We start from the raw sequence: 55,359 nt of genomic DNA, 5'->3' as shown, positions 1-55,359 counted from the left end.
AACGATATAGAGTTTCATGAAAATCAGCATGCATGAGATAGGCGTGATAGTTCAGTCGTTCCGTTCCTCGGTGCTCCGCAAGGCCGCGCCGGCTCTGGCCGCGGGCGTCCTGCTGAGCTTCCTCGGGCAGGCGACATGGGCCGCCGATCCGGGTTTTCGCGCCAACAAGGAGTTCGACGAGCTCACAGCAGCGGAAAAGACAGCCGCCAGGGCGGCGGGCAAAACGGCATTCGAGCAAAAGACGCTCGGGCCGCTCAAGGTGTGCAGCGATCCCGGCAACATGCCGCTCTCCTCCAGCAAGGACGAGGGATTTCAAAACAAGATTATGAATGTGCTGGCCCGCTCCATGGGCACGCACGTGGTCAACTTCTGGCGGCCGTATCTCGAGCGCGGTATCACGCGGCAGACGTTCGATACCAACGATTGCGATATCCTGGTCGACATGCCGAGCGTCTATGCCGGCGTGCTGACGACGACGCCGGTTTATCGAACGACCTATGTGCTGGCCTGGCGGAGCGACCGCGGGCTCGATCTCACGGGGCTCGACGACCCGAAGCTCAAGGATCTCAAGATCGGCGCGTATCAGACCTCTGCCATTCGCGAGGTGCTGAAGCGGCGCGGCCACAGCACGAACGTCGTGCTGCATACCGTGAGCCACAACGGCGACCTCATCCCGGAGCAGCAGCCGACCTACCAGGTGCAGCAGGTTCTCGACGGAAAGCTCGACGTGGCCGCCGCGTGGGGACCATTCGCCGGCTGGTACAAGACGATGAGGGGCGAGCCGATCACGGTTCTGCCCGTCAATCTTATGGACGATGACGTGCCGCTCGAGTTCGACCTCGCGCTCGGGGTCAAGCCGACGAACGTGGTGCTGAAGTTCGCGCTCGAATGGGCGCTTGAGGCCAATCGTGTCGAGATCGAGAAGATCCTGCGCGACTTCGGCGTGCCGCTCGTCAAATGCAGCCGCTGCGTCGTGCCCGGTGATCTGCCGTCTCATGGCTTCTACACGAAGCCGTTCGATGTCAGCGAAGGACCGAAGGCCGAGCCGTCGCCCGATCAACGAGTGACGCGCGAGCGGCTTGAAGCGTGGCTCGCGGAAGGGGCCGACGTGCAGGCGGAGCTCGCCAATGCGGTGCTGGCCTCGGACGAGGATCGGATTCGCTTCCTCGTCGAAAAGGGCGCCGATATCAATGCCCGCGATGGGCAAGGCTACGGTGCGCTGCAGGCGGCGGCGCGCAACCGCAACGATCGGATCATCCCGCTGCTCATCTCGCTCAAGGCCGATGTCGATGGTCGCGACAACGACGGTTTCACGGCCCTCATCCATGCCGCGGAGCGCAATCATGTGCCGTCCATTCGCGCACTCATCGCGGCAGGGGCCGATATCGAGGCATCCGTGGACGGGGGGTTCGGGCCGCTGTCGCTCGCCATCGAGAGCGGCAAGTATCTCGCGGCGAAGGCGTTGATCGAACTCGGCGCGAACGTCAATGCGGTGGCAAGCAGCGATCGCGTGACGCCCCTCATGGTGGCAGCGAGCCAGATGGCGCTCGGTGAGGCCGCGAAGGAGATCGAGCGGCGGCAAGGGCTGCGTTCGACCGATATCGCGGCCGCGCTCATCGAGCGCGGCGCCAACGTCAATGCGGTCAACGCGCAGGGCATTAGTGCGCTGATGATCGCGTCGGCGCGGGGCAACATTCCGATGATCGGCCTTCTGCTCGAGGCGGGTGCCGATCCGAACCTCAAATCCAAAGCCGGAAAAACGGCGATCGATCTCGCGCGCGACAATCTCAATCCCGACGCGGTGAAGTCGATCACGCTGTTTCAACAGACGATCTCAGAGCGTTCTCAGCCGCGCAACAGCGACAAAGGCGGCGGAAAGGAGAAGCTTTGAGGGTGGGCTTTCGGCAGCGCATCGCGGCGCTGTCTCATCAGGCATCTCTGCAAGCACGGAGGAGCGGACGGCGGAAGGCCTCACCGCCGCTCGGACCTACACCATCGAGGCGCGGAAGAAACAGATGACGAGGGATCGGAACGTGAGAAGTCATTTCCTAACGCTGATGCTTGCAGCAGCGATTTCAAGCGGAGCGCTGGTGGGCGCTTCCCATTCAGCCGATGAGCCGGCGCCTGCCGAAAAGGCGGAGGACGCGGCAGCATCCGCAGCCTCCGGCGCTGGGAAGAAATCGCCGATCGACGTGGTGAACGGCGCAGAGAAGGGGACGCTCAAAAATCCCTTCGATTGGAAGGATCCGGAAATCGTCAAAGAAGGCCACAAGATCTACATGGGCTTGTCCTGCAACGGCTGCCACGGCGGCGGCGGTGGGGGCGGAATGTGTCCACCGCTCACGAATGAAACCTGGGTTTATGGCGGCGATGACGACACGCTGTTCCGCCTGATCGTTCTGGGCAGCAAGGACCTTCAGGCCGCGGGCTATGCGCGCAAGGGCCAGGAAGGCGTCGTGGGTCCGATGCCTCCCTACAAGGATATCGTCGACGACTCGGACAGGATTTGGAAGGCCGTCGCCTGGATCCGCTCAGTCTGGGGCGGGCGCAAGGAAAAGATCACTTGGTGAGGTAAGGAGGCAGCGGCTCGTGACTATGGCCAGTAAAGTGAAACTCGGTTCGGCGGCCGCTGTAATTCTTGTTTTCGGTTGGCTGGCGGCGACAACAGCCGTCGCCATCCCCGAAGCGCCCAGCGAGGCGCCTCCCGGCGCGCTTGTCACGAAGATCGTCTATGTCGGCAAGCGGTATCCCGAGCCGTTGCCGCTGTCGCTGCTCGACAAACCGCTCAAGGACGAGGGCGTGCAGGGGGCGCGGCTCGCGATCAAAGAAAACAACATGACCGGCCGGCTCATCGAGCAGCACTTCGAGCTCGTTGAGGTGGTGGCGAAATCGACCGAGGACGTTGTGCCGTTGGTCAAGGCTCAACTGGCCAACAGCAACGGTTTGATCGTGGCGGACCTCGAGCCATCGGACCTTTTAGCGGTGGCGGATCTGCCGGAAGCGCGGGACGCTGTTATTTTCAACACTCGGTCGAGCCGTGATGAGCTTCGGCAGGAGGAATGCCGGAGCAATATCTTCCACATCATCCCGAACTGGGCGATGCGTGCCGACGCGCTTGCGCAATACCTCTCGTGGAAGAAGTGGCGCCGCTGGTTCGTGGTGCACGGCACGACGCCGGGGGATGTGGAGTATCTGGCTGCGATCCGCCGGGCGGCCAACAAGTTCGGTGCCAAGATCGTCGAGGAGCGCTCGTACGAGTTCGATGCCGGCTCGCGGCGCACGGATTCGGGGCACCAGCAGATTCAGACGCAGATGCCGATGCTGACGCAGGGGGCGCCCGAGTATGACGTCATTTTTGTCGCCGACGCGGGCGAAGCATTTGGCGACTATCTGCTGTTTCGCACCTACGAACCGCGGCCCGTGGTGGGCTCGCAAGGATTGCAAGCCGTGGCCTGGCACCGCTCGTTCGAGCAGTATGCCGGCACGCAACTCCAGAACCGTTTCGAGAAGCAGGCCGATCGCTTCATGACGGAGCGCGATTTCACGGCTTGGCTCGGCGTCCGCGTCGTGGGCGAGGCTGTAACGCGAACAGGCCAGAACAGGATAGGGGCCGTCAAGGAGCGCATTCTTTCGCCGGAGTTCGAGGTGGCAGGCTTCAAGGGCGTCGGACTGACGTTCCGCAAGTGGGACCATCAGATGCGCCAGCCGATCCTGCTCTCGGGCCCGCGCACGCTGGTTTCGATCTCGCCGCAGGACGGGTTCCTGCATCAGAAGTTTCTCACCGACACCATGGGCTTCGACGAGCCTGAAACGAAGTGCCGGTTCGAAAAATAAGAGACTGCTACTCGGAGAGGACGACCATGAAGCGCTTTTCCGCGGCCGCAGCCTGTGCGGCGGCTGCTCTCACGCTGGCCGGCGGGCCAGCTTTCGCGGCGACGATCTTCGTTTCCAACGAGAAAGACAATACCGTCACGGTGATCGATAGCGAGACGCTCAATGTCATCAAGACGCTCGAGACGGGTGCGCGGCCGCGCGGCATGGTTCTGACGCCGGACATGAAGGAGCTGCTCATCTGCGTGGGCGATGACAATCGGCTCGACGTGGTCGACACGGAGACGCTCGAGATCGTGCGCACGCTGGACTCGGGGCCGGATCCGGAGCTGCTCGATGTGGATCCGCCGGGCGAGCGCATCTATATCGCAAACGAGGACGAAGGCTACGTGACGGTGCTCGAGCGCGAGAGCGGCAAGGTGCTGGCCGAGATCCCGGTCGGCGTCGAGCCCGAAGGTATGGCGGTCTCGCCGGACAACACGTTCACGGTGGCGACGTCCGAGCAGACCAGCATGGCGCACTTCATCGACAACAAGACGTTCAAGGTGACGGCGAACATCCTGGTCGACACGCGCCCGCGCGTTGCAGAGTTCACGCGGGACGGCAAGCTCGTGTGGGTGACTGCGGAGATCGGCGGCACGGTGGCGGTCATCGATCCCGCGACGAAGAAGATTGCCAAGAAGTTCGGGTTCGAGATTCCGGGCGTGCGGCGTGAGCTGATCCAGCCGGTCGGCGTGCGGTTCACGAAGGACGGCAAGACGGCGTTCGTGGCGCTGGGACCGGCCAATCGCGTTGCCGTCGTCGATGTGGCGACCTACAAGGTCAAGGACTACATCCTGGTCGGGCAGCGGCCGTGGCACATGGCGCTGAGCCCCGAGGGCGACAAGCTCTATGTCGCCAACGGTCTAACCAACGATATGACAATCGTCGACGTGGCGACGCTGAAGCCAGAGAAGTCGGTGCCCGTCGGCCGGCTGCCGTGGGGCGTGATCGTGAAGCCGTGAGGTTCGGCGAAACCCCGGGGGGACCGGAAGCGATATGCGGATCGCTTCCGGTCGATTTCGCGATCGTCAGTGCAGCTTGACATGCGGCTCGGTGCGGCGCGTCAAGAGCCGCGAGACCGAATCCAACGCCACCTTCCAATAGCCGTGCAGCGCCGTCTCGTGCATCTTGTAGAGCGAGCGGTACATCAGCTTGGCTACGAAGCCCTCGATGATCATCTTGCGGCCGGTGACGAAGCCCATGAGGCTGCCGACCGTCGAATAATGGCCCAGCGAGACCAGCGAGCCGAAGTCGCGATACTTGAACGGCTTCAGCGGCTCGCCGCGCAGGCGTGCTTTCATCTGCTTGACGAGGTGGGACGCTTGCTGGTGCGCCGCCTGCGCCCGTGGCGGAACGGGGTAGGTCTCGCCCGGCGGCACGAGATAGGCGCAGTCGCCGAAGGCGAAGACGTTGGGGTCGCGCGTCGTCTCGAGTGTCGGCTTGACGACGAGCTGGGTCGAGCGGCTGACCTCGAGACCATCCAGGTTTGCGAGCACGTCGGGGCCCTTGACGCCGGCCGCCCAGACCACAAGCTCGGAGCCAATGAAGTCTCCGTTGGCGAGCTTCACGCCTTCGGCGGTGACCTCGGTGACGCGTGCGCTGGTGCGGATGTCGACGTTCAGCTTCTGCAGGATCTCCGTCGTTGCCTCGGAGATCCGCGGCGGTAGCGCCGGGACGATGCGATCGGCTGCTTCGATCAGCGTGATCTTGATGTCCTTCTCGGGATCGATCTTGTCGAGACCGAAGGCCACCACGCCGCGCGCCGTGCCGTGCAGCTCGGCGGACAGCTCCGTGCCCGTTGCGCCGGCGCCGATGATAGCGACGTGCAGCTGATCGGGACGGATCGGATCAGGCTGCGTATTGGCGCGCACGCAGGCATTCAACAGACGACGGTTGAAGCGCTCGGCTTGCTCGGGCGTGTCCAGCATCATGGCGTGCTGCTTGACGCCCGGCACGCCAAAGTCGTTGGACACGCTGCCGATGGCGATGATCAGCGTGTCGTAGGGGACCCAACGGTCAGGCGTGATCTCGCGGCCGTCCTCGTCGACGGTGTGGCCGAGGTGCACGAGCTTCTTTGAGCGGTCGAGGCCGATCATCTCGCCGTAGCGGAATTTGACACCGTGCCAGTGGGCGTGCGCCTGGTACTCGACCTCGTGGCGGTCGACGTCCATGCTGCCGGCTGCGATCTCGTGAAGAAGCGGTTTCCAGATGTGGGTGCGAGAGCGGTCGACCAGCGTGATCGCAGCCTTGCGGCGGCGGAACCAGCCGTCCTTGCCGAGCTTGTTGCCGAGCCGGGTTGCGAGTTCCAGTCCGCCCGCGCCACCTCCCACGATGACGATGTGATGCAGGTCGGGCCTCGGCAGCACCAGGGGAGCCGCGCCTTCGTTTGTTGTCATGGTGTCATCAGCAACCATCTCGTGTCTCCCGCACATGATTGGCGCAGTCTTCTAGCAGGAATGGGCGGGTCGGGGCGATAGAATATCGGATAGAGCAGCCATGCGGGAACCGCTGGCGCGCGCCGAAACACGCCGCCGCTCTTGTGTTCCAGCAGGGTAACCAAGACCTTTAGCTGCGGATCTCGCCGCCGGTCGCTTTCCTGACGTCGGCGATGACCTTCTCGGCGACCGCCTCGATCTCCTTGTCGGTCAGGGTCTCGGCGCTGGGCTGCAGCGTCACCTCGATGGCGACCGATTTCTTGCCCTCGGAAGCGAGCGCGCCGCCTTCGAAGACGTCGAACACGGTCACGGCGGAGATCAGCGCCTTGTCCGAGCCGAGCGCGGCGCGGACGACGTCACCCGCATTGGCGCTCTTATCGAGGACGAACGCGAAGTCACGCCGGACGGGCAGAAGATCGGAGGCGGCAAGCGGCGCCTTGGCGCGTGACTTGCGCTTCTCTGGTGGGAGCGCCTCGAGGAACACCTCGAAGGCGACCACGGGGCCGGCGACGTCCAGCGCCGCGAGCGTGCCAGGGTGCACCTCGCCGAAGTGGGCGAGCACGGCCTTGGGGCCGAGGCGCAGCGTGCCGGAGCGGCCCGGGTGATACCAAGCCGGCGCGTCGCGCGTGATCTGCGCCTTGGTGACGTCGAGGCCGAGCGCCGCGAGGGTCGCGACGGCGTCGGCCTTGGCGTCGAAGACGGTGACGGACTCGGCCTTGCCGTCCCAGTGACGGTCGCCGCCGGAAAGATTTGCGGTGCCGGCGCGGACGCCGGCGGCCGAGAGGAATTGGTCTTCGGGGCGGTCTCCGCGATAGGCCTGGCCCAGCTCGAACAGCGCGACGTCGGCGAAGCCGCGGTTGCGGTTGCGCTCGACGGCCGTCAGCAGGCCGGGCAACAGGCTCGGCCGCATCACGGCAAGGTCCACCGAGATCGGGTTGTCCAACTCGACGAGCGACGTGCCGGCCGCAAACAGCTCTGCTTGCGGCTTCGGAAGGAACGACCACGTGACCGCTTCGACGAGGCCGCGGGCCGCGAGCACGCGCCGGGCGCGGCGCGCGCGTTTCTGCGTATCGGTCAGCACGCGGCGCGCGACGCCGCTCGTGCGCGGCAGGGCGGTTGCCGGGATGCGATCGATGCCGGTGATGCGGACGACCTCCTCGACGAGGTCTGCGGGGCCATGGATGTCCGGGCGCCAGGACGGCGGCGTGACCTCGATCACGTTGCCGTCGCCGACGAGCACGCAACCGAGCGTCTCGAGGATGGTCGTGATGTCCTTGGCGGGAAGCGAGAGGCCGGAGAGCTTCTCGACGCGGTTGAGATCGAACACGATGGCGCGTCGCGTGTCGGGGACCTTGCCGGCGACGGTGGCCTTCGACGGCTTGCCGCCGCAGAGCTTCAGGATCATCTGTGTCGCAAGATCAAGGCCCGGAAGCACGCTCTCGGGATCGACGCCACGCTCGAAGCGGTAGCGCGCGTCGGTGACGAGGCCTGTCTTGCGGCCGGTGGCGGCCGTACGCACGGGATCGAAGTAGGCGCTCTCGATCAACACGTTCTTGGTGGCGTCGGTGGAGCCTGAGGCATCGCCCCCGATGATGCCGCCGAGGCCGAGCGGGCCGCTGTCGTCGGCGATCACGCACATCGTGTCGTCGACGACGTGTTCCCTGTCGTCGAGGCCGAGGAATGTCTCACCGGCCTTGCCGAGGCGCGCGCGTACGGCACCCTTGAGCTTGTCGACATCGTAGACGTGCAGCGGGCGGCCGCGATCCTGGCTGATGTAGTTCGTAACGTCGACGAGGGCGTTGATGGGCCTCAGGCCAACGGCGCGCAGGCGGTTCTGCAGCCAATCGGGCGATGGGCCGTTGCTGACGCCTTTGATGAGGCGGCCGGCAAACACCGGGCAGGCATCCTTGGCGCTCTTTGGGAACTCGAGCTTGATGGCCACGGGATTGTCGAAGGCGCCTTCGACGCCTGAGATGGCCTTCTCGGGCTTCAGCGTGCCGATACCGGCCGCGGCGAGATCGCGCGCAATGCCTCTGACGCCCGTGCAGTCGGGCCGGTTCGGCGTCAGCTTGACCTCGAATACGGGATCGTTGAGGCCGACGGCGTTGATGTAGGCGTCGCCGACACGCTCGGCCAGCTCCTCGGGCAACTCGATGATGCCCGCGCTATCGTCGGACAGCTCGAGCTCGGCTGCCGAGCACATCATGCCGTTCGAGACGACGCCGCGCACGGGCTTTTTCTCGAGCGTGATGCCGGAGCCTGGAATGAAAGTGCCGAGCGGGGCGAACACGCCGACGAGGCCGGTGCGCGCATTGGGGGCGCCACAGACGACCTCGAGCGGGGGCTTGCCCTTTTCGACCTCGACCATGACGATCTGCAGCTTGTCGGCGTTGGGATGCCGCTTTGCATCGACGATGCGCGCGACACGGAATGCGCCGAGCTTGGCGGCCGGATCCTCGACGCTTTCGACCTCGAGGCCGATGGCCGACAGCTTGGTTACGATCTCGTCGACCGGTGCGGTCGTCTTGAGATGGTCCTTGAGCCAGGACAGCGTGAATTTCATGGGATGCTCCTCAGCTCGAGAGGCCGCCGGCGAGGGTCGGCACGTCGAGCACGGAAAAGCCGTAGTGGCGCAGCCAGCGCAGGTCTGCGGAGAAGAAGGCGCGCAGATCCGGCACACCGTATTTCAGCATCGTAAGGCGGTCGAGGCCCATGCCGAAGGCGAAGCCCTGGTAGCGCTCGGGGTCGAGGCCGCAGTTGCGGAGCACGTTCGGGTGCACCATGCCGCAGCCAAGGATCTCGAGCCACTGTCCCGGCTTGCCAATGGCCTCGGCGCCGATGTCGACCTCCATCGAGGGCTCGGTGAAGGGGAAGTGCGAAGCGCGGAAGCGCATCTTCACGTCCGAGACTTCGAAGAACGCCTTGCAGAATTCCTCGAGCACCCATTTCAGGTGGCCCATATGAGTGGTCTCGTCGATGACGAGGCCCTCGATCTGGTGGAACATCGGCGTGTGCGTCTGGTCGCTGTCGCAGCGGTAGACGCGGCCCGGCGCGATGATGCGGATCGGCGGCTTGCGGCTTTCCATGGTGCGGATCTGCACGGGGCTCGTGTGCGTGCGCAGCACCAGCCGCGAGCCGTCGGGCTTCGGCGGGAAGTAGAAGGTGTCGTGCTCCTGGCGCGCGGGATGCTCCGGCGGGATGTTGAGCTTGCCGAAATTCATCTCGTCGGTTTCGATGTCCGGTCCTTCGGCGACGTCGAAACCGAGATCGGCGAAGATCTCGACGCACTCGTCGAACACCTGGCTCACCGGATGGATGCGGCCGAGCGCTTCCGGCCCCGGCCGCACGGGCAGCGTGACGTCGGCGCGCTCACTTGCGAGGCGCGCTTCCAGCGCAGTCGCCTCGAGATCGGCGCGACGCGCCTCCAGTGACTGTGCGACGGCATCTTTGACGGCGTTGGTGGCCGCGCCGAAAGCCTTGCGCTCGTCAGGCGGCAACTTGCCGAGCTTGGCCATCTGCTCGGCAATGCGCCCCTTCTTGCCGAGCGCCGCGACGCGGACGGCCTCGATGGCCGCGAGGTCGCCAGCGTTTGCGATCTCGGCCAGCAACTCGGCCTTCAGCGTTTCGAGTTCGGATGTGCCAGACATCACGCGCCTCATTTCATCGCTTCATACGATCTCAGGGTGTCATCCCGGACATCGCGCGGCCAAGGCGTTCGAGCTTGGAGGTGAAGTCAAGTGCGATGTGCTGGCCCGCACGATGGGCTGGGATCCAGGGCAGCCGCGCCAGTCCGTGGCGAGCCCTGAACCCCGGCGTGGCGCACACGTGCGCCGCGGCCGGGATGACAGGAAGAAGGGCTTAAGCCGCGGCCTTGCCGGCAGCAGCGGAAGCCTGATCGACGAGCGCCTTGAACGCAGCCGCGTCATGCACGGCGAGGTCTGCCAGCACCTTGCGATCGATCTCGATCCCGGCCTTCGAGAGGCCGAAGATAAATCGGCCGTAGGTCAGGCCGTGCTCGCGGGTGGCGGCATTGATGCGCTGGATCCAGAGCGCGCGGAACGTGCGTTTCTTGCGCTTGCGGTCGCGATAGCCGTACTGCAGAGCCTTCTCGACGGCCTGCTTGGCGATGCGGATCGTATTCTTGCGGCGGCCATAATAGCCCTTGGCGGCCTTCAGAACCTTTTTGTGCTTGGCGTGGGCGGTTACACCGCGCTTTACGCGTGCCATGGGTTTGCTTCCTTAGATGACGGAACAAAGGGGTAGGCTGGGCTCGAAAGACGAGCTCAGCGGGCGTAGGGCATGTATTTCTTGACGATCTTGGCGTCGCTGTCGTTGAGCACCATGGTGCCCCGCGCGTCGCGAATGAACTTCGCGTGACGCTTGATCATGCCGTGCCGCTTACCCTGGGCCGCGGCCTTAACCTTGCCTGTGCCCGTCATCTTGAAGCGCTTTTTGGCGCCGCTCTTGGTCTTCAACTTGGGCATTTTGCTCTCCTTCATATGGAAGCGGTCCCGCATGCCCGGCCTGAACGGCGGGCGGCCCCACGGCTCACCACGCCCGGAAGGCGCGGGAGAAAGGGCTGCTTTTTGCGGAATCCGCGGATCGTCAAAAGCATGAAAGCCGCCACGGCATGCCCCGCCGGGCGGCTCCGCGGCGACTTATACGGGTGGGCCTTTCCTTTTGCAATACGGAGGTTTCGCCGTTCTACCGGAGCATCCCGCGAGGAACGGCTTGCCGTTTCAGAAATCCTGTAATGACGACAAAACTTTAGGGGCGTTGCTTAGCGTAATCTCTGGAATGCTTAAGCTTGCGGTTGCATAAAATATGACAGTTACAGCATGGAGATGGGTAGTCCATGCAGGGGGTGGAAACTTACCGGCGCGCGATCATTATTTGCTCGTGCCGTTCAATTTCTAGTACTCATGGTGGACCGGTGATCGTAGTCTTCGAACCCGGTACAACATCTTGCCTTTATAGAAAAGGCGGGCCATATAGGGCCATCGAACACGCCTTGGTTCACTCTGCGACAGCGGGCCACGCTGAAACTGGAAGTCTCCATCGCGCGATTTGATGACATCTCCGGTCATCGGGTCCGGAGATATGACTTGCTTTGGAGGCACTATAATGGCGAACGGCACGGTAAAGTGGTTCAACGGTCAGAAGGGGTACGGATTCATTCAGCCCGAAGAAGGTGGTGCTGATGTGTTCGTGCACATTTCGGCCGTGGAGCGCGCCGGTCTGCAAACCCTTCGTGAGGGACAGAAGATCGCTTACGAGACTGAGCGTGGGCGCAACGGCAAGATCGCTGCCGTCAACCTGCGTCCGCTCTGAGCCAAGACAGAGTTTTTCAGGAACGGGGAGCGGAACGTTCTGCTCCCCGTTTATCTTTGCATTCGCCGGTTGATCGGCTCTGCCGCGATCCTGGCCAGCCAAGGAGTATGAATTGGCGAAGGAAGAGATGCTCGAGTTCGAAGGCGTGGTGGAGGAGGTTCTGCCGGACGCCCGCTGCCGCGTGAAGCTCGACAATGGACATGAAGTCATCGCCTATACGTCCGGGCGCATGAAGAAGAACCGCATCCGTATTCTGGCCGGCGATAAGGTCACCGTCGAAATGACGCCCTATGACCTTACGAAAGGCCGCATCAACTTCCGTCACAAGGACACGCGCTCTGGCCCGCCGCCGTCCTCGGTCGGTCCCGGCGGTGGTCCGCGCCGCCCGCGCTAAGGCGCTTCGCGAACAGGGCGCCGGCACTCTGAGTGCCCGCGCCGCTCGAGACGTTTTTTATCTGATCTTCAGAAGGGGTTGGTCGAGGCAAGACATCGTCTTGCGTCGACCTCTCCGGCCCTAGGCCGGAGCAGGCAACGCATTGCCGGTATCAGGGGTATGCGAAGCCGAAACGGAAGCGCGTAAGCTTGCCGTGCTGGAATTCATACTCTGCGTAGTAGACGGGATATCCGAAGGCCTTGAGCTCCGGGTCCTTGTCGGCGTTCGCGATCTCGTACTCGAAGAACAGCTCGTTGCCGGTCTTCTGATGCGTCTTGAAGCAGGTCCCGAAGCGGGACTGCACGTCGCGCACGCTCATGCCGAGCTCAATGCCTTGCCCGGTTCTGAATTTTTCGATCGGCAGGTCGGGTAGCGTCAGGGCCTCGGTGCTCGCTTCGCGTACCTCGACTTCGGCGTACTCGTCGTCGTCAGCACCATAGTGAGAAAACAGGACCAGCTCCTCGGCGCCGTTCGTCGAGACAAAGCGTGCGTGTGGGAGATCGTCCTCGCTCTCTTCGATCTTCGCGTTGGCGCCGACTACCTTGATGGCGCTGTCGCGGTTGGTCAGGACGATGCCGCTGATCGAGGTGTCGGGGTTTTTCATCCGACATTTGGCTGCGGTTTCTCCGGTGAAGCCGCAGCCCAGAATAAGGATTGGAAGGGCCCAGCTGATCCATGAACGCAATGGCATCAACAGCCTGATCTCGCCGTACGCCCGAGCGCATTGCGGACACACATGCTGATCCGCTTGCGCCTTTCAAGGCAGGTCTTCCCGGAAGGCTCTAGAGCATAGCCAATTCCGACTCGGTCGCCAGTCCAAATTCCCATCCCAACCTTACGAATGACGTAAGGCCTATTTGATCGAATGGAATGCTGGACTTAGACGGCGCGGGCGCGGCCCATTTGAATGCGTCGGATAGCGTTCTCGTCGCGCTGGCGCGTCAGCGCGAGGGCGCTCTCGATATTCGCGAGAAACAGCTTAGCCGCGGCTTCCCAGGTGAACGCCAGCGCCGCCTGACGGACCCGGGCGCGGTCGAGGCTTTGTGCGGAAACAGCCGCGGCGCCCAGGTCGTCCGACAGGATGCCGGAAATGCCGGGGGCTATCAGATCCTTGGGACCGATCGCGGGGAAGGCGGCCACCGGCACGCCACAGGCCATGGCCTCGAGCATGACCATGCCGAACGTGTCCGTTAGGCTCGGGAACACGAAGACGTCGGCGGAGGCGTAGCAATCGGCGAGGTCCTGGCCTTCGCGGACGCCTGTGAAAACAACTTGCGGATAGCGCGCTTCGAGTTCGGCGAGCTGTGGACCGTCGCCGACCACAACCTTGGTGCCCGGAATATCGAGGCGCAGAAAGGCCTCGATATTCTTTTCGATCGCGACGCGGCCCGCGTAGAGGAAAACCTGGCCGTTGCCGAAGAGGCGCGCGGGGCGCGGGCGGAATAGCTCCGTATCGACCCCGCGGGTCCAGGGCAGGATGCGGTCGAAGCCGCGCTGGTCGAGGTCGGCCGCCAAGCTCTTGGTTGCGACCATCACGCCGGCGCTCGGCGCGTGAAAGTGCCGTTGCGCGGCGTAGACCCAACGCTCGGGGATGGGCCAGCGGGCGCTCACGTAGTCGGCAAACCGCGTGTGGAAGCTGGTGGTGAAGGGCAGGGCACGGCGCCGGCAGTAGGCGCGGACCATCCAGCCGACAGGTCCCTCGGTTGCGATGTGGATGGCCTCCGCCCGCGCTTCGTCGATCAGGGTTGCGCAGCGTTTGCGGTCAGGGATGGCGAGGCCGATCTCGGGATAGCTCGGGCACGGCACGCAGCGGAAGTTTTCCGGGCCGAGTACGATCAGCTCGCATTCCAGCCGGCGCAACTCGAGCGCGAGACGCTGGTAGGTCCGCACGACGCCGTTGATCTGAGGAGCCCACGCATCGGTTGCGAGGAGTAGCCGCATTACGCCGCCTGAAGGGCCGGATCCGGGAGGGACTGTGCTTCGCGCTCGCGCAAGACGTCATGCCAGCGGATCAGCTCCAGCTCTCCTGACGGGCCTTCTCCGATCGCCGTGCAGCTCTCAACCCAATCTCCGGTGTTGATGTAATGCACGCCGTCGATGTCTCGGCTCGCCGCGTGATGGATGTGGCCGCAGATGACGCCGTCCACGTCGTGACGGCGGGCTTCCTCGGCGAGGTTCTTCTCGAACTCTCCGATGAAGCTTACCGCCGTCTTCACGCGATGCTTCAGGTATGCCGAGAGCGACCAGTAGCCGAGGCCCAGGCGGCGGCGGATGAAGTTCAGTGGCCAGTTCGACCACAGGGCCAACTCGTAGCCGCGGTCTCCGAGGAAAGCGAGCCAGCGGGCGTAGCGCACGACCACGTCGTACTCGTCGCCGTGAAGGACGATGAAGCGGCGCCCGTCGGCTGTCGTGTGCATCGCCTGGCGTTCGATCTCGATGCCGCCGAAGTGCATGCCCGCGTAATCGCGGATGCCTTCGTCGTGGTTGCCCGGGATGTAGATGATGCGGGTGCCCTTGCGCGCCTTGCGCAGCAGCTTCTGGAGCACGTCGTTGTGGGTCTGCGGCCAGACCGCGCCGCGCTTGATGCGCCAGAAATCAAGGATGTCGCCTACGAGGTAGATGGTTTCCGCCTCGGTGTGCTTCAGAAAGTCGAGCAGCATATCGGCCTGGGACGCGCGTGTGCCGAGATGCACGTCAGAGATGAACAACGTCCGGTAGAAGCGCTCAGTCCCCATGCTCCCCTCCGCATTTGAGCGGGTCATGGGCCCCTTACACGGGATTTGCATTTCAGGAGTATGACAGTCCGAACGCCGACGGGGGTGCGCCGTTGCCGCGGTGCAACGAGTTGGCAGTCTTAGTAAATGCGCACGGGAAAGTAGCGCTCGACCAGCTCTTGGAAGCGGCCGCTCTGGCGCACGCGTTTCAGGGCTGTGTTGATGAGCGACTTGATCTGCGGGTCGTTGCGCGGCAGCGCCACCGCGAGGCCGTCGCCGAAGTATTTGGGCTCGAGGAAAGCATCGCCGCGGAACTCGCAGCACTGGCGCGAGAGCGATCCATTGAGCCAGAACGCGAGGCTGATGGCGTCATCGAAGACGAGGTCTACTTTGGCCTGCTGCAGCGCCTCGCGGGCGAGCTCCGGGTTCTCGAACAACACGATACGGCTGTCGCGGTAGAACGCCTTGACGAAGGCCTCGTGCGCCGTGCCCTTGGCGACGCCGATGGTCACTCCGTCCAACTCGTCGGGTGTGGTCGCGTGCTCGGCATCGCCCTTGCGGGCGGCAAAGCGGCCCGGCGTGTAGAAGTAGCTGTCGGAGAAGTCGACCTCGGCAAGGCTCGTTGCGGATACGCGGTGCGCGGCGATCACGGCGTCGGCGTCGCCGCGCCTGAGCCCAATCAGAAGTTCCTCCCAGGGGCGCACCTTGATGTCGCAGGCCGCTCCTGCCTCGAGGCAGATGGCGCGCGCGAGATCGACATTGAAGCCCGAGAGCACGCCTTCGTCGTCGTAATAATTGAAAGGCGGGAACTCGCTTTCGGTCAGGAAGCGGATGACGAAGCGCCGTGGTTCGGATGGCGCGGCCGCAATCGCATCGCTTTCCTGGGCCGAGGCTTGGAAGCTCAGTCCGGCCAGGAGACAGACACCGAAGACGGCCGCGAGCGCGCATACGAGGATGCGGCTGCCGGGCAGGCTGCGTGCTGCGGTGCGGGAGTGGATGCGAGGGATCATCATGTGATGGGCGGCGTCCGCGGTATGGATCAGAATCCTATTTAACATCGGAACCAATATGGCAAGATCATCCGCGGCGGGAGCTGTGTGAAAAGCTCCCTTCGGCGGAGCCTGATCGATCGGCAGGCGCGTTTCGCCGCGCGCAGGCCTCTCGAGGCGGCTCCGGGGGATAGCCGCGGGCGGATCGTGCCCGGGGGGAGGCGCTGGGGGGCATTTTCAAGGTGTCTGAGCGACTTGACGGCCGTGTCGAAGCGGCGCGCCAGGCCACGGGGCTGCGTGCGATGCTGGCGTGGTCCCGCAGCCGACAGGTTGGCTTGTGGCGGGCCCCGGCGCGTCCGACGCTGCGTAAGGTTCCTTCTCCCTCGCCATCGGAACGGGGTGGCGCTGACATCGATCAGGCTGCCATCGGCTTGCGCCGTCTGCGGCCGGACCTTTCGGCGGGCGAACCCACATGGGCGTGGCAGAAGTGGACGCTCGTTTCCCTGCTGGTTGCGCTGGGGGGTGCCGGCGTCGCAGTACCGCAACATGCCCTGTTCGTGCTGGTGGCCGTTCTGGTGCTGCCGTTTTCTTGCGTGGTGGCGCTGCGCTCGGCGGCCTTGTGGTTCACGGCGGCCGACAAGCGCCGTGGTGCGAGCGCCGGTTCAGTCGTCCTCATCGCCGAGGCCGAGCTGCCGCGGTATTCGCTTCTCGTTCCCCTCTACGATGAGGCCGACGTCGTCCCAGATCTCGTCGCGGCGCTGAGCGCAATCGATTATCCGCGCGATCGGCTCGAAGTGTTTTTGATCGTCGAGGCGGCGGATCTTGCGACACGTCGGGCCGTGTCGGCGGTGACACTGCCGTCTTTCATGACGGTTGTGATTGTGCCCGACGGCAATCCGCGCACCAAGCCGCGCGCACTCAACTTCGCGCTTCACTGCGCAACCGGGGATGTCGTCGTCGTTTACGATGCGGAGGATGTGCCGGAGCCGGACCAGTTGCGGCGGGCGGCCGGGTTGCTCGCCGCGAGCCCGCGAATTGGCTGCGTGCAAGCGCGTCTCAATGTGCTCAATGCCGACGAGACTTGGCTCACGCGACAATTCGCGATCGAGTACACGGCGCTGTTCGATTGCCTGCTGCCGACGTTCGAGCGGCTGGGTCTGCCCGTACCTCTTGGTGGAACCTCCAATCATTTCCCCCGCGCCGTGCTCGAAAAAGTCGGCGCCTGGGACCCTTACAACGTCACGGAGGATGCCGATCTCGGCATTCGGCTGGCGCGCTTCGGTCTCGATGTGAAAGTTGTCGCCTCGACGACCTGGGAAGAGGCGCCAGACAACTTTTCGAGCTGGCGCAACCAGCGGACACGGTGGCTCAAGGGCTGGATGCAGACGTATCTCGTTCATATGCGCCGGCCGCTCGAAACGGCGCGGGACCTCGGCTGGGCGCGCTTCTTCGGATTTCAGGTGCTGATGGGCGGGCTCATCCTCTCGGCCTTGGTCCATCCCTGGTTCTATGTGGCGGCAGCGGTCGAGGTGGCGTTCGGGCCGCTGCAAACGCTGCATCACCATGCGCTCTCGGACGTCATCACCGCGCTTGGGCTGGTCAATCTGGTGCTCGGTTATGTGACGGGTGTCGCGCTTGGTTGGGCGGCGGTCGTCGGGCGCGGCCGGTGGAAACTTGCGGTGTGGGCACTCACCATGCCGATCTATTGGCTTTTCATTTCGTTCGCTGCCTATCGCGCGCTCCTCCAACTCGCGAGTGCGCCCTACAAGTGGGAAAAGACCCGGCATCGGCCGCGAGCCGCCTTCATCGGCCAAGCTTCTGCGGCGGCGGGCACTGGCGAGCCATCCGGACAGATCAAAGTTTAACGAAGTCTTGAACGGCCCTTTGAGGTGTTTCCCTTAGCTTTGTCCGGTGGGCTCAGGTGAGCCTGGTCTCCAAGGACGCGTTTCCATGGGTACCTTGAGTGCTGTTCTGCTGTTCGTGATCGCGCATATCGTGGCCTGGTCTGCACTGGGCGGCGGCTGGCGCGGTGCGGCGCGAGCGCCGTTTGCCGTGTTCCTCCCGGCGCTCGCCCTTCTCCTGCTCAATGCGGTGGTGACCGATTCCTTCGAGAGCCTCGGTGCCACGGTCATGACGCTCGTGACTTGGGAGATGCTCTATCTCTTCCTGTATGTTTGCTTGAGGCTGATCTCGCGGCCCATTACAGCCCGTCAAGCCCTGCCGCGCAGATAGCCGACATGTCCGCTGGACACCTCGCGCAGACGCTCGAGGTGGTCGAGCATCTCGCGTGCGTGCAGCGGGAAACCCGTCATGCGGACGTGGTCCTCGTCGAGGGCGGCCAAGGAGGGCATCACATCCTCCGCCGATTTGTGCAGCATGACGATGGTTGCCACACATGAGCGGCTCATGTTGCGCGGGACCTTGGGGAAGACACGCGATAGCAGGTTCTTGGCGCCGTTCGAAAGGTAGCTGGACAGGCGGCCAAAGATGGAAATCAGGCGGATGACCGGCGTTTCCTCGAAGCGGTAGCCGCGCGTTTCCATCCACTCGAAGAACTTGGTCATGATCATGTCCTGGCGACGCAGAACGGGCGTCACCCGGTAGTCGCGCCATTCGGCGATGAGGTCGAAGCGGGTGTCGAGGTCGATGTCACCCGGAGCGAAGCTTTCCTTGGCGCGCACGCCGACAGCCTGCAGAAAGGCCTTGTTGTTGCGATGGTCGAAGCGCGTCTTGAAGGCCGGGAGCTGGAGCGCGCCGTCCGTTGCATCGGCGTAAGCCTGCGCGACGAGCTTGGCGCAGAAGAGCTTGCGGCGGCCCCTTAGGCGCATCGTGAAATCGTACGGGATATGGGAGGCAAAGCCCGTTTTGCTCGCGAGAACCCGTTCGTAAGCGAGCTTGGCAGCCTGGGCAGCCAGCGCGGGGTTCGGATGGCGGTAGAGGACCATGCGGCCGACGTTGTGATCGAGCACGGACTCCAATGTCGTGAGAATGGAGCCTTCCTCGATCAGGGCCTCGACCACCCAATGCTTGCCCGCGTTGTCAATGTAGATGATGGCGATATGGCTGAACTGGCTGTCGACGTCGCCGATGCGGGCGATAGCAGCGCTGTTGTGTGCGCTGCCGCGCATCAAGAGCAGGTCGCCGGAGCGAAACGGAATGTTCTCGCCAGCGTCGAAGGCGGGGTGCACGAGCGTGTTCCATGACCGGCCCGTAAAGGCGCGCCTCGTGGACTGACCTTTCTCGAGCCTTTCGTTGTCGGCGGCGATCTCGCCCAGCATGTCTTCCGCGTAACGTGCGATGCGGAACACGTCTCGCAATGCACCCTGAGCAGGGCGGTTGAAGATCCCCTGCACTTGCCAAGCCGGGATGCGGTCGCGCAGGCGCATGCGCGCCTTGAAAAGCGTGCGCAAGAGCTGTGGCGCGGCCTGAGTCACCGCGGCACGGTCCAACTCGGCCGGATCGGTCTCGTTTATGATCTGATAGAGGGAGCGCAGAGCCGTCTCGAGCTCTTCGGCGGTCTCAAACTGCCGGCTGGCGACTGCGGTGACCTCCGCCAAGCGGTCTTCGAGTCCACTCACGACCGATCGCTGCACGGCTGCCAACTCCTACCCGTTCTCGTACTGCCTTCTACGACAGTCCCCTCTGTCGAAAAATGCTCAGCGTCTCCTTAACGCCGGCCGCTCCGACACACGGACATTCTGACGCTGCCAAGCCCATTTTGCACGAGCTTGGCGGCGCCATGATGGGCTCTTTGAGTTCGATTGATAGGGTGAGACGCGGGGATGGTAAAGGCACGGAGCCGCGTTCAAGCGCCGGGCGCGGTCGATCTTTTGTCCCTAGGAACCTCTGCGCAACGCTGAGAGCAGCTCCGGCGTCGGATAGGCGTCGGCAGGCAGCTTCAGCCTGATCTGCATCTCTTTGATGGCCTGGCGGCTCTTCAAGCCGATCAGGCCATCAATCTCGCCGACGTCGAAGCCGCGGGCGGTCAGGAGGCGCTGCAACTCCTTGGCCTCTTCAATGCTCAGCACCGGGATGCCTTCACGGCCGCGGAGCATGGCCGGGGCGCCGTCGATGCGGGTCGCGAGGTAAGCGGCGGTGACAGCGTAGTTCAGCGACTGGTTCCACTGCAGGTACACCTCGAAATTCGGGAAGGCTAGGAAGGCAGGCCCGAAGCGCCCCATCGGCAGCAGGAGCGAAGCCGGCATGTCGTCGGTCTCGAGCGCGCTGCCGTCAGACTTGGTCACGCCCCAGGCGGCCCACTTGGAGCGCGGGTGCTTGATGGTCAGGTCGGACTGGTCCCATTGAAGGTTGCTTGGGACGCGGACCTCTTCAATCCACGGCTCGTTGGGTCGCCAGCCGAGATGAGACATGTAGTTGGCCGTGGTGCCGATGATGTCGGTGGGACTGGCAAACAGGTCGGGGCGGCCGTCGCCGTCGTAGTCGATGGCGTGCTCGAGATAGCGGGTCGGGAGGAACTGGGTCTGGCCGATCTCGCCGGCCCAGGAGCCGATCATCGTCTGCGGGGTCATGTCGCCCCGCTCGATGATGCGCAGGGCTGCCTTCAGCTCGTCACGGAACATGGGGCCACGACGGCAATCGTACGCCAATGTCACGAGCGAGCGCATGATGGGTAGCTTGCCCATGCCGGCGCCGAAGTCGCTCTCAAGCGCCCAGAAGCCGGTGATCACGGCCGGGTGGACGCCGAATTCCTTCGTGGCGCGGTCGAAGGCAGCCTGATTTCTCTTGATCTGGGCGCGGCCGTTAGTCACTCGATTGGGCGTGGCCAGCTTGGCCGAAAAGTCGAGGAAGCTCTGGGCAAAGAAGCCCTGGCGGCGGTCGCGGGAGATCACGCTCTGATCGGGTGTCATGCCGGCGAGGGTGCGGTCGATGACACGCTGGCTGATGCCTTCTGCGGCTGCTTCGCGTTTGAAGTCGCGCAGCCAGGATTCGTAGGTCCACGTGGTCTTGCAGTTGCGGGGTGCGGGCGGGGGCGGCAGGCCCTTCGTCGAGACACGCGTGGCTGTCGCAGGCGCTTGCTGCGTCGGGGGGGCCTGTACTGCGGTCGCGGTGGCTGCAGGCTGCGTCGGCTCGGCGGACGGCGTTTCGGCCGGTGGGGCCACAGGTGTTGCCATTTCTTCGGGAGCGGGTGCCTTTTTCTTTTGGGCCGGCTTGGCTTTCGGCGCGTCGTCCATGGGACCAAACTGGATGGCGCCGGCGCTCGCCGGATGTGAGTGTGTGGCGGCGGCAAAGCTGGCCAAGGCCGCGAACGCAAAGAGTGAAGCAAAGCGCATTCGATTTATCCCGTTTCGGTCCCAAAGGGCACTCATGCCGAGGCATGTGGCGCCGTCAAGACGACGGACGGCCAAAGGTTTCTTTGTTTGTTGGCCCTTACCGATGCCTACCGAGGCATCGGTACAAATATTAGAATGATTCCAGATTGATAGGTGGCCGTTTTTCGTTTGCGCGGTTTAAGGCCGCTCCGGGTCGCCTTGCAACGCCCTTTTGCCTTTCCGAGCGAGGTGATAAGCACGCGCGCATGACCGATATTTCGCTGATCCGAAACTTTTCCATCATCGCGCACATCGACCACGGCAAGTCCACCTTGTCGGACCGGATGATCCAGATTTGCGGCAACGTCACCAACCGCGAGATGAAGGAGCAAATCCTCGACTCGATGGACATCGAGCGCGAGCGCGGCATCACCATCAAGGCGCAGACCGTGCGCCTCGACTATAAGCACACGGACGGCAAGACCTATCAGTTGAACCTGATGGATACGCCCGGGCACGTGGACTTTGCCTATGAAGTCTCGCGGAGCTTGGCCGCCTGCGAGGGCGCCATCCTGGTGGTGGACGCGAGCCAGGGCGTCGAAGCGCAGACGCTGGCCAACGTCTATCAGGCCCTCGACAACAACCTCGAGATTTTGCCGGTGCTCAACAAGGTGGACCTGCCGTCCGCCGACGAGGACCGGGTCAAGAAACAGATCGAGGACGTGATCGGACTCGACGCGTCTGATGCGATTGGCGTGTCTGCCAAGACGGGTCTCAACGTGGAGGCCGTGCTGGCGGCCATCGTCGAGCGGCTGCCGCCACCTAAGGGTGATGCTTCGAAGCCGCTCAAGGCCATGCTGATCGACAGCTGGTATGATGCCTATCTCGGCGTCATCGTGTTGGTACGCATTATCGACGGCACGCTGAAGCGCGGCCAGAAGGTCACGATGATGGCCACGGGCGGCAGTTATCAGATCGAACGCGTCGGCATTTTCCGGCCGAAGCAGGAGATGCTGCCGGAGATCGGGCCGGGCGAGGTCGGCTTCTTCACGGCTGCGATCAAGGAGGTCGCGGATACGCGTGTCGGCGACACGATCACGGATGAGAAGAATCCGACGGCAGAGCCTCTACCGGGCTTCAAGCCGGCGCAGCCGGTGGTGTTCTGCGGTCTGTTTCCTGTCGATGCGGCGGACTTCGAGGACCTGCGCGATGCCATGGGGCGTTTGCGCCTGAACGACGCGAGCTTCTCGTTCGAGGCGGAAAGCTCGGCGGCGCTGGGCTTCGGTTTCCGCTGCGGGTTCCTCGGGCTTTTGCATCTGGAGATCATCACCGAGCGGCTTGAGCGCGAGTTCAACCTCGACCTGATCACGACGGCGCCGTCGGTCATCTACCATCTGCACATGACGGACGGCTCTGTCATCGAGCTGCACAATCCGGCTGACATGCCCGATGTTGTCCGCATCGATCACATCGAGGAGCCGTGGATCGAGGCGACCATTCTGGTGCCGGACGACTATCTGGGTGCCGTGCTGAAGCTATGTCAGGACCGGCGCGGACGGCAGAAGCAGCTCACGTATGTGGGCACGCGGGCCATGCTCGTCTACGAGCTGCCGCTCAACGAAGTGGTGTTCGATTTCTACGACCGACTGAAGTCTGTTTCGCGCGGGTATGCCTCTTTCGACTACCAGATCAAGGGTTACGAGGAGAACGATCTCGTCAAGCTTTCGATCCTGGTCAATGACGAGCCCGTGGACGCGCTGTCGATGATCGTGCACCGGACGCGTGCCGAAAGCCGCGGGCGGGCCATGTGCGAAAAGCTTAAGGAGCTGATCCGCCCCCACCTGTTCAAGATTCCGATCCAAGCGGCCATCGGCGGCAAGGTCATCGCGCGCGAGACGATCAGTGCGCTCAGGAAAGACGTGATCGCCAAGTGTTACGGTGGCGATATCACGCGCAAGCGCAAGCTCCTCGACAAGCAGAAAGCCGGCAAGAAGAAGATGCGCGAGTTCGGCAAGGTCGAGATTCCGCAGGAGGCGTTCATTGCCGCGCTCAAGATGGACGAGAACTGAGTTGATCAATATCAATGTTGAAGGTTCGTGACAGACCTTAGATGGCAAGCGAGCACGCTAGGCAGGAGATGCAGCGATGCCGGGAGCCAAGGACGAGGAGGTTTTCCGAACGGCGGTTCGCCATTGGAGCGACGGAAACTTTTCCGGAGTGCTTGCCCTCCTGGCCGACAACATCGTCCACAACGTCAACGTCGATGCGCTGCAGATTCCCTGGGTGTCGAGCGCCGTCGGTAAGCCTGAGGTTTCCGCCAGGCTGAAGCTCATCGCCGATACGTTCATCATCAATGCATTTATTGTCGAAAGCCTCGTCCGTGAGCGCGACGAGATCCGCGCCAGCGTGCTTGGATATCACCGACATCGGAAAACGGGCGAGCGGTTGGATGTGAAGGTGAGATTTCGCGTCCGCGTGCGTGATGGCCTAATCGTCCGGATCGATGAGTTTCTTGATGCCGCTTACGTCGGGGCGTTCGAGCGCTTCGTGCGCTATCTTGAGCAGTCTGCGCAGGAGGCGGGCCTCAGCTTGCCTTGAAGGCCCGACGTCAGGACAGTTCCATGATGGCCTTGAGCTCGGCTGCCGACATCACGTGGCAGTAGATCATATTGATGATCTCGAGCTCTTTCTGATGCAGCTCATCGCTGCCGGCCGCGCAGCAATCCTCGACGACAATGACGTTGAAGCTTTCGTCCGCCAGGCTGCGCACGGTGGAGGAGACGCATTGGTCGGTGAAGATTCCGCAGCAAATCACTGTCTTGATGCCGAGGTTGGTCAGGATCAGGCGTAGGTTCGTGCCGGTCAGCGCGCTGTCGGTGGTTTTCGTCACTACGATTTCGTCGCCTTGTGGTGCGAGCGCGTCGGGGATTTGCGAGGGCCATTCGTCTTTCGGCAGCAGCAGATTGTTCCAGCCCGGCATTTTCTGCGAGAGGGAGCGGTCGCGACCATCCTTGGTGTGGCAGGCGATGCGCGCGAACAGGCATTCGACGCCGTGCGTGCGAAAGGTGCTTAGAAGGTCCTGAGTGCGCGGGATCACGGTTGCGTGCATGCGCTCGTGAAAGGGAGTCCAGGCGTCGTAGTCGGACTGTTCCGCAGGTGAGAGCGAGGCCCGATCGGGGCGGGCGAGATAGACGTTCTGGACGTCGATGACGAGAAGCGCGGTGTGGGCTTTGTCGAGGTCGGGATCATCCGGTTCCGGTGCGCCGCGGTAGTAGATCGATCGGTACGCCGTCTTCCAGCTCATGACCAGCATCCCCCGTCGTTTCCGGGATATTAGAGGAGCGGCGGGGCAGGGCGAATGGCGCAATTCGTCATATGAAAAAGCCCCGGCGGGTTGCGCCGGGGCTTTCGATTGTCAGCGGTGGTCGTGGCCGCGGTGATCTCGACGGTCATCGCGTCGGTCGTCACGACGATCGTCGCGCCGGTCGCGGTTCGGACGCTTCCAATTGCGGAAATCCGACGGCGGAGCGCGGAAGCCCGAGGGAGCGCGGTAATCCTTGCGCCACCAGCCGGGGTTGCGCTTGCCTGGAGGCGGTGCGCGCCAGCCAACGCGCGGGCGAACCTTGTGCGTATACCAGCGCGAACGATCCTTGTACCAAGGACGGCCGACGTAGTGGCGGTCCCAGTACTCGCGTGCGGCGAAGGCTACAATCGGGATGGCGAAAGCGGCAGGGCCAACGTCGGGAAGAGCGACATAGCCGCCGCCACCGCGCTGCTCGAACGCGAGGTACTCGCTGAAGACCCAACCGCGGTTACCAGCCCAAATAACGTCACACCAGGACTCGTCGCGCAAGCAGCCCCGAATGTCGATGTCGTCACCTTCGGGAATGACGCCGACGCTTGGGAAATCGATATCGGGGCCGGTCCGGATGTTCACGTTGGCGGTGGAAAAGCCGGGAGCCGCCTGAGCCGCAGCTGCCCCGAGCATCGTCAGGCCGGCAATGGCGCTGATCAACCTTATCTTTCTCATGATCACTCCTCGTTGGGTCGAGCGAACCCAAGATTCACCCAATGGTGACGTGATCATGGCAGCTGCCGCTTTACGTCGTGATGACGCCGGCAGCGCTATGACCGCGCCGATCATGAGAACGTGGGGGTGCGGAAAATCCGTCGCTCAATCCCGGCGCAAGCGGCGTTCGAGACGGCGGACCTGGGGAAGATCAAAGACGTCGTGGTGGGGGCTTGCGCCCGGAGGATAGTCCTCGGCGAATTTGTACCCACCATCACACCACGGATTGCCATAGTAGCCGAAGGGCCCATTGTAGGGCGTGCAATCGCGTGTGGCTTGGCGCTCGCGGGCATATTTGTGCTTTCCGCCGGCAAAGACGTCGGCTGGTACGGCGGCCAGCGTCGCGAGTGCAAGTGCAGCTGCAATCGGTTTTCCGAGATTCATCGAGATCTTCCGCGGCTGTGAAGCGCTTCGTGCGTGCCTTGAATGTGAGCCCCACTCGCCCCGGGCGCAACCCCGGGGCTCGACAAAGTCTTACTTTAGAGTTCAGCAGGCTTGCGGCCTGTGGCGGTGCCTCATCAGTCGACGCCTTCGAGCGTGCTCGCCTCGAGCATTGGCAGTGTCAGGGCGTCGATCTCGTCGAGCGCCTTGCCGGCAATGCCCTGGACGTCGCCGTACATGCCGACAGTTGCCTCGATCACGCCCTTGATCTGCGCCTCTCGCTTGGCCCACAGGCGGGTCATGGCCTTGCGCTCGCGCTCCAGGTCCGCCTGCATATCGGAAAATTTCTCGACGATGGCTTCCACGCGATGGCGGAAGCGCGGGCCGGTCAGGTAATCGTAAACCAGCTCCATCTTCGTCTCCTGCCCTTCACGGGCGTGGCGTGCTCCGGCGAGCTCGATCAGCGATTGGCGCAGGGCGATCGCAACGGGAATTGCGCAGCGCGCCTCAACCACCCAGACGCCGTCTATGAAATCGAAGGCAACGACGTCTTTCGGCAAAGCATTCGAGACGAGCAGTGCGATCTCCGCCTTGGCGGCGCGCTGATCGCCCCTCAACTTTGCGAGCCAGCCGTCGCTCCAGTTCTTGGTGCGCTTCGATTCCCAGAGGATGGTGCCGCACGACTGGTCGAGCGGGCCCATCACGCGCTGGAGAACGTCGCCGCCGAATTCACCTTTCGGCACAGGCTCGATGACGTCGCGCGGGAATTTCATGCTCAGCGTCTTCTCGAGCTCGAGCTCGAGCGCCTCGCCCTGCAGCTGCTGCGAGCCCTGCTCGGCCTTGCGCTTCAAATCTTCGATCTGGCGCTGCATGGAGGAGATCTGCTCCTCCTTCTCGAGCACACGCAGCTTCAAGGCCTCCTCCGCCTCCTGGCGCGCCTTGTTGCGCACTACGGCGAGGGATTCCTGCACCTTCTTCTCGATGGTGAGATCCATCTCGCGTTTGGCGTCGTCGAGCTCGCGCTGCTTGCGGATGAGGTCTGCCTGCGTCTTCTGTGCCTCGGCGAGCTTTGCGTCACGCTCGGCCAAAACATCCTGCAGATCCAAGAGCTGCTTGTTCTTCTGATCGATCTCGGTGGCCGCAAGCAGCTTGGCCTTTTTCCGCTCTTCGGCGGCAATATGCTCGCGCTCGGCGGCGACCTGTGCGGCAATCGCATCGGCGATCGAGGCGCGTTCCTTGGCCAAAGCGGCCTGGTCGTTCTTCAGCATGCTTTCGCGCTTGGCCATTTCGGCGTCTTTGCGCGAGAGCGCGTCTTCGTACTTCTTGCGCGTCACCTCGATCAGAGGTGCGGCGAGGGACTCGGTCAGCTTGATCTCGGTGCTGCAGCTCGGACATTTGATGGTGGGCTCAGTCATGCCGTGCATTCACTCCTGATTTCGGCTCGGTGGACGAAGCTTCGCTTCATCCGACTCGGCGCAAAGAAACGCTCACCCGCAGCGGCGCGAGGTGCAACGGCCGCCTGGGACGCGAATGAATTTGTTCCTGTTATGTTCTCTGTTTTTGAGCCGGCCGTCAACAGCATTTGTCGTGTGGAGGACGTCCTACAACCCGGGCGTCCGTCCGTGCTTCTTTTCGTGACGGCAGGCCGGCTAGCCGTTGACGGCGCTCATCATGGCTTCGGGGTAGCGGGTGCCGGATGCCACGCCTTTCGGAAATGCGGCTTCGATCGCAGCCAGCTCTTGGGTCAAAAGCGCGATGTTGGCGGCGTTGGCATTCTGCTCGAGGTACTTGCGTCGCTTGGTGCCGAAGAGCGGCACGACGAAATCGCGTTGGGCGAGCAGCCAAGCCAGCGCCAGCTCGGACGGGCTTACGCCCTTGCTCGCCGCGATCTCGCGCACCTTGTCCACTAGGGCGAGGTTCTTCTCCAAGTTCGCGCCTTGGAAACGCGGGCTCGTGCGGCGGTAATCGTCGGGGGCAAAATCGTTTGGGCTCTTGATGGCGCCGGTCAGGAAGCCGCGACCGAGCGGGCTATAGGCGACGAAGCCGATGCCGAGCTTGGCGCAGGTATCGAGCACGCCATCCTCGGGATCGCGCGTCCACAGCGAGTACTCGGTCTGGACCGCAGTGATGGGGTGCACTTTATGTGCGCGGGCGATTGTTTCGGGGGAGGCTTCGCTCAGGCCGAGGAAGCGCACCTTGCCTGCTTTCACGAGCCCCGCCATGGCACCCACCGTCTCCTCGATCGGAGTCTCGGGGTCGACGCGGTGTTGGTAGTAGAGGTCGATGTGATCGATCCCGAGACGGGAGAGGCTGCCGTCAATCGCCTTACGCACATAGTCCGGACGGCCGCTGATGCCGCGAACAGTCGGATCGTTCGGGTCGCGCACGATACCGAACTTGGTCGCGAGAAAGACGCGGTCGCGCTTTCCCTTGAGGGCACGTCCGACGAGTTCCTCGTTGGTGTGAGGGCCGTACATGTCGGCGGTGTCGAGGAAGGTAATGCCGAGTTCAAGCGCGCGATGAATGGTGGCGATCGATTCCGCGTCATCGCGGGCGCCGTAAAAATCCGACATGCCCATGCAGCCGAGCGCCAGGGCGGAAACTTCCGGGCCCTTCGGGCCAAGGGTGCGCGTTTTCATGGCTGGGGCTCCTTCAGGGTGGGGACTGCGGTGGCCGGCATATAGGCGCAAGTGCCCGCCTGACCAAGGCCACGATAACGCGATGACAAACTCCTCTTGCCGATTGATCAGTGCGTATCCTGCAAGATGTCCTGGCGAACTTTGCCTGCCTTGACCTTGTGAAAATGTCGCAGTCACGCGCTCAATCGTGGGCCAGCGGATGAACGTCTGCGGCTTGGAGGGCCCGGCAAGGGCACCGAGCAATTAACATATTGGGAGAAAACGATGAGGAAAGTTCTGATCGTGGCTGCGGTGGCGCTCATGCCTTCCGTTGCGATGGCGGATTGGGCGGGACATTTCGCGACGCTCGACACCGATGGCAACGGCCGGATCAGCCGCACGGAGTGGGAAAAGAACGTGTCGAAGCTGAACCTCGATCCGGCGCCCACCTTTACGGCGATGGATGAAGACGTGAACAACGCCATTGACGAGGACGAGTGGGCTGCAGCGGAGAAAATGGCGAAGGCCTTCCCCGTGTCATGCAAGTCAGCCACGGAATCCTGGTGTCCGAAGCAGTACTAATTCTTGGACACTAAGAGCTGCCTCGAAACCCGGCAGGCAACTTCCGGGTTTCGGGCGACTGCGTGAACACGGCGTCCACCAAGGGGCTATGGCTTCGGGTGTCGGCTAGGATCCGGCGCGATTGTGGCCCTGCGGGTCTGACAGCGGGCAGGCATGGGCGCCTTTCAGCTCGTGGATCGCATCGTACGATCCACGAGCTGTCCTGATCCAGATTATTGGCCGCGCTTGGCGAGCCAGTCCTTCATGAAGGCGATCTCGGCCGTCTGCGCCTCGATGATTTCCTCGGCGAGCTTGCGCGTTTCCGGATCTTTCCCGTACTTCAGAACGATCTCGGCCATGTCGATGGCGCCTTGGTGGTGAGGGATCATGCCGCGCATGAAGTCGACGTCGGGGTCGCCGCTCAATGTGGCGGTCATGCCCTCGTGCATGCGTGCGTTCGCCTCCTCGAAGGCCTTGGTGGCTTCGCTCTTCTCGCTCGTCGCCGTTCCATGATCGTCGTGGTGATGGTCGTGATTGTGAGCCCAAGCTAGGGTCGTCATCAGCGCCAAGGCGGGAAGAGACAGTGCGAATGACCGCTTCATGCGTGCTCCATGATGCAAAAGAAAAGTCGGACGGAGGCGATCACAACTCCGCGCGGTTCAAGCGCAGTGCGTTGGCAACGACACTGACCGAGGACAAGGCCATGGCCGCCGCGGCAATCACGGGGGAAAGGAGAAGTCCGAAGACAGGATAAAGAACGCCGGCCGCAATCGGCACGCCGGCGGCGTTGTAAATGAACGCAAAGAACAGGTTCTGACGGATGTTCGACATGGTGGCGGCGGAGAGCGCGTGGGCACGTACAATGCCCGTCAGATCGCCCTTGAGCAGTGTCACGCCGGCGCTCTCCATGGCGACGTCGGTTCCGGTGCCCATGGCGATGCCGACATCGGCGGCGGCGAGGGCTGGCGCGTCGTTGATGCCATCGCCGGCCATGGCGACGACGCGGCCTTCGCTACGATGGCGTGCGACGATGGCGCTTTTGTCCTCGGGCAGCACCTCGGCTTCGACGTCGTCGATGCCGAGTTTTCTGGCGACGGCCTCGGCCGTGGTGCGCTGGTCGCCGGTGAGCATGACGACGCGGATACCGTCCTTTTTCAGGGCCGCGATGGCGGCGGGTGTGGTCGGCTTGATGGGATCGGCGATGGCGATGATGCCGGCGGCCTTGCCGTCTATGGCGACGTAGATCGCGGTGGCGCCGTCGCGGCGTAGCTCGTCGGCTGCTGTGTCGAGGGGCGCCGTATCGACGCTGGCGTCGGCCATGATGATACGGTTGCCGATGGCGAGGCGTTTGCCCTCCACCGATCCCACGACGCCTTTGCCAACCGGCGAGTCGAAGTCCTGCGGCTCGGCGAGCGCGAGGCCGCGCTCGCGCGCTGCGCCGACGATGGCGGTGGCCAGTGGGTGCTCGCTGCCGCGCTCTAGGCTTGCCGCGAGGCGTAAGAGCTCGGTTTCATTCTGGCCTTCGGCTGGCCGGACCGCGACCACACGCGGCTTGCCCTCGGTCAGGGTCCCCGTCTTGTCGAAGAGCAGCGTGTCGACCTTCTCCATGCGCTCCAGCGCCTCGGCGTTCTTGATCAAGACGCCAGAGCGCGCGCCGCGGCCGACGCCGACCATGATCGACATCGGCGTTGCGAGCCCGAGCGCGCAGGGGCAGGCGATGATGAGCACGGAGACGGCGGCGATCAGCGCGTAGGCAAGGCGCGGCTCGGGTCCCCAGATCGACCATGCAGCAAAGGCAAGGATCGCAACGCCGATCACGGCCGGTACAAACCAGGCCGAGATCAGATCGACGAGGCGCTGAATGGGCGCGCGGCTGCGCTGGGCGTCGGCCACCATCTGCACGATGCGCGAGAGGACGGTGTCACGGCCCACCTTGTCGGCGCGCATAACGAAGGCGCCAGACTGGTTGGTGGTGCCGCCGATCACGGCGTCACCTGTGGTCTTGGTCACGGGCATGGATTCGCCGGTCACCAAAGACTCATCGATGGCGCTGCGGCCCTCGACGATCTCGCCATCAACGGGGACGTGCTCACCGGGGCGCACGCGCAGGCGGTCTCCGGCCGCGATATCCTCAAGGCGAACGTCCTCGTCAGTGCCGTCGGGGCGGATGCGGCGTGCGGATTTCGGCGAGAGGTCGAGGAGCGCGCGAATGGCGCCGCTCGTACGCTCGCGGGCGTTGAGCTCCAGAACCTGGCCAAGCAGCACCAGCGCGGTGATGACGGCGGCGGCTTCGAAATAGACGGCGACGGAGCCGTTGTGATCCCGCATAGAGGCCGGGAAGACGCCTGGCCAGAGCGTGCCGACGATGCTGTAGATCCAGGCCACGCCGGTGCCCATGGCGATCAGCGTGAACATGTTCAGGTTGCGCGTCTTGAGAGAGGCCCAGCCGCGCTCGAAGAATGGCCAGCCGGCCCACAGCACAACGGGTGTCGCCAGCACGAGCTGGGTCACGTTTGAGGTTTGTCGGCCGAGCCAGTGCTGGAGGCCGGTCAAGTGGCCGCCCATCTCGAGCGCGATGACGGGCACCGTCAGCGCCAGCGCGATCCAGAAGCGACGCTTCATGTCAGCGAGTTCGGGGTTGGGCGCGGCGTCGGCGGTGATCGTCTCGGGTTCGAGGGCCATGCCGCAGATCGGGCAGGAGCCCGGGCCTTCCTGGCGGATCTCCGGGTGCATCGGGCAAGTGTAGATCGTGCCTGGCGGCGGAGGTGCTTTGGCCGCAGCTTGCGCAGGATCAAGGTAGGCGGCGGGATCGGCGGCGAACTTTTCGCGGCAGCGCGCGGCGCAGAAATAATACGTCTTGCCGCCATGTTCGTAGCGGTGGTTGGCGGCGTGTGGATCCACCGTCATGCCGCAGACGGGATCTTTCACGCTGCCCGGCGCAGGCGCTGGGTGATGATGGGCGTGGGCTCCGTGCTCGTGCTTACCGTGCTGGCAGCAGGAACTGTGCTGATGGTTCTCGTGGCTGGCCATAGCCGCTACTCCTCGGACTCAATCCCGCCGCGTGGGCTTCCCTTGGATACCCTATGGGGGTATATCTTGACAGATATACCCCCATAGGGTATCTGTCAAGCATGATGAAGAACGCAAAAACCTCCCGTCTGAAACGCCTATCGCGCATCGAGGGGCAGGTGCGCGGGCTCGCGCGGATGATCGAGGAGGATCGCTACTGCATCGATATCGTGACGCAGATCGCCGCTGTGCAGGCGGCGCTTCGGCGTGTCGAGGAAGATGTGCTCCGCGCTCACATCTCCCATTGCGTCGCGCATGCCGTGGCGAGTGGAGACGAGGCCGATCAGAAACAGAAGATTGATGAATTGATGCAGGTTCTGGCGCGGGGTGCGCGCTGAGGCGTATGTTGCGACGGTCCGGCTGATGGAGATGTGAGATGGAAAACCCCACGAGGCCTGATCGCCGTCATGTTCTGGGGTGGCTTGCGGCTGGGCCAGCGCTTCTCGTGTCGGTTATCTCGGTGCGTGCGCGAGCCTTCGATGAGACTCTGCCGCCGATGATGGTCTTTCGCGATCCCAATTGCGCGTGCTGCCATTATTGGGTCGAGCATCTTCAAGCCCATGGCTTCACCGTGACGGTCCATGAGGCGCCGAACATGAAGGCGGTCAAGACGCGGCTCGGCGTGCCCGCGGAATTGGGCTCCTGCCACACTGGTGAGATCGGCGATTACGTCATCGAGGGGCACGTTCCGGCGGTGGCCATCCAGCGTCTCCTCGCAGAGAAGCCCAAAGGGCGTGGCCTTGCTGTGCCCGGCATGCCGATCGGTTCGCCGGGCATGGAAGGCGGCACGCCTGAGGTCTACGAGGTCATGCTGTTCGGAGACGGGGAGCCGCGCAGCTTCGGCCGCTTCCGCGAGGACAGGCCGGTCTAATTCCGCATGTCGCAATGTAACGGCGTTGATCTTCCATGGTGCGTGTTTTAAAACATTCAAACAATATGCATCTTATTGGCGGTGTCTCATCCGCCTGATTGCGGAGAGTCGCCATGGATGCGCTTCGTTCTCGAGTCGCGGCTGATGATCGCTACGGGCGAGCGGTGCAATCCGAACGGCGCGGTCCCGACGGCGCGCCGCTGCTCTATCAGCGCGTGGGCGGCGAGGGTGGCGTACGGAAGCTCGTCGAGATGTTTTATGACATCGTCGAATTCGAGCCGGAAGGCCAGGTCCTCCACGCCCTACATCTGCGTGGGCACGGAGTGGCGCATTCGCGCGTCGAGCAGTTCAATTTTCTCTCGGGCTTTCTCGGCGGGCCGAGGCTGTACATCGAGAAATACGGCCATTCGAACGTGTGCGAGATGCACGCTCACGTCGAGATCGATGCCGAGGCGCGCGATGCCTGGCTCAACTGCATGTCGATCGCGATCGATCGGGTTGGCTTGCTCCCCGACGTGAAGACGGATCTGATGGCCGCCTTCACGCGCGTTGCCTTCATGCTGAAAAATAAGGACTGATGGGGCGCCGTTGGTACGGAAGGCTCAGCTCGCAACCCTTCACGTCGTGTGTGCTGACGCGTTCCGAGGGTGCTCCGGATAGACCTTCAGGATTTCGAGGCGGCGCATCAGGTGCTTCTCTGCCTCGAGAACGATCATCGCAATGACACCGACCGCCACGATTAGCAAGCCGTCGGCGAAGCTGACAGGTTCGGTCGCGAACAATTCATGCATGATAGGTGCGTAGGTGAAGGCGATTTGCGCGATGACAACCGTTCCAATGGCGAGGAAAACGGGAGGTGTGCCGAGTGCGCCCCGCCATGTGATCGATGTCATGTGGAGATAGCGCACGTTGAATAGGTAGAAAATCTCGAGCACGACGATCGTGTTGACGACCATGGTGCGGGCAAGATCTAGGCTCAAGCCGCGGCCAAGTGCATAGAAGAAGATGCCGAGCGCGCAAGCGACGAATATCAGCGACACGAACACGACGCGCCAAACGAGGAACGGCGTAAGCAGCCCGGCATCGGCCTTGCGCGGAGGGCGACGCATCACGTTCTTCTCTGGTGGCTCGAATGCAAGCGCGAGGCCGAGCGTGATGCTGGTGATCAAGTTGATCCATAGGATTTCCACCGGAGTCATCGGCATCGTGAATCCGAAGAGGATCGCCGCGACGACGGTTAGCGCTTCGCCGCCGTTCGTCGGTAGCGTCCAGGACGTTACCTTTTGAATGTTGTCGTAGACCGTGCGTCCCTCGTGCACGGCTGCCACGATCGAGGCGAAGTTGTCGTCCAGCAGCACTATTTCGGAGGCTTCCTTGGCGGCCTCCGTGCCTTTGTGGCCCATGGCGATGCCAACGTCGGCCTGCTTCAGGGCTGGCGCGTCGTTCACGCCATCTCCGGTCATGGCGACGATGTGGCCGTTGGCTTGCAAGGCGCGGACGATACGCAGCTTGTGCTCGGGGCTCGTGCGCGCGAATACGGCGGTGTCGCTGACGGCTTCGCGCAGAGCGTCGTCGGAAAGCGTGTCGAGATCGTGGCCCGTAAGCACACGCGGGGCTTCGCCGAGACCGAGCTGGCGCGCGATGGCTGCCGCCGTTGCAGCATGATCGCCGGTAATCATTTTCACGCGGATGCCGGCCGAGTTGCACTCGGCGATGGCCTCGACGACTTCCGGGCGTGGCGGATCGATGAAGCCGACGATGCCTAAGAATACGAGCCCGCTTTCGACGTCCGAGAATGTCAGGCACTCATCGTTTCCATCCGGGGTCTTCATGGCGAAACCCAGCACCCGTTCGCCGTTCGAGGCGGCGGCCGCAATGCGCTCGGTCCAGTAGGCCATGTCGAGTGCCTGAGTGTGATGCCCGCAGTCCTGCAAGGCGCACATCTCGAGCACGCGCTCCGGCGCGCCCTTCACGAAAATGACGTTGCCTTCGTCATCCGGCACGCGGTGGAGCGTGGCCATGAAGCGGTGCTGTGCGTCGAATGGAATCTCCTCGAGCCGCGGCCAAGTCGTGCGCACGTCACTGGCGTCTAAACCTGCCTTCAAGGCCAGCGTAACGAGTGCGCCCTCCATCGGGTCACCGTTGACGGCCCAGCCGCTCGGCTTCTCGTGGAGATGGGCGTCGTTGCAGAGCAGGGCGGCGCGGGCAAGCGACGTGGCAGCCAGCCGGCTGGCCGCGTCGTCAGAGCCGGATGGGTTTATCAGCTCGCCTTTCGGCTCGTAGCCAGCACCGCTGACAAGGATCTCGCCATGAGGGACAACGATGCGACGCGCCGTCATCTCGTTGCGCGTCAGGGTTCCTGTTTTATCGGAACAGATCACGGACGTGGCGCCGAGCGTCTCCACGGCGGGCAGGCGTCGGATGATAGCGTTGCGCGCAGCCATGCGCTGCACGCCGATGGCGAGCGTGATGGTGATGACGGCGGGTAGTCCTTCGGGGACGGCGCCCACGGTGAGTGCGACCACCGCGATCAGGGCTTCATCCCATTGGTAGCTTCGCACGAGGACCGCAAAGGTAAACAGAAGCGCGGCGGTGCAGATGGCGATCCAAGTGAACCGGCGGCCAAAGTCGTTGATCTGCCGCAGCAGTGGTGTGGTCAGTTGCTGGACCTCACCGAGTAGGCGGCTGACATGGCCAATCTCGGTCGCAAGGCCTGTCGCGACGACAACTCCGGCACCCTGACCGGATGCGACCATGGTGCCGGAGAATGCCATCGAGCTTCGATCGCCAAGCGCGGCTGCGACGGGCACGGGCGATTCGTGTTTCTCGGAGGCAACGGATTCGCCGGTCAGGATGGCTTCCTCGATCAGCATGCCACGGGCCCGAAGAAGGCGAACATCCGCGGGCACGCGGTCGCCGGCTTCGAGCAGGGTGACATCGCCTGGGACCAGCTCGGCGACGGGGATGCTGACACGCTCGCCATTGCGCAGTACGTGCGTGTGCGGCGAGATCATGCGCCGGATGGCTGCGAGCGCGTTCTCGGCCTTTCCTTCCTGGATGAAGCCGACGACGGCGTTGACGAGGACCACTGCCACGATAACGCTAGCGTCCAGATAGTGACCGAGTACCCAGGCCGCGAGGGCGCCCGCGAGGAGGAAATAGATCAACGCATTGTGGAACTGCGCCAGGAGGCGCCATAGCGGATGGCGCGGCGGCGTGGCGGGCAACTCGTTGCGGCCGTGGTACTGCAGACGGCGTTTTGCTTCTTCAGACGTCAATCCGTCCGGATCGGACCGCATCTCGGCCAAGACGTTCTCGGCTGGGCGCGCATGAAAGGCGTCGGAAGGGATCGAGACGTCGGTTTCCTGCATTCGGCCTGGAGGCTCCCGGAGTGATGGTGTCGCGCTGGCATTTGGTGCAACTGCTACGTGAAACCTCCCTATGATCCTCTGACCTGGATCAACCCTCCGTTAATCTCATGAGGTGCCTTGGAAGCGCGAGAGGGCAAACGGAGAGAGATCGAACGCGCTCTTCTTCCCGGATGCAAGATCGGCGAGGATTTCGCCGATGGCGCTCGAGAACTTGAATCCGTGCCCGGAGCACGGCGAGGCCACGATGATTTGAGGCGCATCCGGCAGCCGGTCGAGGATGAAATGCTCGTCCGGCGTGTTCGTGAATATGCAGGTGCGGAGCGTCAGCACGTCGCCATCGGCTTCGGGGAAGAAGGCTGCGAGGCCTTTGCGTAGCGCCTGCTCGTCGGCGGCATTCGGCTCGCGCGACAGCGCATCCGCCGGGCCTTTCTCGCGGAGGTGGTGATAGAGACCTATCTTGAAGCCGGGCAGGCCCCAGGCCGGGAGCTGATAGAAGTGGCCAAGATCGCTTTTCAGGTTCGAGACCGGGAAGGCACCGAGGCGGAACAGCTCCGGCCGCTTCGGGCGGAACCAGCCGAGCACTTGGCGCTCCGGAACCGCGGTCTCCTTGAGGCCAGGGACGTGCTCGCCGATCCAGGCTCCGGTCGAGAGCACCAGGCTGCCTGCTTCGTAGGTGCCACGGTCGGTGCGTACGCGGACGCCTTCGCCGTCGGCGAGCGGCTCGAACCCGAGCACGCTTTCGCGGCCGCGGATGACGGCGCCCGCGTCCATCGCCAATTCGGCCGCAACGACAATGGCGCGCTCGGATGCGACGAAGCCGCCGTCGGGCTGGTGCACGGCCATGAAGTTTTCAGGCAAGCGATAGCCGGGGAAACGTGCGCCGATATCGGCGGCCGTCAGCAGCGTGTGCGGCAGATCGTGCTGGCGGCAACTCTCCAGCGAGCCTTCGATGATGGGTGAGCCCGAGGGGCCGATATCAAGCGATCCTGTTGTGTAAAGCAATTGCTCGCCAGCTTTCTGGCCGGCCTCGCGCCAGAGCTCATAGGCCCGGCGCAGAATCGGCACGTAGAGTGGATGCTCGAAATAGGAGAGCCGGATGATACGGTTCGCGCCGTGCGACGAGCCCATGCCGTTCGGAATGTCGTAGCGGTCGAGGCCGAGCACGCGCTTGCCGCGCTTCGCGAGGTGCCAGCACGTCTGCGAGCCCATGGCGCCGATGCCGGCTACGATAACATCGAACGTAGTCACCCTATCGCTCCCCATTCGTTCGTTCCCCGGTGTTCATAAGGTGCGTTTATGCCCAACACAATCTGGGCGGAGATGTCCGTTTTTTGAATTCGAAAGCAAGGAGCGGAGTGCAGGGGAGCGGTGAAGGCTCTATATCTTGGAGCCATGAGAGAGTCGAAAACCATGAGGCGGCGGTTTAGCGGTGACGGCGAAGTTGCCCCTTCCAGCGGGGCGGCGGATACGCGCTATTGGAAGGCTGTTCAGGCGCGTGACCGGAGATCCGATGGCACGTTCGTCTATGCGGTGGCGACGACTGGCGTCTATTGCCGCCCTTCGTGCGCGGCGCGCCGCGCAAAGCGCGAGAACGTGAGTTTTTGTGCCTCCTGGCGCGAGGCAGAGGCCGCGGGCTTCCGTGCGTGCAAGCGCTGCAGGCCGAATGAAAGGCAGGACGGGAGTTCGCTCGACATGGTGCGCGAGGCCTGCCGGTTCATCGAGACTGCAGAACATGCTCCAAGCCTGTCCGAGCTGGCGGCGCGATCTGGCCTCAGTCCGTCGCACTTTCATCGCGTGTTCCTGGCCGCGACGGGCGTGACGCCCAAAGCCTATGCGAGCGCGCACCGTCATGGGAGGCTGCGCGAGGCGCTGAAAACGGGTGCAACGGTCACGGAGGCCATGCATGACGCCGGGTTTGGATCGAGCAGCCGCTTGCACGCCGCTTCTCGAGCGGCTCTCGGCATGACGCCGTCCGAGTTCAAGTCGGGAGGTGCCAACACCGCGATTCGGTTCGCTGTCGGACATTGCGATCTCGGTGCCATTCTCGTGGCGGCAAGCGACAAGGGCATCACGGCGATCCTGCTCGGTGACGACGCTGAGGCGCTGGTGCACGAGCTGGAGGACTGCTTTCCACGCGCGACGCTGGTTGGTGGGGATGCGGCGTTCGAAGCCGTGGTGTCGCAGGTTGTCGGGCTTGTCGAGGCACCCGAGGCCGGGCTTGGCTTGCCGCTTGATGTGCGTGGCACCGCGTTTCAGTATCGTGTCTGGGAGGCGTTGAGCCAGATCCCAGTTGGCGCGACGGCCACCTATAGCGAGATCGCTGCGCGTATCGGGATGCCAAAAGCGGTGCGCGCTGTTGCCTCTGCATGTGCGTCCAACAAGATCGCGGTTGCCATTCCGTGCCATCGCGTCGTGCGCACTGATGGGTCGCTGTCCGGCTATCGATGGGGCGTCGCGCGCAAGCGCGCTCTGCTCAAACGGGAGGCGCGGTAGTGCGCGCTATGTTCGACGACGTGAGCTACTGGGTCGAGCACAACACCTATCCGCCGGATGAGTTCGCGGTGCGCCTTCATCACCGGCTCGTCTATATTCATCCCTTCCCCAACGGCAACGACAGGTATGCGCGCCTCATGGCTGACCTTCTCATCGAGCGGCGGCACGTTTCATGATGTCGGCGCGTTAAAGGAAGAGTGAGCGCATGCGCGTTGCGATCCAGACCCTTGGCACCAGAGGCGATGTTCAACCCTATATCGCCCTGGCCCGCGCGTTGATGGCGCGCGGCCATGAGGTGCAATTATGCGCGCCCGCGCAGTTCGAGGGATTAGTCTCGGACCACAATGTCCCCTTCGCTCCCGTGCCGGGAGAGTTCCTGGCGCTGCTCGATAAGCCGGAGGGCAAAGCCGCCGTGGCGGGCAGCAAGGGTTTCGGCGCAGGGTTCAAGCTGCTCAAGCATATCCGGCCGCTCATGCGCGCAGTGCTCGATGCCGAATGGGAAGCGATGCGTGGTTTTGAGCCTGACGCCATCGTCTACCACCCAAAATCCATGGCCTCGCCATCGGCCGCAGAGAAACTTGGCCGGCCCTGCATACTCGCTTCGCCCTTGCCGGGCTTTACGCCCACCTCCGCCTTCCCGGTTCCGCTCCTGCCTTTCCGCTCACTCGGGCCGTTCAACCGCGCGAGCCACCAGCTCGCTATCCTGGGCCCCCGCCTGCTCTTCGGGCGCATGATGCGTGCGTGGCGGGAAGCGTCGCTCGGTTTGCGGGGCGCGCAAGGCGCATCCCCCGTCGGCACGGTCTATGCCTACAGCCCGCACGTCCTCCCCGTGCCGAAGGACTGGGGACCCGACGTGCTGGTGAGCGGGTACTGGTTTCTGGATGGGGGCGACTGGACGCCGCCGGAGCGGTTGAAGCGGTTTCTCGATGATGGGCCGCTGCCGGTCTATATCGGCTTCGGCAGCATGCCGGGGGTCGATGCAGACCGCATGAGCGCGACCATGATCGAAACCCTGCGGATGTCCGGCAAGCGCGGGTTGCTTGCTTCTGGCGGCGGCGCCTTGCGCGTGGGTGATATGCCGCAGCACATCCACCTCATCGAGCATGCGCCGCACGACAAGCTTCTGCCGCATGTCGCCGCGACGATCCATCATGGCGGCGCGGGTACGACTGCCGCTTCTCTGCGCGTCGGCAAGCCGATGACGATCTGCCCCTTCTTCGGCGATCAGCCGTTCTGGGCGCGGCGCATGCACGAGCTTGGCGTCGCTCCGCCCCCGCTTGACCGCAAAAACTTGAGTGCCGCCGAGGTCGCATCAGCCATCGCAAGCATGGACGGGGAAGCGATGCGCGAACGCGCATCGGCACTTGGCGCGGCGATTCAGAAAGAGAACGGATGCTCGCTTGCGGCGCGGTTCATCGAGCGGAGCTGCGCGCCTGCGTGAACATGCGCTGTCTTCCGCGCGCCTGCATTCCTGGGTGAACCCAGCGTGAACGGCAAATCAGCGAATCTTGGATGGTCGTGTAAGGTATTGATTTAATTGGTGGAGCCGAGGGGAATCGAACCCCTGACCTCTGCAGTGCGATTGGGTCCAGAGGGGTTTTTGGGCGTTCCGGCATGTGCTGGCAGGTTCAGCATAAGATGCTGATATGGCGAAATAATTTGAAGTCTAGGCCGGCATCTGGCATAACCCCGCAACACCGCAAGCAACCGTTTGGTGTGTGCCCGGTGTGTGTCCGTGTGTGCCCGTTCTGGATAGCGCAGATGCCGACTCTCAAAGCCAATCACCGCCAGATCCTGGCCGCCAAACCCATCGACGGAAAACGCACCCGGTACCGCATCGAGGGCGTCGACGGGCTGTGGCTGCATGTCGGTCCCTCCGGCCGCCGCACCTGGTACGTGCGCTATCAACCAGGCGGACGGAATGGCCGCGTGTTCAGGCAGTACACGATCGGCGATCCCAGGACCGTCAGCCTGGCCAAGGCCATCAAGGCCGCCCACAACATCGTCAATGCGGTCAAGGTCGACGACCGCGATCCTGTGGTCGAGCGCAAGGCCAAAGCGCAGGAAGCCATGACCTTCGGCGACGTGTTCGAGGACTGGCACAAGCGCCATGCCAAACCGAAGCTTGCCCGGCATGAGACGGACCGCGCCTACTACCGCAATCACATCGAGCCTGAAGCACAGGGCCGTGCAGCGCAAACAATGGTTCGACCGAAAGGAGATCGTCGAGCGCATGCGCTCGATGCGCGGACAACTTGACGCCGAGCTGAAGATCGCACGTCAGGCGAGCTGGGCCCGCCAGTCGCAGGAGCGCGACGAGCTTGACGGGCGCACGCAAGCCGCCATCGATCATGCGCGCGGCCATGTCTCGGAGCGGTTCAGACCGCAATGGCGGGATCTATACCGGGCACAGAAGAAAGAGGAGCGGCATGTCGGCCGCATCGCCGACCGCATGCTGGATCGCGCGGCCTTCGTCTATGCGCAGCGCGAGCGCTTGGGCAAAGGTTCGCCTCTCACCATGCGGCAGATGGTGCGGCTCATCCGCTCCGGCGATGCTTTGGCAAAGCGTCTGAGTCAGGTTCACGAGCAGGAAAGGCGCAGCCTGGCACGCAGCCAGAAGGCAGAGACGAAGGTGCTGACCGACCGGATCTGGGAAATCCACCGCGCGCGCTTCGAGACGCTGCGAGAACGGCAGGCAGCCGAACGGCAGGCTGAGCGCGAACAGCAGCAGGCCGAGCGCAAGGGCATATCCTTCGCCATGGCGAAGGCGTCACTTATGATCGAGCAGGAAGATGCGCCACCTCCCCCGCCGGAGCCGCGGCCGATCAAGCGCGATCCGGAGAACGCCCCGCTGCGGCAGCGCTTCGGTGATTCCGCAAAGCCTTCGCGCGCCGAGCAGATCAGGCGCGACATGGAGCAATGGCGCAAGAAGAACGACGGCCGCGATTTTGGGCGGGAAATCTGACCTGTGATTCCTTGTCCGTTTGCCCAGTGACGTCTTACAAAGACTCTCATGCACCGGCTGACGCGCATCCTCACGCGTGCCACACGCGATATCGCTCCGGAGTATTTCCGGCTCAACATCGACGGCGGCGATCCGGTGTATCGCGAGCGCGTCTATTGCTACGAACTCTATCACCGCATGCGCATTCGGTGGCCGCATGACACCGACTACCGGCTCAACGGTGAGATCGACAAGGCCGCACACCCGATCCTGATGCAGTTGGGTGCAGCGCACGCCAAGCCGGACTTCCTCGTGCATCGTCCCGGACATATGGCAGGCAACCACGCCATCATCGAGGTGAAGACGTTTCGAGCCGGGAACGCCGAGATCCGTAGCGATCTCGAAAAGCTGGCCCTGTTCCTGAACGTTGTCGGGTATCAGCGCGCCATCTATCTCGTCTTCGGCGAAGGTGCAGATCTGCAGGTCCTCAACAGAATCGCCAACGTCGCCAATCAAATTCCCAATCTTCCACCCGTTGAAGTGTGGTTACACCAGGAAGCCGGCACGGCCGCCCGGTGCGCAGCCACACTGCAGGCCGAGCCTGTAGCGCTCGATGCGATCGGCTGAAGGCCGGCTCTGCATCCAGCCGGTGGGCTAACAGAGCGGTTGAGCCTCCAGTTCGATCTCGCGCACAGCGAAATCGATAACCTTGTCGACAACGCCGTTGGCGATGCGCACGGACGCATCCGTCATGTGTTTGATGTCCGCAGAAAAGAAGAGTGACATGACCCGCTGCCGTTCGCTCGCGTCGATCGTGCCAATCTTTTCAAACGTCCCTGGCAGGTATTCGGCCTCGAACGAGAGACATGGGTAGACCTCGCCGGTGACGTCCTTTCCGTCACGGTCGATGATCCTACCCGCTTCGCTCTGGCCGAAATACAGCGGAACCAGCGCGGATATCTCCGGCACACGCGCGGCCAGTTCGAAAGCCTGCCGTTCGGATTCAAAAACGGCCGAACAATGCGCCTGATCGGCGTCCTGCCGTCGCCGGTAGACCTTGCGGATTCGTCCAAGCTTCCGGTCGAGGAAGATCAGGCCGTAGGCGCCTTCCGTCATGTATTCGTAATCGGTCTCGGCGATCCGCAGGCCGCGGCTGGCATTGGCGAAGGTCATGGCGATGGTTCACGTTATTTGCGTTTTATGTACTTATGGTACACTATTTCGCGTTTGCTGAAACTAGACGGCTGGTTCATTAGTATGCTATAAAGTGTACCATGGGTACACAAAAAGGCTCGAAGCTGAACTGGCTGGCAAAGCACCTTCCCGAGGGGATGCCCGTCGATTCCGCCTGGCTTAGCAGCCACGGCTATACCGCCAATCTGCTGCGCAAGTACGAAGCGTCCGGATGGCTTGTTCAGCCGACACGGCGCGTTTATCTCCGTCCACGCGGTCCCCTCGCGTGGCAACAGATAGTCGTTTCATTGCAGACGCTCCTTGCGCGCGATCTTGGAGTCGGCGGCCGCACCGCGCTCGAACTCCAGGGCTACGCCCATTACCTGCAGCAGGGTACGCCGACTGTCTATCTCTACGGTCCCGACAAGCCGCCGACCTGGCTCACGGATCTTCCGACCGACGCCAGCTTCGCCTATCGCAACGCCGGCAGGCTGTTTCACAAGCATCGCGTCTCGACGGCTCCGCACAGCCTGGAGGCCGGCCCCCCATCGGATAAGCAGCAGGCCGGCACGATCGTTCAGCCCTGGGGGCCATGGAACTGGCCGCTTGTCCTTTCAAGCCCGGAGCGCGCCATCCTCGAATTGCTCGACGAACTGCCCGACCATGAAAGCTTCCACCAGGCGGACATGCTGATGGAGGGATTAAGCACGCTGAGCCCCCGCCGCCTCCAGACACTGCTCGCCGACTGCAAAAGCGTGAAGGTCAAGCGGCTGTTCTTCTTCTTCGCCGACCGCCACAAGCATTCCTGGCTCCGGCACCTCGATCGCGGTGCCGTCGATCTCGGCAAGGGCAAACGGATGCTTGTCAAAGGAGGACGATTCGATCCCAAATACCTGATGACTGTCCCCGGGGATCTTGATGGCGTTCAATGATGTCTATCTGCGCCAGGTAAATTTGCTGCTTCGCGCCATTCCCTTCATCGCGCGCGAGGAGTCGTTCGCCCTCAAGGGCGGCACCGCCATCAACCTGTTCGTCCGGGATCTGCCACGACTTTCTGTCGATATCGACCTCACCTATCTGCCGGTTCTTAACCGCAGCCGCTCGCTTGGCGCCATCGACAAGGCGATGAAGCGCGTGGCGGAGCGTGTTGAGAAAGGCATTCGCGGCTCGCGCATCACCACCTCCGTAACGGAAGGGGCGATCACCAAACTGTTCATCCGTGAACGGGGCGTGCAGATCACGGTCGAGGTGACGCCGGTCTTGCGCGGCTGTGCCTACGAACCCGAGCTGCGCAATGTCAGCCAAGCGGTCGAGGATCGCTTCGGCTTCGCGGAAATCCAGGTGCTTTCGTTCCCTGATCTCTATGCCGGCAAGATCGTGGCCGCGCTCGACCGCCAGCACCCGCGCGATCTGTTCGATGTTCGCGCCCTGCTGGCCAATGAAGGCATCAGCGACGAGCTGCGCGCCGCCTTCATCGTCTACCTGCTCAGCCATACCCGGCCGATGGCCGAAGTTTTGGCCGCGAGGCCCAAGGACATTACCTCTGCCTTCGCCAACAGCTTCGATGGCATGACCGAGGAGCCGGTTGCGCTTGAGGATCTCCTGCGGGCGCGCACCGACATCGTGGATGCCATAGTCGGCAACATGCCTGAGGCGCATCGCAGGTTTCTGGTCAGCTTCGAAGCGGGCGAACCGGATTGGCCGCTCTTGCCGATACCCAAGGTGGACAGGCTGCCAGCGGTGAAGTGGCGGCAGCAGAACCTCGCCACGCTCAGCCGAAACAAGCGCATTGATCTGGTCGCGCAGCTTGAAGCCGTGCTCGGTCAACAGCCGCGACCGGCGCAATGGACTCTGCTTCCGGAGCCAAGTTCGCCACCGCGCAAGAAGCGTGGGCGCGCACGCAAGACGCGCTCATAGCCGCGATACGGCACACACGCAGTGACGAACTTGCCGACACATCGCGACAACATGCGACGCCGCATCCGTGTGTGCCCGGTGTGTGCCCGCCAAATCCAGCGAAACGAGATGATGGGATAACGTCTTGATTTAATTGGTGGAGCCGAGGGGAATCGAACCCCTGACCTCTGCAGTGCGATTGCAGCGCTCTCCCATCTGAGCTACGGCCCCGAGCCATGGGACATCATGGGACTTGGGACGGCGCAGCCGAGCCCAAGGTTCGGGCATTTACCGTCCGGCTCTCGAGCTTGTCAAGAAATCGCCAGCAGGTCGCCCGCTGGTTGATCGAGGCCGTTTTCATGTCGCGCGACTGTGGGGCTGGAGCCGTGATGGCTTGCCGCCCTGGGTCTCAGCAGCTACACGTCGGAGCTAGCTTTTCCGACGCACCTAAGGATTGGGCGCCCAATGATCGAGCTGCTCGGCTTCATCAGTTATCTCCTCACGCTCTATGTCTATGTCATCCTGGCTTCGGTGATCCTGAGCTGGCTCATGGCGTTCGGCGTAGTGAACCCTTACAACCGGTTCGTCAGCGCGCTGGCGCAGGCTCTTGCGGCGGTGACCGAGCCCGTGCTGAGGCCGATTCGCAATGCTCTGCCTGATTTCGGTGGCATCGACTTTTCGCCTCTGGTGCTGCTGCTCGGCATTTTCTTCATCCAGAGCGTAGTGCTGCCGAACATCGCCAAGCTCTTCCTGTGACGGCGTTTGCCGGGAGGTCGGACCCCTCGGCGCTGCCGTGGCGGCATGGTGGCGCGTGCGTCATCGTGCGCGTGCGGATCACGCCGAAATCGTCCAAAGATGCCGTCGATGGCGTTGAGGACACGGTTGAGGGGCCTGCCCTCAAGGCCCGCGTGCGCGCGGTGCCCGCGGAGGGGGAGGCCAACGCCGCTCTCATCAAGCTTCTGGCTGGTTGGCTCGGCGTGTCGCAAGGCAGTGTGCGGCTCGTCAAGGGTGGAAAATCGCGCGTGAAATCGGTCGAGATCGCCGGCGACGCAAAGGAGATCGAGGCTCGGTTGGCCGGCAGGCTGGCCGAACTTGAGTGACGCAAAAAACGAGTGTGAAAAAAAGAGGAGGGAGGCCCATGGCGGCCCAGATCATTGATGGCAAGGCGATCGCGGCCGATGTCCGCAAGCAGGTGGCGGTCGACGTCAAAGCGCTCCAGGCGAGCCATGGCCTGACGCCGGGTCTCGCGGTTGTTCTCGTTGGAGAAGATCCTGCGAGCAAGGTCTACGTCAAGAACAAGGCCGCGCAGACCGTCGAAGTCGGCATGCAGTCGTTCGAATACAAGCTGGCGGACACGACCAGCGAGAGCGAGATCCTGGCGCTGGTGCAGCGCCTCAATGCCAATCCGAACGTCAACGGCATCCTCGTGCAGTTGCCGCTGCCGAAGCACGTCAACGCCGAGAAGGTGCTCAACTCGATCCACCCGGACAAGGACGTCGATGGTTTCCACCCGACCAACGTTGGCCGTCTTTGGATCGGCGAGCGGGCGCTCGTACCGTGCACGCCCACAGGATCGGCCATTCTTGCCAAGACGGTGGCCAAGGACCTCAAGGGTCTGAATGCTGTCGTCATCGGTCGCTCGAACATCGTGGGCAAGCCGATGGCCGCATTGCTTCTGCGCGAGAGCTGCACGGTGACGATCGCGCATTCCAAGACCAAGGACCTTCCGGCTGTGTGCCGTGGTGCCGATCTCCTGGTTGCGGCCGTCGGCATTCCCGAGATGGTCAAGCGCGATTGGATCAAGCCGGGCGCTATCGTTATCGATGTCGGCATCAACCGCGTGCCGGGTGAAAACGGCAAGACTAAGCTCGTCGGCGACGTTGCTTATGACGAATGCGCTGAGGTCGCGGGCGCGATCACGCCGGTGCCGGGTGGTGTCGGGCCGATGACCATCGCATGCCTGCTGCAGAACACCATCGTTGCGGCGAAGATTCAAAAGGGCATCAAGGATTAGACGCCCGGAATAGCTGCTGGAAAGTGGGCCGTGGGTGCATGCTGCGGCCCACTTTTCATACGGCGGGCTGGCTGCGCAGTGTCTCGCCGCGGTAGGATAGCGCTTCCGCCACGTGTATGCGGCCGACACTATCCGTGCCATCAAGGTCAGCGAGCGTGCGTGCAACACGCAGCGTGCGATGATACCCCCGCGCAGAGAGCTTCAGTGTGTCGGCGGCCTGACGGATTAGTGCCAGGCCGGCGTCGTCCGGCTGGGCGAATTTTTCCAGGGCGTGCCCCGTGCATTCGGCATTGGTGCGGAGGCTCGTTGCGCCATAGGCCTTGAAGCGCTCGCGCTGGAGGCTGCGGGCCGCGCTGACGCGGGTGCGAACCTCGGCGCTACCTTCCTTCGGAGGCGGCAGCACGAGATCGGATGCCGATACGGCCGGGACCTCGATCTGGAGATCGATGCGGTCCAATAGCGGGCCCGAGATGCGGGCTTGATAATCGGCCGCGCAGCGAGGGCCGCGCTTGCAGGTCTGCCCTGGGCCGCCGCCGCATCGGCAGGGGTTCATCGCCGCGATGAGCTGCAGGCGAGCAGGGTAGGCGATGCGATGGTTGGCGCGCGCGATGACGAGCTCCCCGGTTTCGAGCGGTTGGCGCAGGGCATCGAGCACGGCCGGCTGGAACTCGGGCAGCTCGTCGAGGAACAGCACGCCGAGATGGGCGAGGCTTGCTTCGCCGGGGCGCGGGCGCGTGCCACCTCCGACCAGCGCCGCCATGCTCGCCGAATGATGCGGTGCGCGAAACGGGCGCTCGGTGCACAGCTTGCCCCCCATCAGCTCACCGGCGAGGCTGTGCACCATCGAGACCTCGAGCATCTCCTCCGGCGTCAGTGACGGCAGGATCGAGGGCAGGCGTGCGGCGAGCATGGACTTACCTGAGCCGGGAGGACCGATCATCAGGAGGTTGTGGCCGCCGGCGGCCGCGACCTCGAGCGTGCGCTTGGCGCTTTCCTGGCCGCGCACGTCGCGGAGGTCAGGTAGTGTCGTTGTCTCTCGCGACAGCGCTGGCTTCGGTCTGCTCAGCGTTTGCAAGCCTTTGAAATGATTAACGAGCGATAGGAGGTGCGGCGCCGCGAGGATATCCACGTCCTCGCCGGCCCAGGCGGCCTCGGGGCCGCATTCGGCGGGGCAGATCAGGCCCTTGGCAAGTGCGTTGGCGCCGATTGCGGCCGGGAGGGCGCCTGGGATCGGGCGTATCGAGCCGTCGAGGGCAAGCTCGCCGACGGCGGCGTAGCGCTCGATGGCATCCGGGGCGATGGCCTCCATCGCGACCATAAGAGCGAGCACGATGGCAAGGTCGAAATGGCTGCCTTCCTTCGGTAGATCGGCGGGTGCGAGGTTGACCGTGATGTGCTTGTACGGCAGCCCGAGGCCCACGGCGTGCAGCGCGTTGCGTACGCGTTCGCGGCTTTCGGCAACGGCCTTGTCGGGTAGGCCCACGATGGCGAAGGCTTGTTGGCCGGGCGAGATTCGCACCTGGACCTCGACTGGGCGCGCCTCGACGCCTACGAATGCGACCGTTGCGATGGTGCCGTACATCGCGTCCCCCTACTCATGATCCGTAGGAGGAACGTCCCGAGCGCCGGAAATCCGTCGCGCGAGCGTGTCAGGAGAATGGTCACACTCGATTTGCTTATTTTATGATCATGGCACACCCGCCAGGAGCCGCAGGGAGTTTCGATATGACCGACAATTTCACGGGCAGCCGACTGATCTCTTGCCTCGGCTACAAGGACGCCGACGCCGCCCTGGAGTGGCTCGTTCGTGCATTCGGCTTCGAGGCGCGCGCGGTCTATCGGAACGAAGCCGGTAAGGTCGTGCACGCCGAGCTGACCTTTGTGAACGGCATGATCATGCTCGGGCCAGATGGTGGCGGCGAATTTGGGAAAATGGTCATGACGTTGCCTGAGCGCGCGGGCGGGCGGTGCACGCAGTCGATCTACGTCATCGTCGACAATGTGGATTCGCATTTCGCACGCGCCTCGGCCGCGGGTGCCGAGACCGTGATCGCGCCGCGCGGCGAAAGCTATGGAGGGTGCAGCTATTCCGTGCGCGACCCCGAAGGGCATACCTGGAGCTTCGGCAGCTATGATCCCTGGGCGCACCCCCCGATCGGCTGATCGCATGCCAATCCGACCTTATCGCGAGACTGACGCCGAAGCGCTGTGGCGTCTCCTCGAGCCTGTGATCCGAGCCGGTGAGACGTATGCGCTGCCGCACGATATGTCCCGGGAGGCCGCGCTTCAGTATTGGACCGGGGCTGATCGCGAGACCTTTGTTGCTGAGATGAATGGGGAGATTGCCGGTACCTATTATCTCAAAGCCAATCAGGCCGGTGGAGGGGCACATGTTGCCAACTGCGGCTATGTGACCGGCGCTACGTTCGCAGGCCGCGGTGTCGCCCGGGCGATGTGCTTGCATTCGCTCGACCGCGCTCGTGAGCGTGGGTTTCGGGCTATGCAGTTCAATCTGGTCGTCAGCACGAACACGCGGGCCGTTCGGCTGTGGCAGAGCCTAGGGTTCGAGATTGTGGGGCGCCTGCCGGCTGCTTTCGCTCATCCGACGCTTGGCGATGTCGATGCGCTGGTGATGTATCGTCTGTTGCGTCTCTGATGGAATCGGCGCCGAGGGCGAGTGCGCCATCGCGTGATTTTTATCGATACGGCGTGTTGAACTATCTGATCCTCCGAGTGTTTGAACGGCAGGGCCAGCTTACCCGAAATCAATCGGGTACGGTGCTTCGCATCGGTTAGAGGTTGTTATCGGGAACGGATCGCGTTGAATCGGGGGGTATCGACACCCTTTTCGCTCCTAGGCGCTATTGCGCCCGTGTCTGCGCTTCTCGTCAGCGTGGCGGTTTTGCTTGCGGGCAACGGCCTTCAAATCACACTGATCCCGGTCCGGGCAAATCTAGAGAATTTCATTCCTCTCGAAATCGGCCTGCTCGGCACCGCCTATTTCGTCGGCTTCACGGCGGGCTGCGTGCATGGGCCGATACTTGTGCGGCGGGCCGGGCATATCCGAGCTTTTCTCGCAATGACATCGCTCGCGTCGGCGGTGCCGATCTTGCACGCGATGGAGGTCGATCCCGTGCTCTGGTGGGTGTTGCGCGCCTTCTCCGGTTATTGCTTTGCCGTGCTCTACATCGTGATCGAAAGCTGGCTCAACGCGAAGGCGGACAATCAATCAAGGGGCGCCGTATTTTCCGTTTATATCATGATCAATCTGACGGTGCTCACGGCCGGCCAGATGATGATCGGGCTTGCACAGCCGAGTTCCTTTGCCTTGTTCGGGCTGGCGTCAATTCTCGTGTCTATCGCTGCGATTCCCGTTGCGTTCACTGCGGCGTCGACGCCTACGCCCGCTGAGTTCGTTCGACCACGGCTCTTTCGGCTTTACGGTATCTCGCCGGTCGGGGTCGGAGGGTGCTTCGCCGTCGGCCTTGCAAACGGGTCTTTCTGGACACTCGGTCCGGTTTTCGCCCAGAACCTCGGCATGGATGTCGTGAATGTCGGACTTTATATGAGTGCTGTCGTTCTCGGCGGGGCGCTCGGGCAGTGGCCGCTTGGGGTGATCTCCGATCGCATGGATCGACGCATCGTCATGCTCGTTGCTGCTGCCATTGCAATCGCGGCGGCGGTTGCAACCGTGCTCATTCCCGCAGCTGACCATACTGCAATCATGGCTGCGGGCGTATTCTTCGGTTTCGGCTCGTTTCCGCTCTATCCGCTGGCGGTCGCCCACGCCAACGACGTCGCGGAGCCGCACGACTATGTCGAGGTGTCGAGCGGGCTGCTCTTGATCTACAGTGTGGGCGCGGCGGCGGGGCCGTTGCTCCCGTCCGTCTGGAAGCAATACGCTGGTATGCCCACGCTGTACATGTTCACGGCTGGGGTCCACATCGTCCTTATTGCCTACGTCGTGGAGCGTATGCGCCGCCGCCCCGAAATTGCAGAGGACCGCGTGGTCTTCACCGATGCCGCCATTGCCGCGCAAACCGTGACGAATTTCGACCCACTGAGCGCCTCAGTGAGTGAGGCCGAGGATCCGCCCGCCGCGTGATGGTGCGGTGGAACAGCGGGCAGGCTAGGTTCAAGCGTGCTTACGGCGCTGACCTCGGAGCGGACTCGACCTGCGCCATCTTTAGTGCCTCTATGACCGACGGAGTGTAAGCGACGAGGGGCGGGCGCAGGCCGGCACGCGCGAGCGTACGACGTACGGAGCGGCGTGCCGCGGCGAAATACACGTGCGTCCCGGCACGCTCTAGTTTGCGGGCGAAGCCTTCGAGGGATTTTGCCGCTGTACTGTCCACGAGCGGTACATCCGAAAAATCGAGGATGAATACGCGCGGACGTTCGCCGATACGGTCCAAGGCGCTGTGGACGGAGGCTGTCGCTGCGAAAAAGAAGGCGCCCGAGATGCGGTAGACGACGACATCGCTGCCGTATTGCGCGGGCTCGTAGCCGGTGCGCTCGGCGCCGGTTGCGTCTGCCTCATCCTCGGCAACGAGATGACTGCCGGTCGCGACTTCCACGTTCTCGGCCATGCGGTGCATGAAGAGGAAGGCGCCGAGAGTCACGCCAACGGCAATGGCGATGGTGAGATCCTCGAAGATCGTGAGCAGGAACGTGACCATGAGCACGGTCGCGTCGCCCCACGAGGCTCGTAGCAGACCCGCGAACTCTTCCTTCTCCGCCATGTTCCAGGCCACGACGACAAGCACGCCGCCGAGGCTCGCGAGCGGCACGTAGGCTGCGAGCGGCGCGGCCACGAGCAGGAAGAGCAGCAGATAAACCGCGTGCAGCATCCCCGAAACGGGACTGATGGCACCGGCGCGCACGTTGGTCGCGGTGCGGGCAATGGTGCCGGTTGCGCACATGCCGCCGAAGGTGACTGAGGCGACGTTGGCCACGCCTTGGGCCACCAGCTCGCAGTTCGATCGGTGCTTGCGGCCGCTCATGCCGTCGGCGACGACGGCCGAGAGCAGGCTTTCGATGGCACCCAGCAAGGCGATGGCAAGCGCGTCCGGGAACACGGCGCGGACCTTGGCCAGATCGAACTCCGGCAATGATGGCAGCGGCAGCGTGCGGGGGACGTCGCCGAAGCGCGAACCGATGGTGGCGACGTCGAGCCCAACAGCCGCGACGAAGGCCGCCGTTCCGGTGACGGCAATCAGCATGCCGGGCCACCGCGGACGGAAGCGCCGCAGGCCTACGATGATCGCGACGGAGCCGATTGAAACCGCGAGAGCCGCTGGGTTTATGGTGCCAAGCGCGTCCCATATTGCGGCGAGCTTCGGCGCCAGCGCGGACGGCTCCTTGGTCATGTCGAGGCCGAGAAGCTCCTTGAGCTGGCTGGCCAGAATGATAACGGCGATGCCCGCCGTGAAGCCGATCGTAACCGGGAGGGGGATGTATTTGACGTAGGTGCCGAGCCTTAGGAATCCGGCCGCCGTCATCATCAGCCCGGCCATGGCGGTTGCCAGCACGAGGCCGTCGTAGCCGTGGCGCTCGACGATGGCGGCGATCAGCACGATGAAAGCGCCTGCGGGTCCCCCGATCTGGAATCGGCTACCGCCGAGCGCAGAGATCAGGAAGCCGCCGATGATGGCCGTGTACAGTCCCTTTTCGGGCGACAGCCCCGAGGCGACCGCGATGGCCATCGCGAGCGGCAGCGCGACGATGGCGACGGTCAGGCCGGCAAAGGCGTCGGCCGTGAAATCGCGGGCGCGGTAGCCCTCCCGGAGCAGTGTGACGAGCTTTGGCGTGAACAGCTCGCGGAACGTCGGCGGCAGGGGTTTCAGGGGATTGTGCGCGGGCACATCCATTCACTCCGTCTCCTTTGACAAGGAGCGGCGGGATCGTCGGCGTAGGTGAGACCGAGGAGGCGCTTCTGGCGTGCGGCGAGAGGCGGATCCCTGTCGGATCGTCGGCGGTCACCGTCGCAAGTTTGCGGTGGCTTGCGCTCTTCTACACCGGTTCGCGGCCGGCGAGGCGAGGTCCTATCGTCGCTCGCGCCGCCCGCCGACGGATAAAAATCTGACGCAGATCAGTTTTTCGCCCTATGCCGCCTTCGCGGCGACCTTGGCTTCGATGGCATCCCAGATCAGGGCCGCGATGTCGGGGCCGCCGAAGGCTTTCACCTGGCGGATGCCGGTCGGCGAGGTGACGTTGATCTCGGTCAGGTAGCCGCCGATGACGTCGATGCCGGTGAACAGCAGGCCGCGTCGCTTCAGCTCCGGGCCCAAGCGGGTGCAGATCTCGCGCTCGCGGTCGGTCAGCTCCGTCTTCGCGGCGGTACCGCCGACGTGCAGGTTGGAGCGTGTCTCGCCCTCGGCCGGCACGCGGTTGATGGCGCCAGCGATCTCGCCGTCGACGAGGATGATGCGCTTGTCGCCTTCGCGCACCTCTGGGCGGTATTCCTGCACCATGAAGGGCTCGCGGAAGACGGTCTGGAACAACTCCACCAGCGCGCCGAGGTTGGTGTCCTCGGGGCGGATGCGGAAGACGCTGGCGCCGCCGTTGCCGTAGAGCGGCTTCAGGATGATGTCCTTGTGGGTGCGGCGGAAGGCCAGCACGTCGTCGAGCGATCGCGTGACCAGCGTCGCTGGCATCAGGTCGAGAAAGTCGAGGACGAAGATTTTTTCGGGGGCGTTGCGCACGTGCGCCGGGTTGTTGACCACCAGCGTCCTGGGGTGGATGCGCTCGAGCAGGTGTGTGGTCGTGATGTAGGCCATGTCGAACGGCGGGTCCTGGCGCAAGAGCACCACGTCCCAGTCGGCGAGGTTCTCCCGGCTGTGGCGGCCCAAGCGATAATGGTCGCCGACCTTGTCGATCACGCTCAGTGCGTGACCGGCGGCGATCAGGTCGCGGCCGTCGAGGGCCAGGTTCTGAGGTGTGTAGTAGAAGCTCTCGTGCCCGCGCCGCTCGGCCTCGAGCAGGATCGCGAACGTGCTGTCGCCGCGGATGTCGATCCGCTCGATGGGGTCCATCTGGAAGGCTACGCGCAGGGGCATGTGGGGCTCTCGAAAATGGCAACCGCGCTGAGGCTTAGCACGAGACGGGTGAAGAGTAGCAAGCGACTATGCCGTCGTTTCTTTCCCCTGCTACCCTCATTGCTCTCCTGCGGTCAGATTACTGCTGTCCGGCCCCTACCTTCCAAGCCTCTCGAGTGCCCTGCCGAGGGGTTCAGTCGAGATGGAAATAGGCCCTTCGAGCGAATTGTTCATCTCGAGCATGAGGTAAATGGCGGCCGACAGCGACACGGCGCAAAAAAGCATGAGCGACAACACCGTGACATTGGGTGGCGCGAAGAGGCCATGGGAGAAAAAGATCAGGGCCAGCCAGAACACCAGCACCACGAGGAACGGCATGGGCATCGTGCTGTCCAGGTCGTCGAGCAGGAACCAACGTGCCTCGGCGATGTCACTGCTCACGGCGAGGGCGCGGTCTTTGAGCCAACGCTGTGCATCGGTGGTCGGTTGAAAGCCCCGAATCTCGTCCTGGATGGCTTCAATGGCAACGAACGTCGCCTCGCTGCCATGATCGGCGGGGAGCGCTTTCGGATTGAGCGCGGCAAGCTTCCTCTGCACCGCCTCGCGCAGATGCCCGCGCGCCGGCCCGGCGTCGGGTCCGTAATGGGCCAGCACGCGGTCGAGAAGAACGACCTTTGCGGATGCGTGCCTGAATTCCGTGTCCTTCGTGTCGAACGAGGTCTTGGCGGAATAGATGAGGAGGCCGAGCACGACGGCCGCAAGCAGCGCCATGATGCCCATAATGGCATGAATGGTCTCCTTGGAAGCTCCGGTCAGATGTCCCGTCGGAAGGAGGCGAGCCGCGAGGACGGCCAAGAGCGTGGCGCCGAACGTACATGCGAGGACGAAGGCGGAGACCAAGAGCGGTGACATCTTCGCGACCTCTATCTCGTGCCGAGAGGGTTGCGAGACAATCATAGGATGAGCGAGGGGGTGCTACCAGCGCGGCCCGATATAAGGTGGATCATAGCGCGCGTCCGCGCAGCGGTCGCCGTTCCAGTAGCGGTACTTGCCGCAGCTCGAAGGGGGCGGTGGGAGCGCGATCCAGCCGTAAACCGGTGGCTCGTAGACGACGACCGGCGGCGGCTCGTAGCGGTAAACGCGCACCCGTGGGGGAGGTGGCAGGTAATATTCCGGCGGGTAGTAGAAGTCGTCCTTGTAGCCGCGGTACCAGCGCCTGCCGACATCGATCCGCAGCGTGTCGGAGTTTGAGACGGTCGCTGCGGCCGACAACGGGGCGGCGGTCAGGCTGCCTGCATTCGAGACGATGACCGTAGCGGTCAACAGGCCGTATACGGCGAAGCGGGACATCCCACGCATGATCGAACTCCATGACCCGACGCGAAGGATCATAGCGGGCTCGCCAACCAGAGTCCTTGCTGGCGCAACCGGTGCGCCGCACAAGTGCTTGTTAATATTGACGGTCCGTGACTGGCGCGGGTTAAGCGAGGTGACGGCGGTCAGGCTTTCTCGTCGCCCGTCGCAACGCGGCCCATCCATTCCTCCTCGGTAATGGTGCCTGCTTTCTCTACGGCCGCCAGCTCGTGCGGGCGCAGAATGTCCTGCAGGCCATCGATCCGCTTCCATTCGCAGAGCGGCGTTGCGGCGTCGACGCGCGGCACGTAGCGGGAGGCCGCCTCCTTGCGGTAGCGGTGCACGTAGCGCGGGCAATTCATCCAGACGTCCGAGATGGTGACTTTGACGACAAGCTCGGCTTCCTGGAACAGGTCCATCAGGGGGCCATCCTTCACCAGCTCGCCGCGGCCCTGCAGGCGCAG

Annotated in this window: 54 protein-coding genes, 1 tRNA gene and 1 pseudogene (1 of these 56 cut by a window edge); 28 read left to right on the top strand and 28 right to left on the bottom strand. The window is 63.4% G+C overall.

What is annotated here, in order from left to right; translation table 11 throughout:
• Positions 1-28 precede the first annotated feature (28 nt).
• From CS1GBM3_RS12320 to CS1GBM3_RS12305, 4 genes are all read left to right on the top strand, one after another.
• Complete coding sequence (locus tag CS1GBM3_RS12320; RefSeq protein ID WP_072395646.1) at positions 29-1,891, top strand: quinoprotein dehydrogenase-associated putative ABC transporter substrate-binding protein; 1,863 nt, start codon at positions 29-31, stop codon at positions 1,889-1,891.
• A gap of 142 nt (positions 1,892-2,033) precedes the next feature.
• Entirely contained in the window at positions 2,034-2,570 is a 537-nt protein-coding gene (locus CS1GBM3_RS12315; protein ID WP_083567847.1) for a c-type cytochrome, read from the top strand.
• A gap of 25 nt (positions 2,571-2,595) precedes the next feature.
• On the top strand, positions 2,596-3,834 hold the full coding sequence (locus CS1GBM3_RS12310) for an ABC transporter substrate-binding protein (protein ID WP_072395644.1): 1,239 nt from the start codon (positions 2,596-2,598) through the stop codon (positions 3,832-3,834).
• Between the two features lie 26 nt (positions 3,835-3,860).
• The gene (locus CS1GBM3_RS12305) at positions 3,861-4,835 is read left to right on the top strand and encodes a PQQ-dependent catabolism-associated beta-propeller protein (RefSeq protein ID WP_072395643.1); all 975 of its coding nucleotides are present in this window, start codon (positions 3,861-3,863) and stop codon (positions 4,833-4,835) included.
• Between the two features lie 66 nt (positions 4,836-4,901).
• On the opposite strand, the gene CS1GBM3_RS12300 is transcribed toward CS1GBM3_RS12305, so the two are convergent.
• The 5 genes from CS1GBM3_RS12300 to rpmI form a co-directional block, all read right to left on the bottom strand.
• The gene (locus CS1GBM3_RS12300; protein WP_072397464.1) at positions 4,902-6,269 is read right to left on the bottom strand and encodes an NAD(P)/FAD-dependent oxidoreductase; all 1,368 of its coding nucleotides are present in this window, start codon (positions 6,267-6,269) and stop codon (positions 4,902-4,904) included.
• 169 nt (positions 6,270-6,438) lie between these two features.
• Positions 6,439-8,871, bottom strand: a complete 2,433-nt coding sequence (gene pheT / locus CS1GBM3_RS12295; protein WP_072395641.1) for a phenylalanine--tRNA ligase subunit beta — start codon at positions 8,869-8,871, stop codon at positions 6,439-6,441.
• Between the two features lie 10 nt (positions 8,872-8,881).
• Positions 8,882-9,955, bottom strand: coding sequence for a phenylalanine--tRNA ligase subunit alpha (gene pheS, locus CS1GBM3_RS12290; RefSeq protein ID WP_072397463.1), 1,074 nt, complete (start codon positions 9,953-9,955; stop codon positions 8,882-8,884).
• A 211-nt stretch (positions 9,956-10,166) separates the two neighbouring features.
• Entirely contained in the window at positions 10,167-10,535 is a 369-nt protein-coding gene (rplT, locus tag CS1GBM3_RS12285; protein ID WP_072395639.1) for a 50S ribosomal protein L20, read from the bottom strand.
• Positions 10,536-10,591: 56 nt separating this feature from the next.
• The gene (rpmI, locus tag CS1GBM3_RS12280; RefSeq protein ID WP_072397462.1) at positions 10,592-10,792 is read right to left on the bottom strand and encodes a 50S ribosomal protein L35; all 201 of its coding nucleotides are present in this window, start codon (positions 10,790-10,792) and stop codon (positions 10,592-10,594) included.
• A 640-nt stretch (positions 10,793-11,432) separates the two neighbouring features.
• On the opposite strand from rpmI, the gene CS1GBM3_RS12275 reads away from it, so the two are divergent.
• Positions 11,433-11,639, top strand: a complete 207-nt coding sequence (locus tag CS1GBM3_RS12275) for a cold-shock protein (protein WP_072395637.1) — start codon at positions 11,433-11,435, stop codon at positions 11,637-11,639.
• 112 nt (positions 11,640-11,751) lie between these two features.
• Positions 11,752-12,033 (top strand): translation initiation factor IF-1, encoded by a 282-nt coding sequence (infA, locus tag CS1GBM3_RS12270; RefSeq protein WP_072395635.1) that lies wholly within the window; start codon positions 11,752-11,754, stop codon positions 12,031-12,033.
• Between the two features lie 151 nt (positions 12,034-12,184).
• Here the strand turns inward: infA and CS1GBM3_RS12265 are convergent, their stop codons facing one another.
• The 4 genes from CS1GBM3_RS12265 to CS1GBM3_RS12250 form a co-directional block, all read right to left on the bottom strand.
• Positions 12,185-12,676 carry a hypothetical protein gene (locus CS1GBM3_RS12265; protein ID WP_072395633.1) on the bottom strand — a complete coding sequence of 164 codons (492 nt, stop codon included), beginning with the start codon at positions 12,674-12,676 and terminating at the stop codon, positions 12,185-12,187.
• A 275-nt stretch (positions 12,677-12,951) separates the two neighbouring features.
• A complete protein-coding gene (locus tag CS1GBM3_RS12260; protein WP_072395631.1) occupies positions 12,952-14,013 on the bottom strand; it encodes a glycosyltransferase family 4 protein in 1,062 nt (353 codons plus the stop codon).
• Positions 14,013-14,807 carry a UDP-2,3-diacylglucosamine diphosphatase gene (locus tag CS1GBM3_RS12255; protein ID WP_171946489.1) on the bottom strand — a complete coding sequence of 265 codons (795 nt, stop codon included), beginning with the start codon at positions 14,805-14,807 and terminating at the stop codon, positions 14,013-14,015. The genes CS1GBM3_RS12260 and CS1GBM3_RS12255 overlap by 1 nt, the downstream gene beginning before the upstream one ends.
• A 119-nt stretch (positions 14,808-14,926) precedes the next feature.
• A complete protein-coding gene (locus CS1GBM3_RS12250; protein ID WP_244534640.1) occupies positions 14,927-15,799 on the bottom strand; it encodes a transporter substrate-binding domain-containing protein in 873 nt (290 codons plus the stop codon).
• Between the two features lie 218 nt (positions 15,800-16,017).
• On the opposite strand from CS1GBM3_RS12250, the gene CS1GBM3_RS12245 reads away from it, so the two are divergent.
• Both CS1GBM3_RS12245 and CS1GBM3_RS12240 read left to right on the top strand, forming a co-directional pair.
• Positions 16,018-17,640: a glycosyltransferase gene (locus CS1GBM3_RS12245; protein WP_072395627.1), complete on the top strand. Its 1,623-nt coding sequence runs from the start codon at positions 16,018-16,020 to the stop codon at positions 17,638-17,640.
• An 85-nt stretch (positions 17,641-17,725) separates the two neighbouring features.
• Positions 17,726-18,007 carry a hypothetical protein gene (locus tag CS1GBM3_RS12240; protein WP_072395625.1) on the top strand — a complete coding sequence of 94 codons (282 nt, stop codon included), beginning with the start codon at positions 17,726-17,728 and terminating at the stop codon, positions 18,005-18,007.
• Here the strand turns inward: CS1GBM3_RS12240 and CS1GBM3_RS12235 are convergent.
• On the bottom strand, positions 17,986-19,368 hold the full coding sequence (locus tag CS1GBM3_RS12235) for a YiiX/YebB-like N1pC/P60 family cysteine hydrolase (protein WP_139247904.1): 1,383 nt from the start codon (positions 19,366-19,368) through the stop codon (positions 17,986-17,988). The two genes, CS1GBM3_RS12240 and CS1GBM3_RS12235, sit on opposite strands and share 22 nt — an antisense overlap.
• 243 nt (positions 19,369-19,611) lie before the next feature.
• A complete protein-coding gene (locus CS1GBM3_RS12230; RefSeq protein WP_083567521.1) occupies positions 19,612-21,066 on the bottom strand; it encodes a lytic murein transglycosylase in 1,455 nt (484 codons plus the stop codon).
• Between the two features lie 245 nt (positions 21,067-21,311).
• Here CS1GBM3_RS12230 and lepA point away from each other — a divergent pair, with 245 nt between their 5' ends.
• Together lepA and CS1GBM3_RS12220 are read left to right on the top strand one after the other, a co-directional pair.
• The gene (gene lepA / locus CS1GBM3_RS12225; protein WP_072395623.1) at positions 21,312-23,114 is read left to right on the top strand and encodes a translation elongation factor 4; all 1,803 of its coding nucleotides are present in this window, start codon (positions 21,312-21,314) and stop codon (positions 23,112-23,114) included.
• A 76-nt stretch (positions 23,115-23,190) separates the two neighbouring features.
• Positions 23,191-23,643 carry a nuclear transport factor 2 family protein gene (locus CS1GBM3_RS12220; RefSeq protein ID WP_072395622.1) on the top strand — a complete coding sequence of 151 codons (453 nt, stop codon included), beginning with the start codon at positions 23,191-23,193 and terminating at the stop codon, positions 23,641-23,643.
• 10 nt (positions 23,644-23,653) lie between these two features.
• Here CS1GBM3_RS12220 and CS1GBM3_RS12215 read toward each other — a convergent pair whose 3' ends face one another.
• From CS1GBM3_RS12215 to CS1GBM3_RS12195, 5 genes are all read right to left on the bottom strand, one after another.
• Complete coding sequence (locus CS1GBM3_RS12215; RefSeq protein ID WP_072397456.1) at positions 23,654-24,349, bottom strand: cysteine hydrolase family protein; 696 nt, start codon at positions 24,347-24,349, stop codon at positions 23,654-23,656.
• Between the two features lie 111 nt (positions 24,350-24,460).
• Positions 24,461-25,075, bottom strand: coding sequence for an SH3 domain-containing protein (locus CS1GBM3_RS12210; RefSeq protein ID WP_072395621.1), 615 nt, complete (start codon positions 25,073-25,075; stop codon positions 24,461-24,463).
• 144 nt (positions 25,076-25,219) lie between these two features.
• On the bottom strand, positions 25,220-25,498 hold the full coding sequence (locus CS1GBM3_RS12205) for a hypothetical protein (RefSeq protein WP_072395620.1): 279 nt from the start codon (positions 25,496-25,498) through the stop codon (positions 25,220-25,222).
• A 134-nt stretch (positions 25,499-25,632) separates the two neighbouring features.
• Positions 25,633-26,910 (bottom strand): DUF2130 domain-containing protein, encoded by a 1,278-nt coding sequence (locus CS1GBM3_RS12200; RefSeq protein WP_072397454.1) that lies wholly within the window; start codon positions 26,908-26,910, stop codon positions 25,633-25,635.
• 234 nt (positions 26,911-27,144) lie between these two features.
• Positions 27,145-28,134, bottom strand: coding sequence for an aldo/keto reductase (locus CS1GBM3_RS12195; protein WP_072395619.1), 990 nt, complete (start codon positions 28,132-28,134; stop codon positions 27,145-27,147).
• 264 nt (positions 28,135-28,398) lie between these two features.
• On the opposite strand from CS1GBM3_RS12195, the gene CS1GBM3_RS12190 reads away from it, so the two are divergent.
• Positions 28,399-28,695 carry an EF-hand domain-containing protein gene (locus CS1GBM3_RS12190; RefSeq protein WP_072395618.1) on the top strand — a complete coding sequence of 99 codons (297 nt, stop codon included), beginning with the start codon at positions 28,399-28,401 and terminating at the stop codon, positions 28,693-28,695.
• 212 nt (positions 28,696-28,907) lie between these two features.
• Here CS1GBM3_RS12190 and CS1GBM3_RS12185 read toward each other — a convergent pair whose 3' ends face one another.
• Together CS1GBM3_RS12185 and CS1GBM3_RS12180 are read right to left on the bottom strand one after the other, a co-directional pair.
• Entirely contained in the window at positions 28,908-29,276 is a 369-nt protein-coding gene (locus tag CS1GBM3_RS12185; protein WP_072395617.1) for a CopM family metallochaperone, read from the bottom strand.
• A gap of 40 nt (positions 29,277-29,316) precedes the next feature.
• Positions 29,317-31,704: a heavy metal translocating P-type ATPase gene (locus tag CS1GBM3_RS12180; RefSeq protein ID WP_072395615.1), complete on the bottom strand. Its 2,388-nt coding sequence runs from the start codon at positions 31,702-31,704 to the stop codon at positions 29,317-29,319.
• Positions 31,705-31,805: 101 nt separating this feature from the next.
• Between CS1GBM3_RS12180 and CS1GBM3_RS12175 the strand changes: the two genes are divergently transcribed.
• From CS1GBM3_RS12175 to CS1GBM3_RS12165, 3 genes are all read left to right on the top strand, one after another.
• Entirely contained in the window at positions 31,806-32,081 is a 276-nt protein-coding gene (locus tag CS1GBM3_RS12175) for a metal-sensitive transcriptional regulator (RefSeq protein ID WP_072395614.1), read from the top strand.
• A gap of 38 nt (positions 32,082-32,119) precedes the next feature.
• Entirely contained in the window at positions 32,120-32,614 is a 495-nt protein-coding gene (locus CS1GBM3_RS12170) for a DUF411 domain-containing protein (RefSeq protein ID WP_072395613.1), read from the top strand.
• Positions 32,615-32,727: 113 nt separating this feature from the next.
• Positions 32,728-33,192 (top strand): group II truncated hemoglobin, encoded by a 465-nt coding sequence (locus tag CS1GBM3_RS12165; protein WP_083567517.1) that lies wholly within the window; start codon positions 32,728-32,730, stop codon positions 33,190-33,192.
• Between the two features lie 39 nt (positions 33,193-33,231).
• Here CS1GBM3_RS12165 and CS1GBM3_RS12160 read toward each other — a convergent pair whose 3' ends face one another.
• Both CS1GBM3_RS12160 and solA read right to left on the bottom strand, forming a co-directional pair.
• Positions 33,232-35,985, bottom strand: coding sequence for a cation-transporting P-type ATPase (locus CS1GBM3_RS12160; protein WP_072395612.1), 2,754 nt, complete (start codon positions 35,983-35,985; stop codon positions 33,232-33,234).
• A gap of 105 nt (positions 35,986-36,090) precedes the next feature.
• Positions 36,091-37,233, bottom strand: a complete 1,143-nt coding sequence (gene solA, locus CS1GBM3_RS12155; RefSeq protein WP_244534639.1) for an N-methyl-L-tryptophan oxidase — start codon at positions 37,231-37,233, stop codon at positions 36,091-36,093.
• Positions 37,234-37,395: 162 nt separating this feature from the next.
• Here solA and ada point away from each other — a divergent pair, with 162 nt between their 5' ends.
• The 6 genes and pseudogenes from ada to CS1GBM3_RS12125 all read left to right on the top strand — a co-directional run bounded on the left by ada (position 37,396) and on the right by CS1GBM3_RS12125 (position 42,049).
• Entirely contained in the window at positions 37,396-38,478 is a 1,083-nt protein-coding gene (ada, locus tag CS1GBM3_RS12150; RefSeq protein WP_072395610.1) for a bifunctional DNA-binding transcriptional regulator/O6-methylguanine-DNA methyltransferase Ada, read from the top strand.
• A pseudogene (locus tag CS1GBM3_RS12145) lies at positions 38,478-38,639 on the top strand (Fic family protein); the annotation flags it as partial. The gene ada and the pseudogene CS1GBM3_RS12145, both read left to right, overlap by 1 nt.
• 44 nt (positions 38,640-38,683) lie before the next feature.
• Entirely contained in the window at positions 38,684-39,919 is a 1,236-nt protein-coding gene (locus CS1GBM3_RS12140; protein ID WP_072395609.1) for a glycosyltransferase, read from the top strand.
• Positions 39,920-40,239: 320 nt separating this feature from the next.
• Positions 40,240-40,737: an Arm DNA-binding domain-containing protein gene (locus CS1GBM3_RS12135; protein ID WP_072395608.1), complete on the top strand. Its 498-nt coding sequence runs from the start codon at positions 40,240-40,242 to the stop codon at positions 40,735-40,737.
• The gene (locus tag CS1GBM3_RS12130; RefSeq protein ID WP_171946488.1) at positions 40,667-41,443 is read left to right on the top strand and encodes a hypothetical protein; all 777 of its coding nucleotides are present in this window, start codon (positions 40,667-40,669) and stop codon (positions 41,441-41,443) included. The genes CS1GBM3_RS12135 and CS1GBM3_RS12130 overlap by 71 nt, the downstream gene beginning before the upstream one ends.
• A 48-nt stretch (positions 41,444-41,491) precedes the next feature.
• Complete coding sequence (locus tag CS1GBM3_RS12125; protein WP_072395606.1) at positions 41,492-42,049, top strand: hypothetical protein; 558 nt, start codon at positions 41,492-41,494, stop codon at positions 42,047-42,049.
• 27 nt (positions 42,050-42,076) lie between these two features.
• On the opposite strand, the gene CS1GBM3_RS12120 is transcribed toward CS1GBM3_RS12125, so the two are convergent.
• Positions 42,077-42,538, bottom strand: coding sequence for a hypothetical protein (locus tag CS1GBM3_RS12120; RefSeq protein ID WP_171946487.1), 462 nt, complete (start codon positions 42,536-42,538; stop codon positions 42,077-42,079).
• A 158-nt stretch (positions 42,539-42,696) separates the two neighbouring features.
• Here CS1GBM3_RS12120 and CS1GBM3_RS12115 point away from each other — a divergent pair, with 158 nt between their 5' ends.
• Together CS1GBM3_RS12115 and CS1GBM3_RS12110 are read left to right on the top strand one after the other, a co-directional pair.
• Positions 42,697-43,527 (top strand): type IV toxin-antitoxin system AbiEi family antitoxin, encoded by an 831-nt coding sequence (locus CS1GBM3_RS12115; protein WP_072395602.1) that lies wholly within the window; start codon positions 42,697-42,699, stop codon positions 43,525-43,527.
• A complete protein-coding gene (locus CS1GBM3_RS12110; RefSeq protein ID WP_072395600.1) occupies positions 43,514-44,512 on the top strand; it encodes a nucleotidyl transferase AbiEii/AbiGii toxin family protein in 999 nt (332 codons plus the stop codon). Before CS1GBM3_RS12115 ends, CS1GBM3_RS12110 begins: the two co-directional genes overlap by 14 nt.
• A 134-nt stretch (positions 44,513-44,646) precedes the next feature.
• Here CS1GBM3_RS12110 and CS1GBM3_RS12105 read toward each other — a convergent pair.
• Positions 44,647-44,722, bottom strand: a tRNA-Ala gene (locus CS1GBM3_RS12105).
• Positions 44,723-44,956: 234 nt separating this feature from the next.
• Here CS1GBM3_RS12105 and CS1GBM3_RS12100 point away from each other — a divergent pair.
• From CS1GBM3_RS12100 to folD, 3 genes are read left to right on the top strand one after another with little or no spacing between them, the layout of a single operon-like run.
• Positions 44,957-45,247: a YggT family protein gene (locus CS1GBM3_RS12100; protein WP_072395598.1), complete on the top strand. Its 291-nt coding sequence runs from the start codon at positions 44,957-44,959 to the stop codon at positions 45,245-45,247.
• The gene (locus tag CS1GBM3_RS12095; RefSeq protein WP_072395596.1) at positions 45,244-45,591 is read left to right on the top strand and encodes a DUF167 domain-containing protein; all 348 of its coding nucleotides are present in this window, start codon (positions 45,244-45,246) and stop codon (positions 45,589-45,591) included. Before CS1GBM3_RS12100 ends, CS1GBM3_RS12095 begins: the two co-directional genes overlap by 4 nt.
• Positions 45,592-45,629: 38 nt before the next feature.
• Positions 45,630-46,505: a bifunctional methylenetetrahydrofolate dehydrogenase/methenyltetrahydrofolate cyclohydrolase FolD gene (folD, locus tag CS1GBM3_RS12090; RefSeq protein WP_072395594.1), complete on the top strand. Its 876-nt coding sequence runs from the start codon at positions 45,630-45,632 to the stop codon at positions 46,503-46,505.
• A gap of 55 nt (positions 46,506-46,560) precedes the next feature.
• Here the strand turns inward: folD and CS1GBM3_RS12085 are convergent, their stop codons facing one another.
• Positions 46,561-48,087 carry a YifB family Mg chelatase-like AAA ATPase gene (locus CS1GBM3_RS12085; RefSeq protein WP_072395592.1) on the bottom strand — a complete coding sequence of 509 codons (1,527 nt, stop codon included), beginning with the start codon at positions 48,085-48,087 and terminating at the stop codon, positions 46,561-46,563.
• A gap of 143 nt (positions 48,088-48,230) precedes the next feature.
• Between CS1GBM3_RS12085 and CS1GBM3_RS12080 the strand changes: the two genes are divergently transcribed.
• The 3 genes from CS1GBM3_RS12080 (at position 48,231) to CS1GBM3_RS12070 (ending at position 50,610) form a co-directional block, all read left to right on the top strand.
• Positions 48,231-48,668 carry a VOC family protein gene (locus CS1GBM3_RS12080; RefSeq protein ID WP_072397452.1) on the top strand — a complete coding sequence of 146 codons (438 nt, stop codon included), beginning with the start codon at positions 48,231-48,233 and terminating at the stop codon, positions 48,666-48,668.
• 4 nt (positions 48,669-48,672) lie between these two features.
• Positions 48,673-49,161 (top strand): GNAT family N-acetyltransferase, encoded by a 489-nt coding sequence (locus CS1GBM3_RS12075; protein ID WP_072395590.1) that lies wholly within the window; start codon positions 48,673-48,675, stop codon positions 49,159-49,161.
• 81 nt (positions 49,162-49,242) lie between these two features.
• Positions 49,243-50,610 carry an MFS transporter gene (locus CS1GBM3_RS12070; protein ID WP_210186216.1) on the top strand — a complete coding sequence of 456 codons (1,368 nt, stop codon included), beginning with the start codon at positions 49,243-49,245 and terminating at the stop codon, positions 50,608-50,610.
• Between the two features lie 40 nt (positions 50,611-50,650).
• Here the strand turns inward: CS1GBM3_RS12070 and CS1GBM3_RS12065 are convergent, their stop codons facing one another.
• The 5 genes from CS1GBM3_RS12065 to CS1GBM3_RS12045 form a co-directional block, all read right to left on the bottom strand.
• A complete protein-coding gene (locus CS1GBM3_RS12065) occupies positions 50,651-52,375 on the bottom strand; it encodes a SulP family inorganic anion transporter (protein WP_072395586.1) in 1,725 nt (574 codons plus the stop codon).
• 234 nt (positions 52,376-52,609) lie between these two features.
• Positions 52,610-53,563, bottom strand: coding sequence for a glutathione synthase (gene gshB, locus CS1GBM3_RS12060; RefSeq protein WP_072395584.1), 954 nt, complete (start codon positions 53,561-53,563; stop codon positions 52,610-52,612).
• A gap of 135 nt (positions 53,564-53,698) precedes the next feature.
• Entirely contained in the window at positions 53,699-54,454 is a 756-nt protein-coding gene (locus CS1GBM3_RS12055; RefSeq protein WP_072395582.1) for a bestrophin-like domain, read from the bottom strand.
• A 63-nt stretch (positions 54,455-54,517) separates the two neighbouring features.
• Positions 54,518-54,901 (bottom strand): hypothetical protein, encoded by a 384-nt coding sequence (locus CS1GBM3_RS12050; RefSeq protein ID WP_139247903.1) that lies wholly within the window; start codon positions 54,899-54,901, stop codon positions 54,518-54,520.
• Positions 54,902-55,041: 140 nt separating this feature from the next.
• Positions 55,042-55,359, bottom strand: the 3' portion of a protein-coding gene (locus CS1GBM3_RS12045) for a pyridoxamine 5'-phosphate oxidase family protein (RefSeq protein ID WP_072395579.1). 342 nt of this gene lie beyond the right edge of the window; only the last 318 of its 660 coding nucleotides appear in the window; the start codon falls outside the window, past its right edge; the stop codon is at positions 55,042-55,044.

This window comes from Hyphomicrobium sp. CS1GBMeth3 (genome assembly GCF_900117455.1).
Lineage (GTDB): Bacteria > Pseudomonadota > Alphaproteobacteria > Rhizobiales > Hyphomicrobiaceae > Hyphomicrobium_C.
The sequence above is the reverse complement of the archived record's forward strand: the minus strand, read 5'-3'. Positions and strand labels throughout refer to the sequence as shown.

Bases quoted from the DNA above. Each gene is read 5' to 3' on its own strand.
- CS1GBM3_RS12320 (WP_072395646.1), top strand. From the start codon at position 29: ATGCATGAGATAGGCGTGATAGTTCAGTCGTTCCGTTCCTCGGTGCTC.
- CS1GBM3_RS12310 (WP_072395644.1), top strand. From the start codon at position 2,596: ATGGCCAGTAAAGTGAAACTCGGTTCGGCGGCCGCTGTAATTCTTGTT.
- CS1GBM3_RS12305 (WP_072395643.1), top strand. From the start codon at position 3,861: ATGAAGCGCTTTTCCGCGGCCGCAGCCTGTGCGGCGGCTGCTCTCACG.
- CS1GBM3_RS12300 (WP_072397464.1), bottom strand. From the start codon at position 6,269: ATGACAACAAACGAAGGCGCGGCTCCCCTGGTGCTGCCGAGGCCCGAC.
- pheT (WP_072395641.1), bottom strand. From the start codon at position 8,871: ATGAAATTCACGCTGTCCTGGCTCAAGGACCATCTCAAGACGACCGCA.
- pheS (WP_072397463.1), bottom strand. From the start codon at position 9,955: ATGTCTGGCACATCCGAACTCGAAACGCTGAAGGCCGAGTTGCTGGCC.
- rplT (WP_072395639.1), bottom strand. From the start codon at position 10,535: ATGGCACGCGTAAAGCGCGGTGTAACCGCCCACGCCAAGCACAAAAAG.
- rpmI (WP_072397462.1), bottom strand. From the start codon at position 10,792: ATGCCCAAGTTGAAGACCAAGAGCGGCGCCAAAAAGCGCTTCAAGATG.
- CS1GBM3_RS12275 (WP_072395637.1), top strand. From the start codon at position 11,433: ATGGCGAACGGCACGGTAAAGTGGTTCAACGGTCAGAAGGGGTACGGA.
- CS1GBM3_RS12265 (WP_072395633.1), bottom strand. From the start codon at position 12,676: ATGAAAAACCCCGACACCTCGATCAGCGGCATCGTCCTGACCAACCGC.
- CS1GBM3_RS12260 (WP_072395631.1), bottom strand. From the start codon at position 14,013: ATGCGGCTACTCCTCGCAACCGATGCGTGGGCTCCTCAGATCAACGGC.
- CS1GBM3_RS12255 (WP_171946489.1), bottom strand. From the start codon at position 14,807: ATGGGGACTGAGCGCTTCTACCGGACGTTGTTCATCTCTGACGTGCAT.
- CS1GBM3_RS12250 (WP_244534640.1), bottom strand. From the start codon at position 15,799: ATGATGATCCCTCGCATCCACTCCCGCACCGCAGCACGCAGCCTGCCC.
- CS1GBM3_RS12240 (WP_072395625.1), top strand. From the start codon at position 17,726: ATGGGTACCTTGAGTGCTGTTCTGCTGTTCGTGATCGCGCATATCGTG.
- CS1GBM3_RS12230 (WP_083567521.1), bottom strand. From the start codon at position 21,066: ATGCGCTTTGCTTCACTCTTTGCGTTCGCGGCCTTGGCCAGCTTTGCC.
- lepA (WP_072395623.1), top strand. From the start codon at position 21,312: ATGACCGATATTTCGCTGATCCGAAACTTTTCCATCATCGCGCACATC.
- CS1GBM3_RS12220 (WP_072395622.1), top strand. From the start codon at position 23,191: ATGCCGGGAGCCAAGGACGAGGAGGTTTTCCGAACGGCGGTTCGCCAT.
- CS1GBM3_RS12215 (WP_072397456.1), bottom strand. From the start codon at position 24,349: ATGAGCTGGAAGACGGCGTACCGATCGATCTACTACCGCGGCGCACCG.
- CS1GBM3_RS12210 (WP_072395621.1), bottom strand. From the start codon at position 25,075: ATGAGAAAGATAAGGTTGATCAGCGCCATTGCCGGCCTGACGATGCTC.
- CS1GBM3_RS12205 (WP_072395620.1), bottom strand. From the start codon at position 25,498: ATGAATCTCGGAAAACCGATTGCAGCTGCACTTGCACTCGCGACGCTG.
- CS1GBM3_RS12200 (WP_072397454.1), bottom strand. From the start codon at position 26,910: ATGACTGAGCCCACCATCAAATGTCCGAGCTGCAGCACCGAGATCAAG.
- CS1GBM3_RS12195 (WP_072395619.1), bottom strand. From the start codon at position 28,134: ATGAAAACGCGCACCCTTGGCCCGAAGGGCCCGGAAGTTTCCGCCCTG.
- CS1GBM3_RS12190 (WP_072395618.1), top strand. From the start codon at position 28,399: ATGAGGAAAGTTCTGATCGTGGCTGCGGTGGCGCTCATGCCTTCCGTT.
- CS1GBM3_RS12185 (WP_072395617.1), bottom strand. From the start codon at position 29,276: ATGAAGCGGTCATTCGCACTGTCTCTTCCCGCCTTGGCGCTGATGACG.
- CS1GBM3_RS12180 (WP_072395615.1), bottom strand. From the start codon at position 31,704: ATGGCCAGCCACGAGAACCATCAGCACAGTTCCTGCTGCCAGCACGGT.
- CS1GBM3_RS12175 (WP_072395614.1), top strand. From the start codon at position 31,806: ATGATGAAGAACGCAAAAACCTCCCGTCTGAAACGCCTATCGCGCATC.
- CS1GBM3_RS12170 (WP_072395613.1), top strand. From the start codon at position 32,120: ATGGAAAACCCCACGAGGCCTGATCGCCGTCATGTTCTGGGGTGGCTT.
- CS1GBM3_RS12165 (WP_083567517.1), top strand. From the start codon at position 32,728: ATGGATGCGCTTCGTTCTCGAGTCGCGGCTGATGATCGCTACGGGCGA.
- CS1GBM3_RS12160 (WP_072395612.1), bottom strand. From the start codon at position 35,985: ATGCAGGAAACCGACGTCTCGATCCCTTCCGACGCCTTTCATGCGCGC.
- ada (WP_072395610.1), top strand. From the start codon at position 37,396: ATGAGGCGGCGGTTTAGCGGTGACGGCGAAGTTGCCCCTTCCAGCGGG.
- CS1GBM3_RS12140 (WP_072395609.1), top strand. From the start codon at position 38,684: ATGCGCGTTGCGATCCAGACCCTTGGCACCAGAGGCGATGTTCAACCC.
- CS1GBM3_RS12135 (WP_072395608.1), top strand. From the start codon at position 40,240: ATGCCGACTCTCAAAGCCAATCACCGCCAGATCCTGGCCGCCAAACCC.
- CS1GBM3_RS12125 (WP_072395606.1), top strand. From the start codon at position 41,492: ATGCACCGGCTGACGCGCATCCTCACGCGTGCCACACGCGATATCGCT.
- CS1GBM3_RS12120 (WP_171946487.1), bottom strand. From the start codon at position 42,538: ATGACGGAAGGCGCCTACGGCCTGATCTTCCTCGACCGGAAGCTTGGA.
- CS1GBM3_RS12115 (WP_072395602.1), top strand. From the start codon at position 42,697: ATGGGTACACAAAAAGGCTCGAAGCTGAACTGGCTGGCAAAGCACCTT.
- CS1GBM3_RS12110 (WP_072395600.1), top strand. From the start codon at position 43,514: ATGGCGTTCAATGATGTCTATCTGCGCCAGGTAAATTTGCTGCTTCGC.
- CS1GBM3_RS12100 (WP_072395598.1), top strand. From the start codon at position 44,957: ATGATCGAGCTGCTCGGCTTCATCAGTTATCTCCTCACGCTCTATGTC.
- folD (WP_072395594.1), top strand. From the start codon at position 45,630: ATGGCGGCCCAGATCATTGATGGCAAGGCGATCGCGGCCGATGTCCGC.
- CS1GBM3_RS12085 (WP_072395592.1), bottom strand. From the start codon at position 48,087: ATGTACGGCACCATCGCAACGGTCGCATTCGTAGGCGTCGAGGCGCGC.
- CS1GBM3_RS12080 (WP_072397452.1), top strand. From the start codon at position 48,231: ATGACCGACAATTTCACGGGCAGCCGACTGATCTCTTGCCTCGGCTAC.
- CS1GBM3_RS12075 (WP_072395590.1), top strand. From the start codon at position 48,673: ATGCCAATCCGACCTTATCGCGAGACTGACGCCGAAGCGCTGTGGCGT.
- CS1GBM3_RS12065 (WP_072395586.1), bottom strand. From the start codon at position 52,375: ATGGATGTGCCCGCGCACAATCCCCTGAAACCCCTGCCGCCGACGTTC.
- gshB (WP_072395584.1), bottom strand. From the start codon at position 53,563: ATGCCCCTGCGCGTAGCCTTCCAGATGGACCCCATCGAGCGGATCGAC.
- CS1GBM3_RS12055 (WP_072395582.1), bottom strand. From the start codon at position 54,454: ATGTCACCGCTCTTGGTCTCCGCCTTCGTCCTCGCATGTACGTTCGGC.
- CS1GBM3_RS12050 (WP_139247903.1), bottom strand. From the start codon at position 54,901: ATGCGTGGGATGTCCCGCTTCGCCGTATACGGCCTGTTGACCGCTACG.